The sequence below is a fragment of the Zhongshania borealis genome, assembly GCF_039539625.1.
In the GTDB taxonomy this organism is placed as follows: domain Bacteria; phylum Pseudomonadota; class Gammaproteobacteria; order Pseudomonadales; family Spongiibacteraceae; genus Spongiibacter; species Spongiibacter borealis.
The window spans coordinates 57,672-115,342 of sequence record NZ_BAABDM010000008.1 but is presented as its reverse complement, the minus strand read 5'-3'; the positions used below and the strand labels follow the sequence as shown (position 1 = coordinate 115,342).

Sequence of the window (57,671 nt, the reverse complement as noted above, 5' to 3'; positions counted from 1 at the left end):
ACCCGCGCCTCTGTCGGCGGTTTCCCCCAGCGCGTGCTACACGAGCACCCGCTTGACGCGCCCGCTGAATACCAAGCCGCGCTTGGCTTGGTAGACGAAGAGTCTGCCCTGCACCCCGAACTGCTGTTGGGCGATGCCTGGATTAAACTTGACCCCCGCGTAAGCTGGATAGAGAAATTTTTACTGCAACACCCCGACGAAAAAGTGCTGCTGATTTGCAGCAATATGCGCACCGCGCAAGATTTGGATTTACAGCTTCGGGTACGCAGAGGAATCGCCAGCGCTGTATTTGTTGAAGAACTCAGCCTAATCGAACGCGACCGCGCCGCGGCCTACTTTGCCGACCCCGAGGACGGCGCCCAGGTCTTGATTTGCTCTGAGATTGGCAGCGAAGGCCGCAATTTTCAGTTCGCCCAACATTTGGTGTTGTTTGACTTGCCGCTCAATCCCGACTTACTAGAACAGCGCATTGGCCGTCTGGATCGTATCGGCCAGCTCGGCGGCGTGAATTTGCACGTGCCGTACTACCAAGACAGCGCCCAAGAAAAACTGCTCAGCTGGTACCGCGACGCACTAGCCATCTTTAGCCAGCCCTGCACCGTAGGCAATGCCCTAATGTTGGCATTTGGTCGCGAGCTCCTCGACGCTCTTGCCGGCAATACCGACGCTAACACCTTCGCCGACTTGATTAGCCGCGCCGCTGCAAAGTCTGAAGAGCTGCAGATCGGTTTACGCAATGGGCGCAATCGCTTATTGGAACTGAACTCCTGCCACCCAAGTCGTGCTGCGGAATTAATCACCTCATTAGAAGCCGAACAACGCAGCGACAGCCTAGCTGAATACGTCAACATTCTCTCTGACCAGTTCGGTTTAGTGCACGAAGACCATAGCGACAACGCCATCATTCTGCGGCCTGGCGACCACATGATTACTGAAGCCTTCCCGCATTTGCCAGAAGACGGCATTACCGGCACGTTCGATCGTGACCGCGCGCTAAGCCGCGAAGACATGGCTTACTTTAGCTGGGAACACCCCCTGATCAGCGGCGGCATGGATTTGATCATGTCCAGCGACTTTGGCAGCGCCAGCGTCTGCACTATCGCCGTTAAAGGCTTAAAAGCCGGCACCTTGTTGCTGGAGGCATTCTATAGCCCCGCTCTGCAAGCGCCGCCGTGGCTGCAACTACAAGGCTACTTACCCGCCCAGAGCTTTCGCTTAGTCGTCGACCATCAGCACCGCAATCTCACCCCCAGCGTTGCTCACAAAAAGCTGAATCAGCTGGCCCAGGGTATAAAGAAAACCGTCATGCCAGCACTGCTCCGCGAAGTGCGCGCCAGCTTAAACACCATGATCCCAAATGTGGAAGCCCTCGCCGAAGCGGCCGCCAAAGAGTGGATCAGCACGGCATTAGACAACTATCAAACTGTTCGCAGTGCTGAGCGCCAGCGCCTGCAAGCATTGATGAGCCGTAATCCGCATATTAGCCCCGCCGAGTTAGAAAGCTTTGACGCCGAAACCCAACTCGGTAAAGATGCCCTAGCTAGCATGCAGCTCAATATGTCGGCATTGCGTCTTGCTATTGTTAGCCAATAAACGCTCGCTCATTTAACGCCGGAGAAAATATGTACTTGTTCTCAATCAACGCCACTGCCAAAACCACCCACGGTGAATTTACCGAGGGCGAGCAGGCACCGTTTATTGTTTATATCGACTTCAAAGATATGTTCGGCGCTGAGAATCTGGCCAAATTATTTGTCATGGCAGAAGGCTTCACCAAGGTTGAAATTGCCAAACGCAAGCTTATCGATAATGCACATATTCCAGACAATCCAGCGCTGGCAAAAGACCCACAAATAATCGAAGCCCTCGCCAAGGGTTATTGCGTGCAGGCGTTTAGCGCGCACTGATTAGAAATACCTTTATCAAATGTTAAACGACGCAAAAGCCTTTATTGAAAAAGTTATGCTTTTGCGTCGAGTACTACTTCAAATCACCGCGCCGTATAACCCCCATCCATAATCAATTCCGATCCGGTCATATAGCTCGCGTCATCCGACGCTAGAAAAACAATGCCCTTGGCAATTTCAATAGCTTCAGCCATGCGTCCCATTGGGATACTCGCGACAACACGCTGGGCGAATGCCTCGGCATCGCTCGTGCTTAGGCGCGACAGTGCGCCGCTCACCAACGGCGTTGCCACATAACCAGGATGCACAGAATTAACGCGTATGCCGTAGCCTTTGTCTGCACAGTACAATGCCACCGATTTAGTGAATGCGCGCACCGCACCTTTGCTGGCATTGTAAGCTGGTAGCATTGGGTCGCCGACGATACCTTCTATTGATGAAATATTAACGATGCTGCCGCCCGATGCTTTCATCACCCGAATTGCTTCGCGGGTTCCGAGGAATACTGCGTCGTTATTGATGGTATTGGTTTTACGCCAGCCTTCAAGGGTTTCATCTTCAATACCACAAATATTGGCGATACCCGCGTTGTTAATGAGTATTTGCAAGCGACCAAAACGCGCAACAATATCGCTAACCACGGTATGCCACTGGGATTCGTCGCAAACATCTAAGCGCATAAACGCGGCCTGATGACCCGCCGCAATGAGTTCATTTGCAACGCGATTGCCTGCGGCTTCATCAATATCGCTCACCACCACAATCGCACCTGCCGCTGCCAAGCCCTTGCAGGTCGCCTCGCCAATACCAACGCCAGCGCCAGTCACCAACGCCACTTTATCGTTACAATCCATACAACCTCCAAGATTACGCAGCGCAAAAGCCGCCATCAACCGTTAGCTCAATTCCCGTTACATAGGAGCTGGCATCCGACGCTAAAAATAAGGCCGCATTGGCAATGTCTTGCACACTACCGAGTCGCCCCATGGGGATCATCGCAGACTTAAGCAGCGCCGCTGCCTCATCAACATTGGCGACAACACCGATGTCGACAAAGTCTTGCAAGGCCTGGTCACCCATCGCCGTTTCAATCAGCCCCGGATGCAGCGAGTTAACCCGCACGCCGTAACCAAATTTGGCGAACTCAACGGCGCTGTGCTTGCTTAAGGAGCGCACTGCGCCTTTGGTTGCGCCATAGATGCTGTGGCCGGGCACACCCACCAAGCCGGCAATTGACGACAAATTGATGATTGATCCACCGCTACCAAAGCAGCCGTCGGGTTTCATGCTCTCCGCCGCAGTGCGAGTGCCGATAAATACGGACTCAATATTAATCTGATTAATTTTACTGACTTGGGCAACAGTGTTGTTTTCAAGCATGCCGCCAATATAAATACCGGCATTATTGAGCAAAACATCCCAGCGATTTTTCCAGCCTTCCAGAGCGGTTTTTAACGCCTCCCAATCTGCTTCGCTGGTAACGTCCAAACGCATGGCTTTGGCCTGCAAGCCCTTTGCGTTGAGCTCAGCGGCAATACGCTCGCAGGCGTCCACATTAATGTCGCTGAGCATTACCGCCGCACCGGCCTGTGCAAACATTCGCGCACACGCCTCGCCAATACCTGCGCCCGCGCCGGTAACAACAGCCACTTTTCCCTCTAATCCAAATACACCAAGTTTGTTGCTCATAACGGTGTTCCTATTATTTTAATTTAACATTTTTGCCTGTAGATAAATGCGCCGACTAAGCGACGATTTTAACCACGGCACGTCCACGAATTTGCCCCTGCAAAATTTTACCTGCTGCGGCGGGCACGTCGTCGAAGGGGATATCTAAAGTCAATGCCTCAAGTTTGGCCATGTCTAAATCCTTAGCCAATCGGCGCCACGCTTCCTCGCGCAAAGGCATGGGAGCATGCACGGAATCAACCCCTAATAAGGACACATTGCGCAGCGCAAAGGGCATCATATTTCCGGGTAAATCGAGACCCTGCGCCAAACCACAAGCCGTGACAACACCGCTATAGCTAAGCTGCGCGATGACGTTTGCCAAAGTGTGGCTTCCGCAGGAATCAACCGCCGCCGCCCAGCGAGTGGACTGCATCATTTCGCCGGGCTCAGAAAGCTCGGCGCGATTGATAACATCGGTGGCACCAAGGCCTTTCAAGAATTCAGTCTCTTCGACACGACCAGTTGAGGCCGTAACCCTATATCCCAACGCCGACAGCAGGGATATCGCCACGGTTCCAACACCACCTGAGGCGCCGGTAACCAGCACAACGCCAGACTCCGGCACCACGCCAAAACGCTCTAAGCGCATAACCGACAACATGGCAGTGTAACCGGCTGTACCAATTGCCATGGCCTGCCGCGTGCTGATACCAGCCGGTAATTTCACTAAGTATTCGCCCTTGGTGCGCAAACGCTGGGTGTAACCCCCATTGTGGGTTTCTGAGGCGCCATAGCCGTTCAGTACAACTTTGTCGCCAACACTAAACAGTGAATTATCAGAACTGACCACCGTGCCCGCCATATCAATGCCGAGTATTAACTTCTCTTTTTGCACAATTGGCACGGCGTCACTCATCGCCAAGCCATCTTTGTAATTCAGGGTTGAATATTCAACCGCTATTTCGACGTCGCCATCGCCAATCTCAGATGCTGTCAGCTGTTCAAAGCCAACGGCCAATTTACCGTCCTGACGGCGCGCCACTAATGCTTTATAGGTCTCGGTCATTTTATTTTCCTCGTTATAGATTAAGAATTAATTGCCCAAACTGCGCAGCGCGCCGTTGGTTAAATAGCGATCGTAAATGGCGTGGTCATTCACCATCATTTTATGGCCGCCACTCATGCTGGCCACTTGTTCTATGCGTGTCATCTTGCCGGATTGCACATCGAAGGCGTGAACATGGCCCCAAGACCAGTACGGGTGCTTGCCATCCATCACCCGCTTGTCGCCATCTTCATACAGGCCGTAGGCACCATCAAAAGAGCGGAACAGTTCACCGCGTCGATCAAATGACACCATGCCCAGGGGTAACTGGGTGCGCGCATCAAACCATACACGCTTTTTGCCCACCGGTGCGCGGGGAAACCCCGTTGGCTCCGCATCGACTGCAATCGCCTCTGGCACTAACTCCACCTCGGTATCCCAAAAGGTGTCGCCTTTAGGCCCGCCATGGGTAGTATGCGCCCAATTCTCAGTGGCAGAATTCCAGCCGCCGCTTACCGCCGCCAACATGGGCCCGCGCGACACTATTTTGTAGTTTCCCCAGGTGTGCAGCGGATCACCCGCCGCCCAAGCGTCGGACAAATACAAACTTGAACCTGGCACCAGCGGCTCAAAGCGCTGATCGGTAGGAAAACGCCGAATACGTTTAAAGTCGGGAATATAGCCGTAGAGTTCAGGGAATTTATTCTGATCGTAATGCCAAATATTTAGGTAGGAAGTACCGCGCACGCTGTCTGGCTCAGAAAAGAACACGCTTTGATAACGCAGCTTGTCTTCATGCCCTCTCCAGTACACACCCGGCAATACTACGCGGCCAGTAGGCGCGTACTCGGCCCAGCCATTTTCATACTGGTAATTCACTTTGCCTTCGCGATTCAAATCGTATTCACGAATGGCATAGAAGGAAGCATCGTGCCGCCCCCAACTCATGGTCAGGCCTGCGAATAATTCAAGGCCATTCTTTGCCTGTGGGAAAGGCAGACCGCCAATCCACGGTTTACCATCTCGCGTTACTACATTGCCGGTTTCGTCAAACCGGGCTTGGCCTGCATTTTTAAAACTGGCCTCTAGGTATTCCCAAGGACTCAATTTCATTATGTCGCGGGTCGTTTCCCGCAGCCGCAGTCGCCGCCCCATTTCTTTTATTTGGTAGTACTTAACCGGCTCGAGTAAATCTTTAACAAGATCCACATTACTGGCTTCAATATAATCACCGGCGGATAATTTGCCACCACTGTATTCATCTATCGACAACAACTCATCTGGGTAGGCCGCCGTAAAATCGCCATTGCTCGCCATTGCCTTCCACACCGGCATTAACACCCCCCCCACGGCAAGCCCCGCCGTTTTCTTGAGGAACTGACGCCTTACATATTGCCTGTCAAATTGCTTTATATGAAATACCATGACCTAGCCTACAGACGAAAAAGCCGGCGGAATACTCCGCCGGAAAGGTCCCGTAATTACCTGGGCATACACGCGGCGCGAACGCCGCTAGGGTAAATATTTAGAACTGATAGGCAACCCGCAAACCAAACTCCTCAGCCCAATCAAAGGTCTGCATAACATTCTCGTTAGCATTGGATTTAAGGTCGTCGTCAATGTAGCTATAGAAGGCCTCAATATTCCAATTGCCGCTTGGCTTCCACTTCAATGCCGGCTGCACATAAATACCGCCGCGAGTGTCGTACAAGACCGACAGGTCAGCCCGCCATACTAAACCGGGGAAAGGTTGTTGTAGCGCCAACACCAGTCCATCCCAGCCATCGACGCCGGTAGGTGCATTATCGACCGTGCCGCCCATGCCGCTTAGGTGGCGACCAAACAAATCACTCTCAGTGCGGTGCATCCACTGGAACACGATATAGGTCGCAGGAAAATTCCGGCTAAAGCGCTGGTATTTTTCTAATACCAAAGCCGAAATATATTCATCTTCGACCAAATATTCCTGACCAAGATCTGGCGAGGTAAAGACACGGTCCGGTGTAAATGACACTTCAAAGTTAAGAATCAATTGATCAAGCCAGCTACCAGGTTCGCCGGTAAATATGTAATTGAACCCTGTACCAAAGACATCTTCGCGCTTGTATTCACGCTCCAAATGGCCGCGTAAACCACCCATGCCTTCGCCCGTGGTTAGGCTGCCACCAACACCGCCGGTCAGAATAAAGAACAAGTCTAATTCTTCTTTGGCGGCATCGATGCCGTTAACCGGTCTGGCTAATAGCAACTGAGATGCAGGGAAGTCGGTTATCAGATTATTTAAACCTTCAACACCGTCGAGTCGCGCCATACCTGCGTAGGTAAACCATTCTTCGGCGCTCCACACCCCGGTGGGATCAACTTCGAGAGGCGTTTGCGCCAGAATTGCGCCCGTACCAGGCAAACCCGGCGCGTCGCGATTCACCCCTGAAGCTGTCCAGCGGATAACACCATCCGGGTTATAGCGATTGGTATACATAAATTGCATACCAAAGTCGCCCATATTCCCTTTTAGACGAAAACCGCTATTTAGCTCTTCGTCGACATTGGTGTACCTATCATGAATTGTAAACTGACTGGGTATCACATTGTACGGCGTGTTTGGGTTGGCATAAATGCTGGGCTGAAATGTTTGGACAAACATATCTAATTCCCAACTCGAATTGACTTGATAAGACACTCGAATAGCAGGGGAAGCAATACGCTCATCTGCATACTCTTCAGAGGCAAAATCCAAGATCAAATGGCGACGCAAATCCAAACCATTAGCAACGTCCATCACCCGAAAGAACAGCGCCTGCCCCCAGGCAATTTGCTGATTACCGGCGCGCACCAATATTGGCCCATTTTGATAATCCAAATATAGCGACGGGAAGTCGACCATGTAATTCTCGCCAGCCACTTCTAAGCGGTTTTGTTCACCACCCGTTTCAAAATCATCATACTCAAAATAGTTCGGCTCGCCATACAAGAACCCAGACGCATTACTATTTACGCTGTTAGGGTCAAATTCATCGTACTGCGCCATGTCAAAAATACCGCGGATTTTGGCCGTTGCGGAAAAGTTATCGCTAAAACGAAATTGCAGTGTGTTCTCCAAACGCAGCTGCGTAAAATTGAAATCATTATTTGCCTGCTCACCATTACGCGTTGCAGAATCACGAATTGGCACGCCAACGGAAATCGGCAAATTCAAACCCAGCAAAGTGCCAGCATTTACTCCACCGTAACGGTCGACAGACTCGCCATTAAATATATTACCGCGCTGATTAAAGGGGTTTTCTTCCCCCACTGTTTTTGCGGCGGCCTCAACACGAATAAAGCCGCTGGAACTATAATTTATTCCGAATAGTTCGCCGTTTGCCGACCACGCTGGGCTACTCAAGCCAAGTGTGGCAAGGGTAATAGCTGTCGCCAGCTGATTATTATTTTTCATACCCGTATATCTCCAGATGAAATTTTATATAGAGAGCTTTAGAACGTTCGCTTTCTCACCGACAACATAAAAATCGCCTTTATAAACGCCTACGTCGCAATACCATGAACCCAGTAACTGATCGTTATCCAAACGCTTTGCGTGGCTAGCACCAGCATCAATAGACAGCGCCTCGCGGATCCCAGTCACCACTGCACGGTCATCGCTGCGTACTGACACGTCCAGCAAAATCGCATCGCTGCCAGATTCGATTTTTGACCACGTTTCACCACCGTCCTGGCTGCGTAAAATAGTGCCGCTTTGCCCTACCGCATAAGCAAGATCTCGCTCACCAAAGGCTAAACCAAATAATGATTCATCGCCCGAGTTCAATGCCTGCCACGTTTCGCCACGATCTTCCGAGCGAGCGATCATGCCAAACTCACCAGCCATATACGCGCGCCCCCGCGCATCAACAGTGACGTTATATACATGGGGCTCGTAAGACTGACCAATTAACGCCGGCCAATCGATAGTGAGCTTCTGCCAGCTTTTGCCGTTATCGAGCGAGCGGATAAGCGTGCCGAAGCCGCCGGAGGCAATAACAAAGCCATTACCATCTTGCGCAACAGCAAACAAACGCTCTTTGGTGGGTGACTTCTGTTCCTGCCACTTTTCACCATTCCGCCAAACGATCGCGCCCTGCTGACCAACGGCAATCGCATTGCCGCCGACTTCTGACACCGCCAACAGTGAGCGACCGGCTAGGGCAATATTGACCCTTTGCCAAGTGCTACCATCTTTACTGGTGCTAATTTGGCCCGCGCCGCCTACGGCAATAAGACCGTCGGCATTGGCATTCACACTAAACAAGGCCTCATGCGCATGCCCTTGACTCACCATTTCACTTTGCAATGACGCTGCGTGTGCAGCGCTCATCAGCGTAGAAAATAATAAGGCTGTCGCGCCCAGGGCGAACTTTGCTAGCGTATTCACATCAACCCCCAAGGCGCTGCATAGCCTGAACGGTGAGGTATTTATTGAAAACATCCACATCACCAGGATCGTAGTTGCTCTCGTAGCCACCCGTTACCGACTTAGCCTGCACAAAGCGACTCATGCGGTTCGACTGCACATCATGGCTGTGCACGCTCGACCAGGACCAAGCAGGGAATGCGCCGTCGTTGCGTGTCATTTTGTCGTTGTCTTGCATCGCGTAATGCGGTTCAAAGGATTTCCAGATTTCACCGCGGCGGTCGTAAATCACATAGGCGACGTACATCTGATTACGCACATCAATCCAAACACGTTTTTTACCCACTGGCGCCCGCGCATAACCTGTTGGTTCGCCTTCAAGCACGATGCATTCAGGAACAAGCTCCATATAAGTATCAAAGAAGGTTTGATCCTTTGGCCCACCGTGTACTGGTTTTTCCCAGTTATCGTGATAGCCGCCGTGAAAATTGCGAGAACCAATAGCACCTAACATTGGCTGACGACCAATGATTTTGTAATTGCCCCAGGTTTGCAGCGGATCACCCGCCGCCCACGCGTCTGACAGGAACAGGGTAATGCCCGGCACGAGTGGTTCAAAACGCTGGTTAGTGGGGAACTGACGCACACGTCGAAAAGCGGGAATATAGCCATGTAATTCGGGGAATTTACGCTGATCGTAGTCCCAAATATTGAGGAACGACGTACCCGCACTGTCGTTAGGTGCTGTAAAAAATACTGATTGATAGCGCAGCAAATCTTTCTTGCCCTTCCAAACCGTGCCATCAGTACGCGCTGTAGTGTTTAACTCTGTCCAAACAAAGTCGTACTGGTATGACAGATCACCGGAGGAATCGATATCCCAGTCACGCACTGCATACTGCGAGAAGTCATGGCGACCCCAGCTTAAGGTCAGATTGTACTGCGCTTCGATACCATTTTTAGGCTCAGGGAATGGCGTACCGCCAATCCACGGCTCACCGCTTTTCGTATACACATTACCGTCTGCACCGATTACCGCCTTACCCTGATTTTTTAGGGTTGCTTCCAAGTATTCTGTTGGAAAAATCCGACTAACATCTTTAACTGGTTCAACAATGTGAATGCGACGACCCATGTCCTTAACATGCATATACGCAATCGGATCTAACAAATCCTTTACGTGTTCAACATTGTCAGCGGTAATGACATCGCCCGTTTTAACTTTACCCTTGGTGTACATTTCAATAGAAAGCAACTCATCGGGATAAGCTTTACTAACGTCGCCCGCATTGGCAATGATCGGCCAAAGTGGTGCCAAAACGCCACCTGCGCCAATGCCCTTTACCGTATTTTCCATGAACCGGCGGCGACTGTAATTGGTGTCATATTTTTTAATGTGCATAATATTCCTCCGGGATAAACCCTTTTATTGTTGTCATTTACGTAATGAAAGCGCGATGTAACAAACGGGACTACTAAACTGCTTCTACTTTTAAACTATGATTTTCAGCGTGCTTTTTCTCAGCGTCTTCCGCCATTAATTTGGCAATGTCGACGCCTTCGCCCAATACCATAATGTCTTTACTCGACACAAACTTCGGTTTGATAACCCAGACCAACAGTGGCAACACAACCAGGGCAATCACCATGTTAATCAACATAACGAGTACCAGGAGCAAGCCCATATCAGCGAGGAATTTAAGCCCCGACAGGAAGTACCACGGCAGGATACCGATCAGCATAATGCTCGCCGTAAACATAATGGCCTTACCCGTGGTGGTGAGTGCAGCGGTAATTGACGCACCGTAATCCTCACGCTCCTGGTACTCTTCGCACATGCGGCTCAGCAAATAGATGCCATAGTCGATACCAACACCAACGCCTATAGCCGCAACCATCAGTGAATTAATATCCAAGCCTATGCCCATAAATGACATGCTGGTGGTAAGAATCATATTGGAAAGGTTAACGGGGATAAGCAGCACCATACCCGCTACCAAGGACCGGTAGGCGTAGCTAGATACAAGTAAGATAACAAGATTCAACAGCCCCATAATCAACCAGTGATAACGCTCTACCACATGATTGATAGCCTGCTGAATCGCGATGGTTCCGCTGCCAAGGCGCACAACAAAATCAGGGTGGTCGATACCAACCGTGGCGATCGCCGCCTCAGCGGAGGCAAGTGCATGATCGACCGTGTCTTGCTTGTTATCGGGGTACCAAAATGAAACCGTGGCATTCTGCAATTCAAAATCGACCACATGTGAGTACGCTTTGGGACTTGTACCCATTAGTACCGCTGAAGTAGCTGCATTCACTGCGGAGTCGGTGTCATCTAATGGCAGCCATTTTGGATGCCCGCCCGAAATGAGGCGATTGGCATCCATCAAAAAATCGCCAAAGGACAAGGTCGCACGAGGGGCGTCTTCGCCGGCTTCCATTATTGCCTGAAGCTGGAGCATCGTTGCCACGGTTTCAGCTTGGCGGGCAACCCGGTTCGGGTTTGAAGAATCTTTAGCCTCTAAGATGACTTCAAGCGTGTTTACACCCGGGAAATGATGATTGATCTCGGACACCGACACATTGTATTCAGAATCCTCCCAGAGCAAATTACTGCCTTCAACAGGATTGCCGATCTGGATCCGCATAGCGTGGTAGGTAGAGAACACCGCGATCAATACAACAACGACTAAGGTATACGGTGCTCGCTTGCCCTGCGAAAAGGTCGCTATCCACGCCAGCACGGATTTCACTCGGCCATGCACACCACCGGAGTCATTAGAAATAATCTTGTCGAGATTTTTCGGTGCGGGTAGCACAGAAAGTAACAAGGGCGCCAGAAAAACCCCTGTTGGCGCGAGCATCATCGCCCAGAATCCGCAGAACAAGGAAAAGCGCTCCATAGCAGGAATCGGCGCAATAGAGATTAAAAAGATACCGGCGGCATCCGTAATTATTCCCAGAATCGACGGCGCCAGCATGAGGCCAGTTGTAATACCCGCGGCACGCACTTTGTCGCCGACCTGAGCGAACACCTCGTAGAACCGCTCCGTAAACTGCACGCAGTGACTGAACGAACGCGCAATCAACAGCAGCGGCACAATCATCAACAGCGGTTCTATTGGCAGCTTCATCCAGCCCGCGAAACCAAAACCCCAAATCGCGGCAACTGTACTCGCAAATATAGGCGTTACCACGCCGGCAATATTCTGGGTATACAACACAAGGGCAATAATGAGCGCACCCAAGGTTATACCAAAAATCCCTATCATCTGGTGTTGATATTCATATACCCAACCAGTCAATGCCGGCTGGCCAGCCATATACACTTCATGGTTAGCATCGCGAGCGTTATCCGCAAGTGATTTAACAAAGGTAAATGCCTCGCCGTAATCTAAGCGCTGCTCTATGAATGTCGCTGAGATGAGTGTCGCTGTCTCGTCGCCAGATATCAGGAACTGCTGAGCATTAGGCGACTTGCGCACATTCTCTTTAAACTGAGCGATCTCCTCGGCCGTGGCAGGCACTGAGTCGCCCATTAGCGGTTGCGCATCAATACCAAACGGTGTGGCCTCGGCGTAGCGCGCTTTAGCGGAAGCGATAGACAGAATCTGATCGTGATCGACACCTGGTGACAAATCGATATCGCGGGTAAGCTGCCAGACCTTCGCAAGTGTTTCCGAATTATAAATATCACCGTTTTTTGCTTTCACCATTAAGGTAAATGTTAAAGGGTTACCAAAATTCGGGTGATCTTTGAAGACTTGAATGAACGGATCGTCTTTGGGAAGTAGATCAGAGAAAATGGTTTTTAGCTCAACATTTTTCAATCCCATTGCAAAAAACAAAGTGACTATCGTAAACAAAAACCACGCTGTTTTTCTATTCTTCAGAACAGCCATTGCTATCCTGTTTCTTATTGTATTCATGAAGTTTTACTACCCCATACATTGCAAAGAGATACTACCTAAAATCTTTCTGCATCAATTATTATATCGCCGTGGTGAAACCACTATTAAGCAATTCTAGAATCGATATTAGTCTTGAATAGCAGAATCGGTAATGATTATTACCGACCCTTTCACTGTTTATTTGCGACAGTTTTATTTTATTTTTTGGCTTACGAAGCAACGTCATAAACGTGATTTTTTTGCTCCATAAAAAACTCATAGCAGAATCGAGATTGTGGCTTTTCTGATGCAGTTTTAGGTATTTCTGACATCACCTGTATAAAGCTTGGCAAGTCGTTACGACCCAGCACTTCTCTACAGTGATTAACCAACACATCGGGATCAAACAATCTCGCTTCCACTGGCACGACGGCGGCGATAATATCTTTCTCGCCCGGCGCGCCGTTTAAAGATGGAATACCGTAAACAAACACGTCTTCTACATCTTCAAACTCAGCAATAATTTTCTCGATTCTGGCGACATCAACAAACTCACCATTGCGACGAATTTCATCACCTTTACGACTATCAAAGTAATACCAACCGTCTTCGTCTTGATGGCCAATGTCACCCATGTACAGAACACCGTCGCGGGTCTTTTTATCCGATGCTTCAGGGTTCTTATAATATTCAACCGCTAGCTTAGGCCCCACTGCAGCCTCAAATACAATCTCACCACGCTGACCTGGCGGACAGGTATTACCCTCCTCATCTACAATCCGGGCAATTAAACTTTCTGGTGGTTTGCCAATACTACCGACGGGGCCCGCACCAGGCGGATTAAACATCATGCCGCCCTCCGCCGCGCCATAAAATTCAAAGAGCTCTACGTCGAATCGCTTACTGAAGTCATGCCAAATTGCACTGGGCATACCGGCACTTAGAATAAATCGCACCGGGTTATTCGCGTCATTCGCACGCACCGGCTCGCTGTAGATCGCGGTGGTCATGCCCCCCAATAAATTAAAAGTTGTACAGCTATAAGCACGGCAAATATCCCAAAGGCGGGATTTGGTAAATTTACGGCTAATAACACCACGAAGCTCCATTTTCAGGATATTGCCCAAACTAATAAGCTGAGCATTGGCATGAGTAAGTGAAAGCCCGGTATAGGGACGGTCATCTGCATTGAGCCCAATCATCGGCCCAATAGATGCGACAGCGTCATAACGAGTGTAGGGAGCGCGAATGGCTTTAGGGTCGCCGGTGGTACCGGATGTGTAGAGCATTTGCATTGTTTCATCGGCACTTCGCACACGCCCTTCGGCTTCGTTCAGCGCAGCGTTAGCAATATCACTCCACTTCCGCAAACGGGAATCGCCACTGGGAAGCTTGCTTAACTCACCGCTCTTTAACACCCAGATCCAGCGTATTTGCGGCAAGTTTTTACATGCGGCCAACACATTGCTTAGGCAATAGTCAGCACATATCACGCCTTTGCAATCGGCCCAGCTAAGCATGTACTCCAAACGCTCACCATTGGTACGCGGATCAATAGGCACAAAAACCGTTGCGGCGAGTGAACTACCAACCATGCAGTCGACAAATTCAGGATGATTTTGCATAACCAATGCAAAGCTATCGCCCGGCTCCATGCCTTCGGCGTGCAATCCTGAATAAACACGCTGACCCTGTTCCCACAGATCCCGATATGTTCGTTTATCATGCTCGAAATCACCACTGGGAAGCACGTTAACGAAGGTAAGAACATCTAAGTTTGGATTGGAATTTTTCTTATCTTCAATTAAGTTCGAAAATATTCTAAGGTCTCTCATATCCGATCCTTTTTATTCTTTTGACAAAATACTTAATACCAGCGCCGCAGCATCCGTACCGATATAACCACCACCATTTTCTGCCAGCGCTACCTTGGCGCCACTGACTTGACGCGACCCAGCCTCACCACGCAATTGCGTTACTAACTCAACAATTTGCGCTGCGCCGGTTGCGCCAATAGGGTGACCCTTGCGCATTAAGCCGCCAGAAGTGTTTACCGGCACACGACCACCTAGTGAAGAGGCACCACTGGCCACAAACTCACCACCTGCACCACTCTCACACAAGCCGAGGTACTCGTAGTACTTAATTTCAGAAATCGCAGAGGCGTCGTGTAGCTCAACACAGCTAATATCTTCCGCGCACATTCCAGCCTGCTCGTACAGTTCAGCTACCGCGCTAGAAACCATTGGCAACTCGCCCTCAGCTGCATCCCAGCCGCTATTTAGGCTCGATGCGTTCACGCGAATACAACGCTGCTTACCAATTTTCTTGGCGTATTTTTCACTAACAACTATGACCGCCGCCGCGCCGTCACCAATTGGAGCGCACATTGGCAGGGTCAAGGGTGAGACAATTTCGCGTGCAGCGAGAACATCATCAACTGTAATGACGTTTCTAAACTGGGATTTTGGATTGAGGCTGCCATGCACCGAATTCTTCGCGGACACGGCGGCCAATTGTTCCCGCGTTGTGCCGTATTGATGCATATGCTCCCGCGCCCAGGTAGCATAAATATCAATGAAAATAGATCGACTGCTGCCGGCGCCGGACATATCTAGGGGTTGCCCAATAGCCTCATTGCGCGCTTTTAAACGCGCGGTAATCGCGTCGGTTTGCGTGACATCAATTGACCCAGTAAATACCGAGAAGGTTTTGTTCTTATCTTCGTGGTAAAGCTTTTCATAACCGCAGACTAGAACCACGTCATAGACCCCCAAGGTGACCATGGTGCAGGCTTGCTGAAATGCGGTTGCCGATGTCGCGCAGGCATTCTCGACATTGATTACCGGTATTTTACTGATGCCCATACTGCGCAAGGCAACCTGTCCGGGCACACAGACTTGGCCTGTTATCACCGCACCGGCCGCATTACCCATATACGCGGCATTCAACTCTTCTTTAGCGATACCGGCGTCCTTCAGTGCATCCTTGATAGACGCACACGCCAGCTCGTTAAGCGTTTTATCCATAGCGTTGCCAAACGGCGTCATACCGACGCCGGCAACATAAGCTTTCTGCTTCACGAGTTCACCGCCTTATGCCAGTTTTTCATTATCGATGAGGTAACTACCACCCTTGATGGCTAGCATTTCATTACAGCCGTCTTCGATAAGCGATGCGCGTGCATCCCTAAGCATTTTTTCTAGGGGGTATTCCTTTGTCAGACCGTTGCCACCAAAGATCTGCAGTGCATCGCTTGTCACTTCAAAGGAGTGCTGGGTACCCGTGGTTTTTGAAAACATTGCAGCGCACAGCGACGGGGTCGCCAATTGCGGATCATTGTTAAAGTTAAGGCCTCGACGAGTAACTGCGCGCGAAAGCTCAACTTTTCTAAACATGTGAAAAAGCCGGCTACGTACTGATTGGTGTTTGATAATAGGCACGCCACCCGCAACACGCTCATGCGCATAATCCAAGGCCAGATCAGCCGCCGCTTGCGACAGACCAGTAAATGTCGCGCCCATCAATGCATTGGCTTCAGCGTGAATGCAATACACCGCGCGCTGATAATCTTCGGGGCCAGCAAGTAAATACTTTCGTGGAATACGTACATTATCAAAGAATATTTCGCCTTGATTTAAGGCGCGCTGACCGAGTTTATCTAATGGTTTGCCGCGACTAATACCGGGCAGGTTCATCGGGAACACCAGAGCACAGCCTTCGCTTACTGACGGCCCATTTCCCGAATCGGCGGCGCAATAGATAATACATACTTCAGCAATAATGCCATTGGACACCCACGCAGACTTCTGACCATTTAAAATAATATCGTCGCCGGTTAGATCGGCCACTAAGTTTGGCCGACCATAGGAACTACCGGGATAAACAATTTGACCACTCGGATCGAGCATATCGCTACCATGATCCGGCTCAGTGATTCCCCAGCAACCCAGCATAGCGTCGGGAAACTCTTCTAATAAGTCTTTGCGTCCGAACTTCGCACACAGCCATTGCGGCAATATGCCCGCGCCAACTGATATCGCTAAGCCGGCGTCGCCGTAGCCTAACTCTTCAAATAGAATGGAGAATAACAGAGCCGCTTCTTGGGGTTCCATTTCACCTAACGCTTCCACTGTTACGCCAAGTTCCAAGTATTTTCTACGGAATTCCCAGAATGGCGAATCCTTCGCTATAGCTTCTTCGGGCGTCATTCGATCAAGCTTAATTCCGATTGGTCGAACCACGTTTAACGCGAAATTACGGAGAGTTTGCTGAAAGTCAGCAATGTGTTCCGGTAGCGCCGCTTCGGCCCCGGAGGAAGTAAGCGGCCCTTTTGGCGTTGCCGCCCAAGAGTATATTGGGGCGTCTAGATTTCGGTATTCGGTGGTTTTTGGGAGTTCGAGTTCGGGCACTGATTGAGTAGACATTTGCTCACCTCTATTCTTATGGATTTTATTAAGTACATCAATTTAGGCGTACATAATATTGGCGTAAGTGTAGAAGCGAGATGTTTACAGAGGACATTATGATTGTTAATCTACGACAGCCCTAAAAAACACAATAAGAGATTCTAGCCATGGAGTTAAGGTCGTCACTAAGCACTCCTCCTGCCAGACACCTAAGCTATGGGCTCAACCCCTTGATCTCATTGCTTAAAGAATACAACATTGACCCTATGACAATTTTAGCCGCGGCAGGCATTCCACCGCAGGCACTCGAAGATCCGACCTACCAGTTAACACCACATCAAGAGCTAAGCTTCACCACTGAAGTTATTCGCAGCATCGACATTCCTGAACTCGGGTTAATTGTTGGTGGTCGCTACCATTTATCGGCCTACGGCCTGCTTGGCCTCGCTATTATGACTAGCGAAAATTTGTTAGCGGGCATGACTGTTCTGTATAAAAACATATTAATGACATGGACATATATGTTTTGGAACACCACCGTACGCGGCGAACGCGCTTACGTAAGTTTAGAAAAATTGCGTGACCTAGGCGGCAGCCATCAGTATATGATTGATCGTGGCTTAGTTGCATCACACACTATTTTCAAAGAAGCGCTAGGCAAAGAGTTACCCGTCTTAGAAGTGCACCTTAAACAAGCCAAGCCCAGTTATGCACAGGCCTATAGCGATTATTTTAAGTGCCCGGTACATTTTGATGCCGCAGAGAATTACTACGCATTCGACAGCAAATTACTATACGAGCCGCTCGCCCAGTCCGAACCGGAAACGGCCAGAATCTACGGAAATCAATGCGAAAAAATTTGCGTGCAACTGGCTAGAAATAGCACCTTCTCTGACATTGTTCGCAATCAGATTTTATCGTCACCCAGAGAAATTTTTACGCTAGAAACCATTGCTGAGCACCTGAACATGACCGCGCGCACAGTTCAACGCAAACTCACTGCAGAGCAAAGTAGCTACAAGGAAATACTCGAGGATGTGCGCCACAATCTTGCTATAGAGTATTTGCAGAGCACGAGCTTTACCATTGAAGAAATTGCGATAAGGCTAGGATATTCAGATTCATCCAGTTTTTGTCACGCCTACAAACGCTGGACTGGCGTAAACCCCAGTGATATCCGTCACCGCGATTCAGCAACATATGCCGCACGAAAATCAGACGGCGGCACACCGGCCCAGCGCCGAAAAGCATTAGAGAAATGCGCAGGATCACTATAACCCAGCAATATCGAGATTTGCTCTACGCTAATATTGGTGGTGTATAAATACTCCCTAGACAATTCAAAACGGAGGCCGTCTAGAATCTGTTGATAGCCAACGCCGTGCGCTGTTAGCTTGCGACGCAATGTTCGTCCCGACATATTCAAGCGACTCGACAGCTCATTTATATTCGGGAAATACCCGGGCCGCAACAAAATCAGCTCGCGCACCTCATCTACAATATTATACTCTTCTGTTAACCTCGCCCTTAGGCGCTCACACCGCTCAATACATAAACTTGCCGTGTCGCTATCACACTGTAGAACAGGTATATGTAATAGAGAGTCAGAAAATACCAGTGTGTTCTCATCCGCGTTAAATGTAACAGGGCACTCAAAGTACTTCTCGTACTCCGCGAGGCCCGCTTGAGGTCCGCTGCTCAACGTGGCAGAGTGCAAGCGAAAATCCTCACCCATAAGGCCACGCAATATCATCAAGGTTGCGATCATCTCGCGCTCATTCAACATTGCAATATCGTCAATATTGTAATCATTAGAACTCATACACATAACAACGTGATTGCCCCGAAATGACAGGCTGTGCTCATAAAATGCAAAACTCAGCTCAACATACTCATACGCTAATTTTAGCGCGTCACTCACTGTCGCCGCGCTCATCAAGGCGTAGCCATAAATTCCAAACAAGGTTAAGGGATAACAAGCGCCAACTTTAAGGCCAATCGCATTGTTAGCCGTTGCCTTGCGTAAATTTCTTAAGAAAATTAATTCCTGACTTAAGCTGACATGTTGCTCTGGCTTATTAAGGATAGACAGGGACAACCCGGTACCAGTTAGCGCCTGCCCCACTGAAACACCCTCTTCACGCAAGCGGGTTAAGGGGGCAAGAATCGTTTTTGCAGAATGATACTTTGGCTTCATAGAATGCTCATTTTTATTTCAAAATATCACTGCTGTCCGTTTTTCGCAAGGGCATGTCCGTTTTTCGCATTCTTAATATTAGAGGCATTCGCTACCTTGTGATACCGCCAGCAGTGGCATTGCTGGCAAAAAGTAATACCTCTAACAATAAGGGAGCAACACCATGTCTGATTCACCACGTGTACTAATTTATGGCGCGAGCGGCTACACCGGAAAATTGGTAGCTGAATGCCTCTCGCAACGCGATATGCCCTTCTACTTTGTTGGGCGAAACAAGGAAAAACTCGAAGCTTCGCTGGCGATTGTTGAAGAACGATTGGGTCGTAAGGCACCGGCAACAATCGTTCAAGCAGCCAATACTCGCGAAGCCCTCCTTCCCTTATTTGAAAAAGTGGAAGTTGTCATCAATGTAGCGGGTCCTTTCATGCAGTTGGCGTGGCCGATTGTAGAAACCTGTCTAGAAACTAACTGCCACTACCTCGACACTACCGGCGAACAAGACTTTGTTATTGCAGTTCGCGACCAGTATGGCAAAGCCTTTGCGGAAAAAAACTTACTGCTTAGCCCAGCCAATAGTTATATGTGGTGCGCAGGCGCACTGGCATCTGAAGTGGTATTGGAAACTGAAGGCGTCGACAGCTTAGACCTAACTTACCAGATCAACGATGCCCTGCCTTCGCAAGCGTCCACCAAGTCCTTCCTGCGCATGGTAAACAACCCACAGTATTTACTCAAAAACAACGAAATGGTTGAGTGGCAAGGTGACCGTCACTTCACAATCAACGTTCCGCATATGTCGCAACCCGCACTTGCTCTACCCTGGAGCGGTGGTTGCGAGCCGGTTTGGTTTGAACACGACGATCGCGTTATGAACTGTAAGGTGCTAACGGCTTTTGGCGACGAAATAATTGAAAATGTGGTAGCCCTGATCCATCGATTTAACAAAGAATCTGTTGGCATGAATCAGGAACAGCGCGAACTGCTAACCAATCAGTTTGGCGATGAAATGACGCCAGCGGAGCCACCAAAAGACAGCCCAGACATTCACCGCACGGTTATAACATGTATTGGTCAAGGCCGTCAGGTAACGACCGTATTCCCACTGTCTTTGAATGCACCATACACCTTTACCGGTGAAATTTGCACGGAAGCTGCGGAGCGCTTGCTCAACGGCGAGTTAAAGGCCGCAGGTTTTCAATCTGCTGCAGGCGCCTTCGGCCACCGTGAGCTGATCGAGAAATTCCACAAGCTAGGTTATATGAATAATCCTTGGTTATAAGAGTCAACAACCGTTTAACGCCCTGATCGGCAATAAAAAAGGCTTGGTTCATTTGAACCAAGCCTTTTTTATAATCTATAAGTTATAGTTGCGCTTTTTTACTTGCTAACTACACAGCAGTTTCAGTCGAACGCCAAACTACAGCAAAGAACATCGCAAAAATCAGATCAGCAATGACTAGCACGCCGAAGCCAATTGGCGCATTAAATAAAGCGATATCTAGCCATGCAATTGAGAACACCACAATTTTCCCAACACAGCCCATCCAAACAATGTCTTTATGTAGTAATGGATTAGTCGATATAAGCCAATAACCCACGCCAAAAACAAGCACTAAGCCGGCAAACTGATGCATCCAGGGTATTGCCTCTATCGTCAAGGTATCGCTCATCATTAAAATTTTGAACAGCAACTCTGGCGCAAACAATATTGCAAATGCTGCAGTAAAATTAAAGATAGCGGAGAACTGAAAGAACCCCCGCCAAGCACGACTATTTTTCATGTATTTGTGCCCCTTTTAGCTTTTTGTTATTTTCAGAAATTCGATTCATTAAGGCGCGACCATTAATCAAAGCCCAAGGAATAACGAGGCCTGATTGTGCTTTATAGTCTGCCCAACCAGGGTGACGTGATATAGCATTATCTTTGCCTTTCATTCTAGCCAAAAAATAAATAGCCATATAAGCGTAGATCGCCCACGCAATCCAGTGGTTGGCAAGCAGAGCATAAGCAGCATAAAGCATTAACTCACCAAGATAGTTAGGATTACGGGTATAGCGGTACATGCCCTCGCGAATCAACCCAGATTGACTGCGGTATTTCAGAATCCAATGCCGCTGACCGTCGCCCGCCATCATGGTAACCACGCCCAATGTGTGGATAGCAATGGCGATAAACAGCATAAAGCCCGTGGGCTCAATAGCCCGTGCGATAAAGAGCCAGGGCGTAAGCCAATACCAAGCGATCAATAGCACGTATAGATTGATAAAACCAAGAAAGCTCAATTTATTCTCTAACTGATGATCACGGAATCCAAAGTCCTTTATCAACCAGCAATAGCCATAAATGCCATGTAAGCCGAGGAACACCCAGGCGCCAACGCTGAAATTATCGTAGTAAGTCATCATGGCATAGATAATGAAAAGGGTAAAAATCTTATGCAGATCAACCGCCCAGGCCACTTTCATAAACGGACGTCCAGGGGCATTAAAAATAGTCATGTCGGCAAAGGCCAGAAAAAATCTTGCCCAAAACGGCACGGGCTCCCGTGTAACAGTATTCATATCCACCTCGCTTGTTATGATTTTATTTCGCTCTCATAACCTACGCTTAACGGCAGAAATTAGAATAGCAAGGCACGACGACTTCGCTGTTAATACGCGACAGGACATCGCGCTACAACTCCATGACGAAGGGAAACCGGTGAACGAAGGCATTCACGTTCTCACCTTATCTGTCAGACACACTGCGTGTCTGATGCACTTACACATTGTTTCCTTATTCGTTGCACACTGTTTCATATATGCATTGCTATAGTCACCGCAACTACAACGAACACTGCAATGCAGCAGACCAATAGGAGTACCGCCCACCATGAAATTAACAAGCGCAACCGGAATTATTTTATCGCTAATCGCTAGCAGCGCCATTGCATGCGCGCAGCCGCATGAGCGCGGTGATGACAACGGCCAAGGCCGCCGCGGGCCACCGGCCTTCGCTGAACTGGACTTAAATAGTGACGGCGCCGTAACCCTCGACGAGTTCAAGCAAAAGGAAGTGCCACATGGCGACCACGAGAGCATTTTTAGCGAGATAGATGCGGACGGTGACGGTTTTATTAGCGAAACAGAACTAGCCGAGCATAAGCCGCCACGCCGCGGCGGGAAAAAGCCCGAGTAAAGCGTCTTAATCACTCAAGTAGCTTAGAGACAATTACGATGATAAATCCCCTATCAAGCGCACCACCGCCGCCTCCTCAAGGCCAAAGGACTTCGCCCGCGTTAAGCGATGAACAAAAGACCTTGATTAGCGACACCTTAGAAAACGTTGACGCCGACAACCTCAGTCAGGCTCAGGCGCTAGAGATTGTCGAAACCTTCGCTGCTGCGGGCATTAATCCTAGCAAAGAACTGGCGAGTACACTCGCCGATGCGGGTTTCGATGCCCGCACAATCGGCGATTTAGCCAACAGTGCGCCGCCTGTTCCCCAAGCTACAAGCGAGCAAGTCGATTTGAGTGATTTAGTTGATTACCTCGATACCTTGTTAGAAAAAGTCAGCGGCACTGCGCTTAGTGAGACAGATAAAACCAGCGTTTATGATGGCTTGCGCGAACGATTCGGCTTAAACGACGGCGAGTCTATTTTAAATGTAACAGCGTAATTAGCTAATTTTGATAGATACAAGATACAAGCCGATCACCAGCCTACATGTAACTACCAATCCAGGTCCTATGAGTCACCCCCCATTCTCTTCAACGAGATGGTCTTTGGACTGCAGACCTTCTGCAGTCCCTTTTTAAATTAGCCCCACTGCACGACCGTCGTCTCGCCGAGCACGCTATGTGAACACCTACTCCCAGAATCATAATTCTTCCGAACGTCAGCTAGCTGTGTCCGATTAAATCGCCACAGAAGCACTTGCTAAAGTTTAGAAACGTAGTACTCTCATGGTATGAATAAACAATCATATTCCACTCAGCAAATCTCCTTCGGCCTACGGGAACTCTACCCCGTTAGCGCCTTCCTCACTATTGGCGGTTAAGCGCAGTATTGTCTTAATCGCCCGAAAATAAACGACCAATCAAGCGAGCAGCTCTGAGGATTTTCAATACTCGAGTTTAATTTCTGTACGCACTGTTTTTTGCTGGGTGAGGGTTTGTTATGCCTATTGAAAATGAATTAATTATTTCTGAATCTGACTATGAAAAACTATTACGGCTAGTTAAGGTCAGCCGATCCGATGCTACGCTAGCGCTCGATAAAGAGCTGTGCAAGGCGGATGTATTTCCCGACGATAAAATGCCTAAAGATATCGTTTCGCTCTACAGCAAGTCACATTTCAAAGACGTAGATACCGGTAGCAAACGCGCGGTAACCATTGTTATGCCCTGGGAGTCTAGTGTTACAGAAATGCGTATTTCTATTCTTTCACCGGTAGGCATTGCGCTGATAGGTGAACGCGTAGGCAAGGTAATTGAGTGGCCACTTTTGCACAATCGCTCGACGAGGCTCGAAATTATTGAGGTATTACGCAAAGAGAAAAGAGTGGCGGCCAGCGCCTAAACTGCGAATGTAATGGTCCTTGCTACTGCCCATATTTTTTTATACATAGATGAGCAGCAAGATAAGAGACTGCATTTGTAAACGCTGTCACATTGCCCTGTGTACACAAAGGGGATAGATCTGACCAAAAAGCAGAACTGATCCCCATTTACCGACTAATGCGCTAAAGCCTCGGTCAACGCCGCTTTGAAGCGCGAGAAATTTTCGACCTGCGGCAAATGGCCCAAGCCCGACAATTCAATTAGCTTAGCATTAGGTATTAGCGCAGCGGCTGCCTTGCCTAAGCGGTCGTATCGTCCAAGTTCATATTCGACCCCAGTTCGCATCCAATTTCGCCCAGGACCAGTTCTGTCACGGGTGCCAATGATCAAACTAACCGGTACAGTAAGATCCTTGAACTCAGTAACAACCGGCTGGGTAAATATCATGTCGTAAGTTTTTGCATTGACCCACGCTACCCGATCTTTATCCGCGCCATTCAGCTGACCAATCATAAAGAGGGTCAGTTCTTCATATTGCTCATTCCACTTGCCGTCATAGTAGTTTTTTTGCTGATATGCTTTTATGCTCTCTGCTGTTTTAGCCAACTCACCCTTATAAAAGAAGTCGGTATCCTTATACTCGACGTATTTTAAATAGTTCTCTAGACCAATCGGGTTAAGCAAAATGAGCTGATGGGTGGTTTGCGGATACATTAGCGCAAATCGGCTGGCCAACATCCCACCCATCGAATGCCCAATAACAATCGTCTTTTCAATCTCGAGAGACGCCAACAAAGACTTGGTTTGCTGTGCCATAACAGCAAAGGAATACTGATAATCGGTAGGCTTAGACGACTTACCAAAGCCTAGCTGGTCAGGAATGACGACCCCATAGCCCTTTTTCTGTAAAAATAGCGCGGTATCAGTCCAATAGTCGGCATTGAAGTTTTTGCCATGTAGCAGGGTAACGACGGGCTTATCAGCATCGCCTTTGAGGTAGATATACGCCAAGTTCAGCGATTGCTGCTGAGATCGAATGGCTAAAAAATTTACATCAAAATCATATTCGTAACTGCTAAGTGCCGCGTCATACACAGGCTTCGAACTACTTTCCTGCTTTTGTGCAAACGCCGGCAATACCCAAAAAAACGACAAGGCTATAGCAATCAATTTAAATCTGGACATAGAAACTCTCGCGTTAAACGGACACGTATACAAGCTGCACATGGTGGACAAATCCAAAATCCCTTAATTTCAAGACAATATAAGCTGCAAGGTAAATCTGTGGTGCTCATGACGGCAGGCATTTGCTGCTTTAACATTCCCATTTACCGAAGTGCAATGCAAGCCGATAGATGATCCAAGCCCACGTCAATATCGCAAATGCGCTACAGAGTGATCGCTGCGCAATAAAAAAGATTTCTCAGCAACGAGTGTAGCCTTCGACAACGAAAATCACGGTAGTTTCCTGCTATCAACGAAAATGATTACCTTCCGCAAAATTAAAGGTTTATGATCAACTCAAAGCGTCACATCAAATTTTTGTCACATATCCTTCATAGTAACAAGCTACTCTCGGCGCAATGATTTTGAGCTATCGACCGATTTTCATCGGCGACAATCTTGATAGGAGAATATGACTAATAAAGTGATACTGATAGTACTCGACGGTCTCGCCTACACCACTGCCGAACAGTGTATGGGTTACCTCCAAGGCCTCAATGCCCAGGGATCGACCACACTGTATAAGCTACAGTGCGAGTTACCCTCTAAATCTCGCCCGCTATATGAAACCATTCTCACTGGCGTGCCCCCTGTTCTTAGCGGCATCGTGCACAACGATGTAAACCGCAACTCCAATCAGCAAAGTGTCTTCAGCTTAGCCAGAGGCGCTGGCCTAACTACCGCTGCCGCCGCATTTCATTGGTTTAGTGAGCTATACAATCGCAGCCCCTTTGATGCGGCGCGCGATCGTCACACCGACGATCTTGAGCAACTGATTCAACACGGCTGCTTCTATCATGGCGATCACTATGCAGACAGCTATGTCTATCTCGATGCGGAATCACTGCGGCGCCGCTACAATCCAGATTTTATGTTGATACACCCGATGAATATCGACAACGCTGGACATAGCGCAGGGCTTGATAGCGCACATTACCGCAATACCGTACGGACTTCAGACGGAGAGCTGTCGAAATACTTACCGACATGGATTGAAGAAGGTTACCAAGTCCTGATCACTGCAGACCATGGCATGAACGGTGACAAGAGCCACGGCGGCATACTCGCGGAAGAGCGAGATATTCCGTTGTTTGTGATTGGGAACGGTTTTTCTCACCAAAGTAATTGTGCGCCTAAACAAACTGAACTCTGCGGTTCTATATGCGAACTACTTGGCATTAGTGGCCACAGCAAACCAGTGGCAAAGAAGATGTTACGTAGTGAAGTAGCACTGGATAAACCGTATATGACTGCAGTTTAATCGCCGCAAATTCAGGAACATCCCGATTAATAACAGAAATAAGATTCAGGCTAAATCAGCTGTCTTTTCCTTCCATTTTCGCCTTTAGATCAGCAAAAGGATTAAACGTCGCGGCTTTCACTTTCTTCTCTGTAGTGCTGCCATAGCGCACTAAGTTCTCAAATTTTGTGTGTTCTTCATCATGGCAATAAATGCACAATAGCTCCCAATTACTGCCATCAGCGGGGTTATTGTCGTGATTGTGATCGACATGATGAACCGTCAACTCAGATAAACCCTTGCGCTCGAAATCACGCGCACAGCGCCCACAAGTCCACGGGTATAGCTTTAGCGCTTTTTCTCGGTAACCACTTGCACGCTTGGCATTGTATTCTCGCTGCTCAGCGAGCACCTGATCGAGCGTTTTTTTCTGGCTAGTCATAGTCATACCTTTAAGATTTATTATTTCCCATAGACTACTGTCTATTTATAGCACGACAAAAAAAGGGCGGTTGATAACCGCCCTTTTTACACATCATCACATTATTGCTTATCTGACTACAATGTTGAACCTGTAGTACCTGTAGCACCGGTTCCACCCGTAGCCGTTGTACAGGTTTGGCTACCAAGTACTAAGCGAACACCATTGTCACTCACTTGCGCAGGCGTAAAGGTCGGCGTTGAATTTGTACTCCCATCTGCCGTCGCAGAGAAAATAAAGGCCACATTAGAACTTAAATTTGCGCTACCCGTACCACTCTCCGCCCCCAAAGGAACATTGATCACGCTGCTGTCACCACCGGTTACAAATGCCGTGGCGTCGCTAACTGCAACGAATTCACCTGGAATATCGCTACATGAATTAACGACCGTAAAATCAACGGGAATATTTGTCGGGGCGCCAGGGTTGGTTTTATCTAGTTTTATCGTGCCGCCATCCAATTCACAGATGTTACTCAGCGAAAGCTTACCATTTTGAGACAGTATCGGGTCGCCAGCAGCGGGCTCAAAAGTCGCTATCAAGCTATCACTGCCCTCTTTAAGCTCAAACACCACAGGGAAGTTCGGTGCGCGGTACACATCAACCGAAGAGAATGTATCCAAAGAATATGCGCGTTTAGTCCGCGCCCAACCACCGCCACTTTGGTAGTACGACAGAGAGAACTGCCGCGTATTTGGCTGACCAGCGGCGTCAATGACATTAAAACTCGCCGGAGCATAAACACTCGAATTACAGTAGTTATACCAGTAATCCAGATTAAAATACGTTAGGTGATCGGTTTCAAAAGAAACAAATAAGGTGTTGTCGGACTTACTTTCAACCGTCGCGATGATCGGCAAACCGGTATCTGGATCTAATTGCGGCTTCCATTTTCCCGTCAATTCGTTGTATGTCCAGACGGGTACTGTATCGCCAGCGTTTACAGTGCCAACAGGAGCTGTATCAACCAATCCCGCTCCAGTTGCATTGGCAGGAAATGGCGTGCCTGCAGGTATAGTAATTTCAATTGACACGGGATTACCGCTGAATTCAGTGATTAAATCACCATTTGAATCCCTCAATTCAATTGCCGCAAAACCTGCCGATGAAAATGAACCTGATTCGGGCGTACTTGGGTCATCATCTTCTATCGTTGTATCCAAGCCACCGGGAAACAGTGCCAATGAGCCGTTCGACGGCACGAAATCGGGATCAACATCGGCACCGGTATCATTATCAAAATGCACCACGGTTAACGTGAGTTCGCCAGGCGCCGCCGGCGCGCCAGTGCTGGTTTTTAATTGCGTACCAGCGGGAACGGTTACCGACGTTGTGCCTTTTACAGCGGCAGTATTGCTAGCACTATCAGCAGCTCGAGTAATCGTACTACTGGAAATATCGGCCACCGTATTCGTCACGCCGCCAGCTGACGTTGCACTGCCAGTAGCAGATTGGCTTGCAACAGGAACAGACGCTGGCGAATTTATTGCGGTCAAGGTGATAGTTATAAGGTAATCACCCGTAGCCGTAATACTTTGCAAAGAGCTGCTGGATACAAAATTTGGCGCTGAACCGACAAAAACGACATCTAATGGATCATCGCTAATAAGTGGCGAAGTAGACAATAAATTCAGGTCAACTACCCCACCCGTCCCAGCAACGGCATCGTCAACAACGCTGTATTCCGTTTTGGAATTATCACCTGATGCTAGGGAAAAACGTGGTGCGTCGCCTTCGCCACCCACGGCATCAACAATTCTGATGCTACCCGTATTCAAACGTGCACCGCTTTGGTCAACCATTTGCACTCTAAAGGTACTGGTTTCTACTGCAGGTGATTTCGCTTTGCTGTCATTAAAACACCCCGGCAGTACGCTAGCCGAAACAAGGCCAACAACAAGCGATTTAAACCGCAAAACATTCACACTCTTCGTTTGAAGATCCATTTCCATTCCCTTTCATTTTAAAATTGACACTAGTATACAAAGTAATAACTGCGCGGAACCGCCCACTAGATTAATATCGCACTTAAATTAAAATGATATCGAAATCTAGAACTTATGCCTCAATTGCTGGCCTACTAACGTCTAAAGCTCAATAATCAACGTTAAATAACTTAACCAATATAAGCAGTAAAATAAACCCAAGCGCATTAATTAATCAGCTTAATCACCAATATCCAGCAAAAAAAAGGCGCCCGAAGGCGCCTCATCAATCACTCAAGCCCTATTTAAAGACTCAATATTTTCTCACCACGCGCGATACCGGAAACACCGCTACGCACGACCTCCATAATCGCCGCTTCGCCAACAGCCTCTAGGAAGGAGTCAAGTTTGTCAGCCGCCCCAGTCACCTGAATGGTGTACACGCTGGGGCCAACGTCGACGATCTGACCGCGAAAGATGTCGGTGCAGCGTTTGATCTCGGCACGCTGGGCACCGGTGGCACGCACTTTAACCAACATCAGTTCGCGCTCTATATGAGCACCTTCGGACAGGTCTACCAGCTTAACGACGTCAATCAGGCGATTGAGGTGTTTGGTGATCTGTTCAATTTTGTGGTCATCGCCAATCGTGGTTAAGGTTAAGCGCGAAAGTGTAGGGTCTTCTGTGGGCGCAACATTGAGGGTCTCAATGTTGTAGCCGCGCTGAGAGAACAAACCTACCACCCGCGACAGGGCACCCGGCTCATTTTCCAACAATACCGAAATTATGTGTCGCATCATCTCAGGTCCGCTCCGTTTTGCTCAGCCACATATCACGCATGCTGCCATTAGGGGCAATATGCATTGGGTACACATGCTCGTGTGGGTCTACGTGAATATCCATAAACACCAGATCATTTTTACGGGCAAAGGCTTCTTTCATTGCCTCTTCTAAATCGCTTAACTGGGTAACTTTAATACCGACATGGCCATAAGCTTCAGCCAGTTTCACAAAGTTAGGCAGCGAGTTTTCGTAAACACTTTCTGAGTAGCGGCCATCGTACTGCATGTCCTGCCACTGTTTAACCATTCCCAAGTAGCCGTTGTACAAGCTGATGATTTTCACTGGAATTTTGTATTGCGCGCAGGTCGACAGCTCCTGAATATTCATCTGAATACTGCCCTCGCCAGTAACACAGGCAACGTCGGCATCAGGAAACGCGAGCTTAGCACCCATTGCCGCAGGCAGACCAAAGCCCATGGTGCCGAGACCGCCAGAGTTCAACCAACGGCGTGGCTCGTCGAATTTATAGTACTGGGCAGCAAACATTTGGTGCTGACCAACATCTGAAGCGACATAGGCCTTGCCGTGGGTCACTTTACACAGAGTTTCTATAACCTGCTGGGGCTTGATGAACGGCGTCGTGATGTCGTACTGCGGGCGCACCCACAGACCGTGGGTGTCACGCCACTCATCTATTTGATTCCACCAATGTTTCAGCGACTCTTTATCTGGCAGGCTCGCGTCGGCGGCACGCATTTCGTGAATCACTGCGAGCAGGTCATTCAGCACAGAATCAACGGGGCCAACAATCGGCACGTCGGCCGCGATGGTTTTAGAGATCGCCGCGGGATCAATGTCGATATGAACGATCTTGGCACCGGGGCAGAATTTGCCTGTGGTATTCGTAACACGGTCATCAAAGCGCGCGCCAACCGCCAAGATCACATCGCTGTGATGCATGGCATTATTCGCTTCGTAAAAGCCGTGCATGCCCAGCATGCCGACAAACTGACGGTCGCTAGCGGGGTATGCACCCAGGCCCATCAAAGTATGCGTTACCGGGAAATTTAGCTCCCGCGCCAAAACTCGCAATTGTTCAGAGGCATTACCCTGCACAACACCGCCACCGGCATAAATAATTGGCCGCTTAGCCGACAGTAGCAAGCTGGCGGCTTTTTTGATCTGACCAGAGTGGCCACGCGTTGCTGGGGTATAAGAGCGCAGCTTTACTTTTTTAGGGTAGTTGTACTCGAATTTGTCGTGCGGATTGGTTAAATCCTTAGGCAGATCGACAACCACAGGGCCCGGACGGCCAGTAGTCGCAATGTAAAATGCCTTTTTAATAATCTCTGGAATATCTTCGGTACGCGTGACCTGAAAGCTATGCTTTACGATAGGTCGAGAAATACCCAGCATATCGGTTTCCTGAAAGGCGTCTTCGCCGATCAAGTGACTCATGACCTGACCTGACAACACCACCATCGGGATGGAGTCCATGTACGCGGTGGCAATGCCCGTTATGGCATTGGTTGCACCAGGCCCGGAGGTGACAAGCACAACACCGGGTTTGCCGGTAGCACGGGCATAGCCATCTGCCGCGTGGGTCGCCGCTTGTTCGTGACGCACAAGAATATGCGGCACCTTGCAGCTTTTAAATAAAGCATCATATATATGCAGTACGGCACCACCTGGATAGCCGAAGATGAATTCAACACCCTCGTCTTCCATAGCCCGTGCGATCATTTCGCCGCCAGATAACAATTCCACTGAAATACCCTCGATTCAGTTTGAATACGCAAAAACTTGTAAAAAAATAGCCCGAGCGACAAGCCCGAAACTCGATTAACAAGAACAAAGATGTCGAAACACATTACCACCGGTTACTCAGCCGACACGGCTGATTTCCGGGCGAAACGCCAAAAATGCTGCAAAGCAGCGTTTATATGCAAGGCGGGATAACGCGATGCGGGCAATCTCGCAACACAGGTCATGTGTCTGCAGAGTGAATGGAACTACAATTTTGTAGCCGTACGACACGATGAGCCGCACGCTGTACTTTGGCCGCAGGTAAGCGACGCGGAAAACAGCCATTTGCTACCATAAAGATAGACCGCGTATTTTTTAACCTATGGCCCCTTATGTCAAGGCAAAATTCACTGTTAATTCACGCGATTAGCTGACTTGGGGCTAATTTCAGCAGTGCCAAGCACATATATTGAGCTGGGTTTTTCCTCCTTGCTGAATATCTGCCATAATCCCTTATAACTTATCTTTACGGCACGAATACGCAATGAATAAGACTCTACTGATCGCCAGCCTTTTTACTGCCCTTGTTGTTAGCAGCCTAAACAGCTATGCCGAGAAAAACGGGTACTATCGATGGAGCGACGACGAAGGTAAAACCCACTTTACCCAGCAGCCGCCCAATGGCCGGTCGTCGGTATTTATTAAAACCTCAAGCGGCTATAACTCAGGCGGCAGCTTAGACAGCGACCAAGCCCCAGGGCAAAGTGAAGGCGCTAGCAACGACATAGCCAAAGAAGAAGCAATTCCCGAAAAAATGGAAGTGCTTCCGCCTAAAAACCCCGAACTATGCAGTAAGGCCAAGGCGAATATGCAATCCCTCGCCACCAATGGCACCCGCATTCGAATTAGCAATGCCGATGGCAGCAGCCGATTTTTAAATAGCGAAGAAATTAATGAGCAGAAAAATCGCGCTCAAGAAGTAATTAACGTGCACTGCAATTAAGCCCTTGGTTTAGTTTGCAGGACACGTAACCCAAAAGAAAAGAAGCAACTCAATAATGTGCTGATACGTAGACCGCTATACTAATCTACGCATCAGCACATTAGCATTAAGACTTATTGCAGCCGCGGCGCCTTGAAAACGATTTTCTCGTCCTCAACCGTGGCACTGATCACCTGCCCAGCGATGAACTCCCCTTTCAGTAAGCTCTGCGCCAAGGGGTTTTCAAATTGCTGCTGTATCGCTCGCTTGAGTGGCCGCGCGCCATAAACCGGATCAAAGCCAATATCTGCCAAGCGGTCTAAAGCTTCTTCGCTCACTTCAAGCCGCAGTTCACGCTCAGCCAAACGGCTGTTTAGGATATCCAGCTGTATACCGGCAATCGCCTGCACCTGAGTGCGATCAAGGGGCTCAAATACCACAAGCTCATCAATCCGGTTGATAAATTCAGGACGAAAATGCCCCGACACCACACTGAGTACTGCGTCGCGAATCTTCGGGTATTCGCTACCGGCAACAGTCATCTCTTGAATGACGTCCGAACCGAGGTTAGAGGTCATGACAATCACGGTATTGCGAAAATCTACCGTCCGGCCCTGACCGTCGGTGAGGCGACCGTCATCCAAGACCTGCAGTAAAATATTAAACACGTCCGGATGGGCCTTCTCCACCTCATCCAATAGCAGCAGCGAATAAGGACGACGGCGCACTGCCTCAGTGAGGTAACCGCCCTCTTCATAACCAACATAGCCCGGAGGTGCGCCAATCAATCGCGCCACGGAATGCTTCTCCATAAATTCCGACATATCAATACGCACCATCGCGTCTTCGCTGTCGTAGAGGAACATCGACAAAGCCTTGCACAGTTCGGTTTTACCCACCCCAGTTGGCCCCAAAAACATAAAGGAACCGTTAGGCCGATTGGGATCACTTAATCCGGCGCGACTGCGACGCACGGCATTAGACACGGCTTCTACCGCTTCGCCCTGGCCAATCACGCGACGATGCAGCTCATCTTCCATACGCAGTAATTTATCGCGCTCACCTTCCAGCATTCTACTAATAGGAATACCCGTCCAGCGTGATACGACCTCAGCGACCTCTTCTTCCGACACTTTGTTACGCAGCAATTGCATAGTGCCGTGATCCACAGCATCTGCAGAGGCAAGTTGTTTTTCCAGCTCAGGAATTTTCCCGTACTGCAGTTCTGACATTCTCGTTAAGTCGCCCGCACGGCGCGCAGTTTCCAGCTCCAGTTTGGCCTGTTCAAGATCCACTTTGATTTGCGCAGAACCTTGCAGAGCGGCTTTCTCGCCTTTCCAAATCTCATTTAGGTCAGAAAATTCCTTTTCAACCTTGGTGATATCCGCATTGAGTATTTCCAGTTGTTTTTGAGCCGCGAGATCCTCATCTTTTTTCACTGCCTCACGCTGAATTTTCAATTGGATCAACCGGCGCTCGAGCTTATCCATAACCTCAGGTTTAGAATCGATTTCCATACGAATACGGCTGGCGGCTTCGTCGATTAAATCAATCGCCTTATCAGGCAACTGCCGGTCGGTAATATAGCGTTGCGACAACTTGGTAGCCGCAATGATTGCCGCGTCGGTAATGTCGACGCCGTGGTGCACTTCGTAGCGTTCTTTCAGGCCGCGCAAAATAGCAATGGTGTCTTCCTCAGAAGGCTCTTCAACCAACACTTTTTGGAAGCGGCGTTCGAGCGCAGCATCTTTCTCAATCGACTGGCGATACTCGTTTAACGTCGTGGCGCCCACGCAGTGCAGCTCGCCCCGCGCCAAAGCAGGCTTGAGCATATTGCCTGCGTCCATTGCGCCCTCAGCTTTACCGGCACCAACCATGGTGTGTAATTCGTCGATAAACAGAATGACGCGGCCTTCTTCCTTAGACAATTCATTCAGTACCGCTTTCAAGCGTTCTTCAAAATCACCACGGAATTTTGCGCCAGCCAACAAGGCGCCCAAATCCAAAGACAAAACTCGTTTATTTTTCAAACCCTCGGGCACTTCGCCATTGATAATGCGCTGCGCCAAGCCTTCAACAATCGCCGTTTTACCCACGCCGGGTTCGCCGATCAATACTGGGTTATTTTTAGTTCTGCGCTGCAAAACTTGAATGGTGCGGCGAATTTCGTCATCGCGCCCAATGACGGGATCTAATTTTCCCGATTCCGCGCGCTCGGTTAAATCGATAGTGTATTTATCTAACGCTTGGCGCGACTCTTCGGCGGAGGCGTCATCGACCGCTTGGCCGCCGCGCACTTTGTCGATGGCCGCGTTGAGCGCGACTTTTTTAACGCCGCTGTCGGCAAGCAGCTTGGCGGCTTCATCGTTGGCTTCCAACATCGCCAGCAGCACCAGTTCACTTGAGATAAAACTGTCTTTACGCTGCTGTGAGAGCTTATCCGTCACGTTAAAAATTCGCGCTAACGCTTGAGATATATGCACATCGCCAGCGGCGCCTTGCACTGTTGGCATACGATCTAAGGCCGTGGCAATACTCTGTTCCAGCAAGGGAATATTGGCACCAGCTTGAGTCAGCAAGGGCTTGGCACTACCGCCTTGCTGCTTAAGTAACGCACTGAGTAAATGCAGTGCTTCGATATATTGGTGGTCTTTACCCAAGGCCAATGACTGGGCATCTGCAACCGCAGTTTGCAAAGAAGTAGTAAAACGATCTATTCGCATTTTATTTCTCCGACAACGATAAAGCGAAGGCGATCACCTTCACTAGTCATGTTGTATAAATGGGGGAGCGTAGAGCAGATTTCAAGATGTTAGCTAAGATAGCCCAGTCTATAGGACTAAGGCTTGATGTAGATCAAGCTCAACTGACGACCGGTGACACCGTCGCGACGAAAGGAGTAAAACTGCGCCGATTCGGCAAACGTGCAGCGCTTTGCACCGCCAACCCAGCCCACACCAAATCCACGCAACTGCGCTTGAGCGAGCGCGTAGAGATCGGCATGGTAATGCCCCGGCTTAGTCACAACTGGTGCAAACGCCGAATTAATTTCGGCCGACGAGGGGCCTCGAAATTCTGCCTGAAAGGCTTGGTATACCTCAGCGCCAACCTCAAAATTAGCTTGCGAGATTGCCGGGCCAATCCACGCCAATAGCTCATCGGCTGGACAATTAAATGCGCGAACGGTATTTGCCAATACGCCTGCGCACAGCCCCCGCCAACCGGCGTGGGCTGCAGCGACTTGACTACCGTCACGCCGACAAAAAAGTACCGGCACGCAATCCGCTGTTAGCACCCCGCAACCCAAGCCAACTTCACTGGTAACGCTCGCATCTGCAGCAAACACAACGTTTGGCCGCTGCTCTAGCCTAACAATGTCGGTGCCATGCACCTGATTCAGCCAGGCAATACGGTCTAAGCCACCGCAACTTGCAAGCAAGCGATCGCGGTTTTCCGCAACTGCCGCCGGATGATCCGCAACGTGGTCACCGAGATTAAAGCAGCCATAGGGGGCTTCACTCGCCCCCGCAAAACCAGCAACGCCGGTTCTGGTGGTCGACAGCGCCACAATCGACGGCGGTGCCGGCCAATCAGGCTCAATCCACACTCAGCGTACGTCCTCAGTAGACAGAACGGCGATTAAGGCCTTCATGTCATCTGGCAGCGGTACTTCCCACGACATGGTGTCGCCGGTGATGGGATGTTCCAGTTCCAAGCGACGGGCGTGCAAGGCCTGACGGCCAAATCCGCGCAGCGCAGTAATCAGGGTTTCACTCGCGCCCTTGGGTAAGCGTGGTCGCCCAGCGTAGAGCGGATCACCAATCAAAGGGTATTTGATGTGGGCCATATGCACCCGTATTTGGTGCGTGCGACCGGTTTCCAGAAAACAACGGATATGGGTGTGATTCAAATACCGCCGCGTGACACGGTAATGGGTGATCGCCTCCTTACCGCCAATTTGGGTCACCGCCATTTTAGTCCGCTGGCGGGGATGCCGGCCCATGGGTTCTTCGACCGTACCACCGCCGGTCATGGTGCCAAAAACCACGGCATCGTATTCCCGATGCACCTCTCTGGCCTGCAACTGCGCAACGAGACTGGTATGAGCTTCAAGTGTTTTGGCGGCAATCATCAAACCCGTGGTATCGCGGTCGAGGCGGTGAACAATACCCGCACGAGGAACAGTAGCGATGTCAGGGAAGTGATTTAGCAGGGCATTCAATAGCGTGCCGTCGGGATTACCCGCGCCGGGGTGTACTACTAAGCCCGCTGGCTTGTTTATTACAAGAACATGTTCGTCTTCATAGACGATATCAAGCTCAATTTCCTCTGCCTCCCAGCGCACTTCCGGCTGTAATTCGGCGCGCAATGCCAGCTTGTCGTCTTCGTAAACCTTGTCACGAGTACGCTGAGCCTCACCATTGACGGTGAGTTCACCGCTTTTTATCCACGTTTGTAGGCGCGAACGCGAATACTCCGGGAACAACTGGGCCGCCACTTGGTCAAAACGGTCGCCATTGAAGCCTGCAGGGACAATTTCCTGTCGATCTATAATCTCGGTCATAGCTGATTCTTTATACCATCTTCGCGCTGTGTTTAAATAGCAGGCCCTTGCTAAGACAAGGGGTCATCGGGGATATTCCGCTATTTGGAAAAATTACATGAAAGCTGTCGTTAAGGTCTTTGCACTTCTCTTTATAAGCATATTGGTTGTTGGCTGTGCCAACCGCCCAGATCGGCCCGAAATGTCGGAGCGAGAAATCTACGAAGCTGCGCAAGGCTACCTGAAAAGCAAAAACTTTTCATTGGCCGTGGAGAACTTACAGCTCCTAGAAAGCCGCTACCCCTTCGGTCCCTACGCCGAACAAGCCCAGCTAGAGATCATTTACGCTTATTATCGCGGCGGTGACAACGAAGCGGTGGTTGCTGCCGCAGATCGCTTTGTTCGCCTTCACCCGCAACACCCAAAAGCTGACTACGCCTATTATATGCGCGGCTTAGCCAACTATACCGACGGCGAGGGCTTTTTGGAGCGTTTTATCCCGACGGATATGACCCAGCGCGACCCGGGCACCACAATTCAGTCTTTTGACGACTTCCGCCAATTGCTGCAACGTTACCCAGACAGCGACTATGCCCCCGACGCCAAGGCGCGTATGGTGCAATTGCGCAACCGCCTAGCGCGCTACGAAATCAATGTCGCTAATTACTATTTCAAACGTAAAGCTTACTTGGCAGCCGCCAACCGTGGCCGCTACGTGATCGAAAACCTGCCGCAAACCCCCGCCATACCAGACGCCCTAGCGGTAATGGTACAAGCCTACTTGCTGCTAGAAATGAACGACTTAGCCGATCAGTCGTTGATGGTGCTGCGTAAAAACTATCCTAATCACCCATCACTCGATAAAGATGGCAACTTTGTAAGCCAAGTTGGTCTTGACCAAGAAGGCTCGCTTCTCAACAAGGCGAGCTTGGGCTTGCTTGATCGCTATGAGCCACCAAAGTTTGATAATCGGGAAGTAACCGAAGAGTAAAGAGCAGCCTAGTCCGATGCTTGATCTCGGACGCCTGACGTAAAAAAGCCCAAGATCGATGTAACGATCTTGGGCTTTTTTACAGATAAAAACAGATCAATCCCCAACAAGCATGGCGCTAGAACAGTCCGCTTTTCGTCAGACGCCCGACTTCCGGCACCAAGCTCACCCCTAACATCAGACTTCTGACGCCAGGCCAATCTAGCCCGCCGTCGCGTCCACGTATTCAGCCAACTTCGCCTCGGCTTCATCGCCAAACAAAATCTCGCAGGCTTCGCGCAGGCCGGGAGCATTGATTATGTCTTCGCGGCGCACGACAAGTGCTATTTTTGAACGGCGGCGCAGGAAGTCATCTAGCTTGGTAATCATTTCGCGTCGACCGGCGTGTTCAATTTCACAACGTAGGTATTCGGCATTTTCAATCAGCAACTCCGCACTACTGGGGTCTTCGCGGATCATCTCTAGCATTTCGATGGCGCTGCGGCCGTAGCGCCGCCAAAGACGCTGAGTCAACGGCTCCGAGGAACTAGGGTCGGTTAAGGCATCGAGATTCATCAACCTCGCCTGATGCAAAAACTCGCGTTTTACGCTATTGCCCGGCTCGCCATACCAACGCTGATTGGCGTAGGGTACTTTTATCCCTAAGCTTTCTATCCATTCAGCCACCTCGTTTCCCACATTAATGCAGTCGGTGAGCTTGCCACCAAAGATACTAAGGTGCTGATCCTGCTCGTCTACATCAATGGCGTGCTTACGCGACAATTTAACCCAATCGGCCACGCCATCTTCACCTTTTAGAGCGAGTGGCCTTACGCCACAGCGCTCAGAAATAATGTCAGCAAGACACAACGGCTTTTCCAGTTTGAGTAAAGCATTTACATTGTCCAAGACAAAATGCCGGTCTGCATCAGTCACTGCAACCTCAGCACTTTCTACCTGCGTATCGGTGGTACCAATACAGGTCTTGGGCCCCATCGGAATAACAAAAAACAAGCGCCCATCGCTGGCAAAGAAGGTAAGTATGCGCTGAGTCTCGGTAACCCGATCAACAATCAGATGAATACCCTTTGAGAACAAATGGCGATGCGCAGTGCGCTGACCGCTCAGTTTATTGTGCGCGTCTACATAGGGGCCGCAGGCATTTATCAGCACTTTAGCCCGAACGCTGAATTCTTCGCCGCTGATATTATCGCGCACCTGACTATGCCAAAAGCCATCGCGCCGCTCAGCACCGAGGGATTCGACATAATTCGCAACAATACCGCCGTAATTAAGACTGGTGCGCACAAAGTTAAAAACGAAACGCGCGTCATTGTCGTAGAGGTAGCAATCCGAATACTCAAAGCCACCTTCCGCGTTACTGGTATCAATCACTGCCTCTGCCTTCGCCAACGCGGCGCGGCTCATATAGCGCGGCGCGCGGGTTAAAAAACGACCAAAAACCCAGTAGGCGATAGTGCCCAAATACACCAAAAATGCAGGAAACCGAAAGCCACGCTGGATTGTAGTGAGAAAGCGAATTTCCTTCACTGTCGACGGATAACTGCGCATTAGATGGTTGCGACTACGACAGAGCTTATTGACTAGGAAATATTCGTGATTTTCGAGATATTTTATTCCGCCCCAGGCCAAATTTGAGGAGTTAGAACTCGTTAAACCGGCAAAGTCACCACGGTCAATTAACGCGACTTTCACACCTTTCGCGGCGAGCGCAGCAGCCGACACCGCGCCATTAATTCCGCCGCCAAGAATCAGAACATCGAAAGTGCCCTCCCGGAGCTTCCGTACATTGCTTGCCCGTAATTCCATGCTGCCCTATTCCCAGATTTTGTAGAGCGGAGATAGCCCATCAGGGATACCTCCGACCGTCATGTTGCCAAATTAACAAATGAATTACGGTTTAATCGCCGATGGGCCACTTCTGGGTAATTGGGTAACGACGATCTCGACCAAAGCCCCGTTCGGTGATACGTGTACCTATGGGCGCCTGCCGACGTTTATACTCATTGAGATCAATGAGCCGTAAAATCCGGTAGACCATATCCCGATCAAAGCCATCAGCAATTATAGTCTCAGCACTTTCATCGTGTTCGATATAGCGTTCAATAACCTGATCGAGAATTTCGTAGGGCGGCAAGCTATCTTCATCTTTTTGATCCGGCGCCAACTCAGCTGATGGCGGTCGATCAATCACTCGCTGAGGGATAGCTGGAGACAAGGTATTACGATATCGAGCCAGCTCAAATACCCGCACCTTGGCGACGTCTTTAAGCACGTCAAAACCACCCGCCATATCGCCATACAAGGTGGAGTAACCCACCGCTACTTCACTTTTATTGCCCGTAGTGAGTACCAACGAACCCTTTTTATTGGAAATCGCCATCAGTAAAACACCGCGACAACGAGCCTGTAAGTTCTCTTCGGTTTTATCTGGACTCATGCCCTCAAACTCATCACTCAAGGCCAACATAAAGGCATCGTAAACCGACTCAATGGAAATAACCTGATAGCGCACTTTGAGCATAGCGGCCTGCGCCTGCGCATCTTCCATGCTCATTGACGCGGTATAGCGAAAAGGCATCATCACGGCTTCGACGCGATCCGCACCCAAGGCATCAACAGCAATTGCCAAGGTTACTGCCGAATCAATGCCGCCCGACAAGCCCAAAACCACACTCTTAAAGCCGTTTTTATTCACGTAATCGCGAACGCCCAGCACCAGAGTCTCGTAAATATCTTCCAGAACGGGTCGTAAATCACTGACTTCGCCTTCTTCAAAGCGCAGGCGGCGGCCATCCCAATCGGCGGTAATACAGCTTATGTATTCAATATACGCCGGGCTACGCGCGATTAATTCGCCTTCCGCCGACACCACCATTGAGGCGCCATCAAAGACCAGTTCATCTTGGCCACCAACTAAATTGCAATACACCACCGGCATACCGCCCTGCCAAGCCCGTTGAGCTAACAGGGCCTCACGCTCAATTTGCTTACCCGCATGGAACGGCGAGGCGCTTAAATTAAGCATCAACTTCGCACCTTCGGCTTTGGCACCTGCGGTGGGGGCGTCTTCCCACACGTCTTCACAAATACTGATTGCCGTCGGCACCCCAAAAATATTCATCACTAGGGTGTGCTTGCCTTCCGTAAAATAGCGTTTCTCATCAAACACGCGGTAATTTGGCAGGCATTGCTTATGGTATTCATTGACCAATTTGCCGCCAAAGAAAACTCCGGCGGCATTGTATAACTTACCGTCAATCGAACGTGGATACCCCAAAACCACATAACACTGCGGGGCTTGGCTTGCTATTTTTTGCAGCGCGCGCTCAACACGATGAACAAGACTGTCGCGCAGCAGCAAATCTTCTGGCGGATAGCCCGTTACCACCAATTCTGGAAATAGAATCAACTGAGGGTCGTGGCGAGAAACCGCGGTTTCTATGGTGGCGATAATTTTATCGGTGTTGCCTTCGATATCCCCGACCATCGGATTTATCTGAGCAAGCACAATACGCATTGAAGTCATTAAACGGTTTCCATCTACTAAACGGGGCTAAATTCGACTTTGTTGACTTGAGACAGCACGGCGCACAAGCCAAGACGCGCTATTCTATCAAATAAGCGGGAGTGCATCCCCCTCTACGGACGTATAAACTGAGGTCAGAATCAGCAAAGGTATATTATGGCCATCGCCCACGATCATATCCAGCAGCGCGCGATTATGCGCGTACACAGCGCATACCGCTTTGTTTTAGCAACAGCCCTATTCATTGCCTTAATGTTTGGTCCTGCCAAGTCGACGCTCGGTGCCAGCGCCCCACAAATTTTTGGCTTTGTGGTCTCCGGCTACGCTGTTTTTGCACTTGGCCTAATGTTGCGCCACTATTTCACAAAAGGAAGTTACTCCCCAACCCAGCTGTTCTTTGAATTCTTTATCGACATTGGCGCGATCATGTTTATGAGCTATTGCTCTGGCAGCGCCGACTCCGGTTTACCGTTGCTCCTCATTGTCTCGATCAGCGCCGCGAGCATCACCCTGCCGAGTCAACTTAGCCTAGCAATTGCCGCGCTCGCGACCATTTCAGCCATTAGCGAGGTTGCCGCACACACACTCTATGAACAGGTAAGTGCCCAGCAGTTTATAGTGGCGGGGATTACCGGCACGGCCTATTTTTCCGCCGCCATTGCCATTCGCTACCTCAGCGCTCGGATAGTCAAAACTCAGCAATTAGCAGAACGACGCCGCACCGACATCGAAAAACTTTCAGCCATTAATCAGCGGATAGTCGAAAGAATGCAAACAGGCATCATCGTGATGTCCCGAACCGGCCACATCAAACTCATCAATGACGCCGCACAGGAGCTCCTCGACATTCCAACTGCCGAGGCTGATCAGGATCAATACGCGCCAGCCGTGCTCATTGAAATGGCAAAGGAAGGCGTCAATCATTCACGGATTATTGCCGTTGGCCCCCAGCACCTCGACGTTCACGTCAATATGACCAACCTAGAAGCGCAGGATCACAGCGACTGCCTTCTCTATATTGAAAATATCAGTAAAATAGCGCAGCGAGCCCAAAACTTGAAACTAGCGTCATTAGGCCGCTTTACTGCCAGCATCGCACACGAGATCCGCAACCCTCTCAGCGCCATAAGCCACGCCGCTCAGCTCCTTGGCGAAAGCCCCAACCTTGACGCCAGCGACAGCCGGTTTACCGAAATCATCCAAAATCACGCGTTGCGGATGAATGCGATCATTAAAAACATACTTGAGCTGTCCCGCGGCCGAACCTCACAACCGGAACGGTTTTCACTCGGCGACTGGTTAGATGCATTTGCAAGCGACTGGCGGCCAACTGAGCGCCATGAATACACAATAAACATAGAAAAACTCGATGAGACTGACACGATTAAAGTCGACCGCAGCCAGCTAAACCAAATCATCTCGAATATTGCCGAAAATGCCGTTCGTCATGGCGCTGCTGCGCAAGGCACTGCTGAACTCCATTTTCGCTGTAGCACCCTTGCGCGATCAGGCGCCGTTATTTTGGATATTATCGACAATGGCGACGGCATCGCCTCCGAGGATATTGATAAAATATTTGAACCCTTTTTCACCACCCAAGCTCAGGGCAATGGCTTAGGCCTCTATTTATGCCGTGAACTCTGTCTCGCGAACCAAATACATATTTATTATCACCGCACTGCGCACCAAGAAAGCTGTTTTCGCTTACAATTCTCCCACCCCGATCGCGGCACATTACCCGAGTAAGTACTAAAATCTATCGAGATAGCGATTTGAAAGAGCCAACAAATATGCAGCAAACCGTACTAATCATTGACGATGAACCCGATATTCGTGAACTACTTGATATCACTATTAGTCGTATGGGTTTGCACACAATCGCCGTTGGTAATGTTCGCGATGCACTTCAGGCACTCAGCAAAACAGAGAACATTAGCCTCTGCCTAACCGACATTAAACTTCCCGACGGCTCTGGCTTAGAAATTGTTCGCCATATTCAGCAGAACGCAATGTGCACCGCCGTGGCAGTATTAACGGCCTATGGCAGTACCGAACTGGCCGTAGAAGCCTTAAAAGCCGGTGCCTTTGACTTTATCAACAAGCCCGTCTCAGTTGAGCAATTGCGCAGCCTCGTAAAAACGGCCCTGAAATTAGATCGTCGCGAAAATCAATTTGACGGTAGCAGCAATACCCGCTTACTTGGCGAAACTCAAAGCATCGTCAATCTTCGCGAACAGATATTAAAGCTGTCGCGAAGCCAAGCCCCGGTATACATCAGTGGCGAGTCTGGTAGTGGCAAAGAAGTAGTAGCAAGGCTAATTCACGCCAATGGCCCGCGTAGCGACGCGCCGTTTGTACCGGTAAACTGCGGCGCAATTCCGAGCGAATTAGTTGAAAGTGAATTTTTTGGCCACAGTAAAGGCAGCTTCACTGGCGCCTACGACCACAAAGAAGGTCTATTTGAGGCGGCCAATGGCGGCACCCTCTTTCTCGACGAAGTCGCCGACCTCCCCCTCAATATGCAGGTTAAATTACTGCGCGCGATTCAAGAAAAGGCCGTACGCCGGATTGGTTCCAACCAAGAAATCCCCGTCGACGTGCGCATTCTCAGCGCGACCCATCGCGATTTAAGCAAGGCAGTGGCTGCAGAGCATTTCCGTAGCGACTTATTTTATCGGATCAACGTGATAGAGGTTCAAGTGCCCAGCCTTCGTGATCGCGCTAGCGACATTCCTCTACTAGCGAAATTCATGCTTGAACGCATTGGCCGCGATTGGGGCGTAAACCCGCCGACCCTCGACAAATCAGCCTTAAATAGCCTCTGCAATTACGGTTTCCCAGGCAATGTCCGCGAGCTTGAAAACATCATTGAGCGCGCGGCGACTCTTTGTGAAAAAGGTACAATAACCGCCAGCGATTTGTCGCTGCCGAGTCCCATCCAACAAGCTAACATCCAAAATAAAACATCGGATAGTGGTAGCCACTTTCTCGCCGCCAGCGGGCAGTTGGAAGAGTATATAGCCGGTATTGAAAAAGAAATTATCGCCGACGCCTTAGAGGCAAATCGCTGGAACAAAACCGAGTCGGCTAAAAACTTGGGACTGACCTTTAGGCAGTTCCGTTACAAGCTGAAAAAATATAACTTAGAATGAAAAATGGCGACTTATAAGTCGCCGTTTTTCATTTATATTACTGGTAGTAAAAATATGTTCTCTTGCGCCCACCAGACAAGTCCAGCTCTGGGTCACTGGGGTCAAAGGGTGAAGGCCCCGCACCACCTATAATAAACGGCACTGTTTTACCGTCGATCGTCACCAAACCCGCAATAGGCGAAGGTGGTAGGCCACCGCCCGCAAAGGTTTGACGATGAAAGCTGCCCGCAAATAAATCAATAATATACGCACCGGCATTTCCTAGGTTTGCAGTACAGCTCCCATTTGAGGGCACATCAGGCTGGTTGGTACCAAAATAGACTTTACCTGCAACAGCCAGGGGCGCGTTAACGCCTTTTTCGCCATCGCGTAAATTAATGTAATAACCATCAAAGCTGCCGTTTGCAACACCGTCAAAACGTAACTCTTGGGCGTCGGCATCAGTGCAAGCCACTAAGTTACCGGAACCGTCTATACATTGAACGTCGGTCTGGTTCACAAGATCTGAGTCGGTAATTACCGCGGTACCACTAGCGACAGATTTGCCCTTATTAGGGTCCATAATTAGGTAAAAGCGATTATTAACGTTATAGGCCAATCCGGCGGTGGTTTGGTCAGTATAAAGCGGATGCTCGCGATCACCCGAACTCAGTACAACCGCATCAAAATTATTGGTTGGCACCACATCTGGACCAAACAAAAATTTGCGCGCGTCATTACCGCTACCGCCGAGCGCTGCCAATTTGGTCATCTGGAAATCTGCGAAGGTCGGCGTTGCGGGACTATTCGCCTCGAGATCAACCCGCCACACATTACCACCAACGTCAGCGGCATAAAGCCGGTCAATATAGCCGTCGATATCGCGATCTAATAGCGTAATATCGGCAGGAATTGACTTAGTAAGCGCGGATGTAATTACACAGGTTCCGCCGGTAGCCAAAGTCACCCCGGCACAACTAGGCAATGCCGCCCACAATACGCCGCCGGTGACCGCATCTACAATCAATATACCGCGGCCCATGCTATTAGTACTTGGCGCGGGCTCAGTGTCCTCGGCGGGGTCATAGCCCGCGCCAAAAATCAGCACTGGATTGGTATGACTTTTAATTTGCGCTACCCGAGGCTGCGACCAAGTCTGCCCTAACTCCGGCACATCAGCGTTACTTAGTCGCCAAAGGAATTTGGGAGCAGCCGGGTCTGTGACATCCATTGCATAAACCAACCTGCCACCGCGACGCGCCGACATGTAAATATATGACTTACCTGCAGTTGTTGTCCCTGTGCGGCCGTCTTGAAGTACCGTTGTTGTACCATCGAAAAAGTAATCGCGCGGCGCGGCACTGCTATCGACTACCGTTGGATATTTTACCACGGGATCGTTTTTATACTGTCGACTTAACTTGTCAAAAAACTCAGGCGCGACAAAACTCCACAGCTCGCCACCAGGCCGAACTGTTCCAATATAGTCGTCCTGATTGCCGTTTATAGCGCGGAAATGGCCGTCATTAGAACCGTAGTAAACAACAACACCGGTAGATCCGCCGTAGTTTATAACGGCTGGTCGTGAGTGCAGAACATCACCATGGATAGAACCACGCACTGAGATAGGACAGGTACTGGAATCTCTAGATTCTGGGGGGCAGGGCCCGCGTTTTGTCTCATTACCGACGATGTCATCGCCGCGCATCCAATTCACTAAATTCTCAGCTGTTAAGGTTTCTACACTGCTACCGCATGAAACAGACGCCCCTGACCCCGCTAATGCGTAGTCCCCTAAAGTAGTCACATAAGAATTGCTATCTATAACAGTAGTAACGCTGCCTAAAATAGTGCCCTCCAAGAGTTCGGCATTCACTGTGTCGCTTGTATTTCCGACCGTACAGTTTTCTAATTTGATCTGATTACCTTGAGATAAACCATGATTACTCTGAGTGATAGTTGCCGCTTTACTAATTTCGACAATAGTCGCGTCAGTATAACTACCGTTATTAGGGATATCTTTGCTGATAACGCTGAAGCTTGTATTACTGACATTCGAAATTTCGCAAGGCGTAGCATAGGTGCAGGTTTGCTTATTTGTCGCTAAAGTATCATTCCATGCCCCAAGAATTACGACTTTATCAGTGGTAGCATCAAGATTAGTTCCACCACTGCCATCATGAGTAACAACGCAAGTTCGGCTATTACCATTTCCAGAACACGAAGTTGAAATAGCTTCACCGGTATCGGATCTACCGACAACAATGGTCGCACTACCACCAGCTTGGGGGGCACTCAAAATTCCGCCAAGATTGCCAACAAGGGTGCTATTCGACGTAGCAAAAACTGGCAGCGTTGTCGCCGTTGGACAGCCACCCGCCGTATTACACGTTAATACCTTGCGGCTAGCGCTGCTAGTAAGATTATTGATACGCAACATTTGACCTGCGCCGCCTTTCTCAACTAAATCGCCATCAGGTGCGTCGTAAAAAAACGCATCGCCTTCTGGGCTATTGCGCCAAAAACCATCAGATGGCCAATTCGTCACTGCAGTTCCATCACTATTTTCTGGCGCATTATTCGTCCAAAAACTAGTAGCAGAGCTCGCAATAGCGCCGGTCACGGGATTCGTTACCGAGGTCACCGCAGCGGATACATCCTGAGTTGCATCGGTTAAAACGGTATTACCACCCGAATCAAAACCTAATTGATATTGTTTAACGTTACCGTTCCAGCGAGGCCCAGCTAAACTATCGGGTCTAAACATCGCGATGAATACTTGGTTCAAATAAGTACCCTGGGTATTCGCGCTAACAGGTAGGGTGGCAGACGAGAACACGCTGTTAACGTCCTGCACTTCGTTAAATATCTGCAACAGAATTTCAGACAACGCCGCTGACTGAGATTTTTCTACTTTAAACGCTTTGCCGCCACCCTCAGTCGCTAAATCAGACAGAAAATTAATTTCACCCGCCAATTTGGACTCTAGTTCTGGGTCATACACAGCAATCGAGTAAGTTGTTACATTGCGATCACTCTGGGCGCTATTATCGACATCCACCAAATTCATAAACCGGGTCCATTCATCCCCCCAATATTTATTATTTGAAGCGCCGGAATTATTCAGCAAGGTCACTGAACGCGGGGTGCTAAAGAACTTATATTTTTCAGAACTAGTGCTGTAACCAAATGTCGAGGTCAATTCATTTTTCAGCAGTACATCAGGGTTACCCGTACCGTCTGCGACATTAGCGTTTTCCTTGGTAGCGTTGCCCAAATAAACCAAGACTGCATCACGACATTCTGTTGCTACACTGGCCAATGTACTGTAATTCACCCCTGAGCATGAAGTCGACAGGCCGTTTAACATCGCCCAGCTTTCCGCGATCAAATCACCTAAACGCGATTGGTTCGCCAACTCTGATTTTGAAAACTGCTTTAACAGGGCGATAAACGAGTCGATCCCGTCACTGTCGAGCAAGGTCGGCGGCACCATTAAATAACCACAGCGATTATCGCCATTGCCGAGGCTCGTACCATTATTAAAGCTACTAAAGCTGTTCTGATTAAAAACCATTACACCAATTTTTATCGCGCCTAAAAGCCCCGCATTAGCAGGCTGCTTTAACGACAACATGGTATTAACAATTGCGCACTGCTCCATACCACCAACAGTATCGCCTAGCGCAGGCTCACCACTGCCATCAGAGTAGGTACAACCATGAACAACATTGGCATTGGAGTTCGCCGAACTGTGCCACCCAAGCAACACGGTAGGTGGATTGCCACTGGCCGGATTAAGACCGGAGAACAAATCGATATCTTCAGCGATTGAATGTGACGATAAAACACTCGCGGATAACACTGCCAGCATACATGCACCGTATTTACAGATACGTTTCATACTCGCTTCACCCCAATATTGACTGGTCGTAGTAATATGTTTCATAAACAGGTGGTTCCAATAATCGCGCGCAAATACACGCCTTGGTGCATCGCTACATCGACGCCAGTCTTAGCATCACTAACCCGAGCGCCCACGTCCCATGTCATTTTGCTACACCAAGAATTGCCGGCGCTGGAGGCCCCAGAAGCGTGAAACAGACCTGAGTTATTTTGCTGAGCACTACCAAGACATTGCGCATCATGCGGGTCCGCAACGTCTAAAGCGGATTGTAGAATAGGCACCGCTCGCAAACAGTCTGGCGGGGCAACCACCGCGATCATGTCAGCGACTCCGTCACCATTAAAATCGCTATTCACGAAGGCATCACTTGTTGGCAACGGCAGTGCGAAATTTGCGGGATTACTTATATAAGACTCCACACCATTACGGGCCGCCATTTTCGCTTCCATTCGGTACTGTTGATTGCCGGCGATCTTGAAATTAATATTGCTGCCACCAATCATGCTCACTACGATTACACTGAATACACCAAGCATAATCAATACGACAATTAATACGACGCCGCGCTGTTGCCTGCCCACAAACTGTCCGCTCGCTTTCATCACTCTCTCGCCCCGGCGACATTAGGTATGGTTATAACACTTGAATAAACTTGCCGCTTAAAACCATCAGTGAATGGCCCCACGCGACTGGCGCGACCCATATCAAAGGTTTTGCCATTATGAATATCGCCAGCGACTTCGGAGCCACGTACCAGTAAATACACCCGCACAGAGACTACATCTGCCCAGTTTTCTGCATCAACCGTCGACCAGCCAGCTGTTGTGCAAGTACTCGGGGCAACATCAACACTAGGGTCATCAACATAGCAATCCGGTCCGCCGTCAACATTTAGATCAATTCCATAGGAAAAATGCATATCTTCGACGCCGCTGACTAGGGCATGAGTGCTTGTGCTCCCCCCCATGTATTCACGTACTTTTAAGCTGGGTTTACTATCTCCGCCGTCGCTGCAATCTTCGCAGTTGGTAATAAAATAACTGCGCACTTGGTAGGGCCATACTTCAGCTTCAGTGAGGCAGTCTTTTTCGGTCAGAGTTAAATTGCTTGGATCTTTATCAAAGACAAAGGCGGTAGTAACGGTGCTGCAATCGGAAACTTGAAAGTACGGTACGGTGTTGCCCGCAGAAAGCGTACTGGCCAAAATCGGTGTCGGTGCAACACGATGAACAACAAGGGCCTCGGAACCGACAACCGCAGATTCATCCGAAATACAGCTTGGCAAAGCTGTTCCGCTCGCGTATCCCGCCACCGCTACCGGCAACTGCGGACTAACTGCCGAATTATTAAAGCCCAGTTCAGATAGCACGCTACCCGTAGCACATGGATCTGGCAGCGTTGGTGTTGCCACACCAACTCCTGGATGAAAGCGACCGTAAAAGCCAGCCATCGCTACGTCCTCGGCAAATAACTGCAAGGCATATCGGCCGTTCTCAATTTGCTCCGATGTTTTCGTCAGTGCTTGGCGCGTACTGCTCACCGACGCAATCAGACTGATAATGCCCAGTAGCATAAAGGCGCCTAGACTCAGCGATATGAGTATTTCGACTAAAGACAGGCCTTTGCTGCGCGAAAACCGCGGGGTGAATGGCATCATGATAGGTCACCAATACGGACTACCGCGCTTACCGTGCGGCGCAATTTCTCGCTACCATAGTCATCTTTACCACAGGTATTGTCCTCTGTTGGCGCCACAGTTTCGCTTAAGCCTTGCCATGCAACGGTAACGCGATAAATTTGGTCTACTGCACTCATCTGCACAATGCAGCCGCGAGCGCCAATCATTGCGCCCACGTTTTCAGTATCGCTATTTTGCTCTGCAGTACCTTGTAAATTGGCATTCCAATCCGCTAGATCTGCATTCGTTCGCGAATTTTCTTCAGCGGTACCTGAACTACAGGCAGTGATACTGTCCACACCGTAGCCTAACGTCATTCCCGTCGAGCCATTGGAATAGCAGCTCACAACATTACGGTTGCCATTAATACGATCCGTGATGTCTTGCAGTAAATTTAACGCCTGTAAACGCTGGTAAGCCTCCACTTCTTGCTGGACCGTTCTTACCATTAAACCCGCCGCGCCCATCATGCCGACCAAAAGCACGACCAAGGCCACCAGGACTTCGATTAAGGTAAATCCATTATTTTTTACAGAAGGCCCTTTCATTAGCACGCCCCCTTTTTACTTGACGGCTTACCATTAAGGGAAATAGCAACGCAACGGGTTCTGTCTGCGTTACCAGACGCCGGCGCCACGGTAAAACTCACTGCAGCAGTCGCTCGACCACTGCTGTTGTAGCTAAAGCTGCTTAGTGCTGCCGAAATTGCAACGCCGCCTACTGGGTCTTCGACACGCAAATCGGTCCCTCCAGCACGTATTGTCCAGCCATTCGTCCAGCCGCCACTCGCCTGCGTAACCGCTATCGTCGCATTACGCGTCACGGCTTCACTTCGCGCTAAATTAATCGACGACATCAGGTCATTACTGACACTGCGCACACGTTGATTTTCAATCAGACCATTAAAGGAAGGTGCCGCTATAGAAGCCAAAATGGCCGCTATGGCCAAAGTGACCATAAGCTCGAGCAAGGTAAAGCCTCGTGAGGTATTTGGCCTAAACATTAATTCCAGCATCGACTTGCTCCGCTGGCGTGGCCTTTCTCGCCTTTGCTGTTCAACGTAAGCGTGCCACAACTATCAGAACTTTGCGGCCCAGTTGATATCGGTGTGGCAGTAACGCTGTAGCTTGGCGGTGTAGTGGTGTTATCACCAGCAGTCGCAATAGTGTAATTACTGGCAATTTCATTTGGCGGGGTAGCGCCTAGTGCGGTCATATCAGCGGCATAGGCCCGGGTATCTAAAAAGCGCCGTTCTTGCAAACCGGCAACTTCCAGTAAATAGCTAGCCGTCGCTGTACGATTAGCGCGCATCACATAATCACGGTAGGAAGGAAGTGCAATTGTGGAAATGATCGCAATAATCGCTATTGTGATCATGAGCTCAATCAGCGTAAAACCGCGTTGGCGACGGACGTCGTTCATTAGCTGCTAGCATCCTGTAAATTTTGACATTTACAGGCTAATCGGGGGAACAAACAATGTCAGTTAGATTCCGACAATTGGTCGATTTTCAGTGACAAGCGGCCGGCACACCAACTAATCTGTATCGTTAGACGCCGACTGCCTTCAATTTCCTTTATCGCCGCCAGCAATCAGCAACGGTTTTACTTGAACCGGAGGGCTTATCAAGCAGCGCCAGCTGCCCAGTTTCATCTAAAGTAAAGTTCCCACAGGCATCCCCTGCCATCGGGCCGCTGCGGGTCGCCTTTAGGGTAAAGGTATTATTTGCCGCCGCAGTGGCCGCAATCGTGTAATACGGAGTGCCATTGTCTGGCACCTTAGTAACAATAACCGCAGGCAGGGTTGTACCACCAGAGACCGTGGTATAACGACCATTGGCAGAATAGAAGCGCTCCAGGGCCTGTGCACTGCTAAACAAGGCGTTGCTCGCTTCATTACGCCGAGACTTGGCAATTTGCTCTTGGTAACTGGGGTAGGCGATCGAGGCAAGAATCCCAATAATCGCCACCGTTACCATTAATTCTATTAGGCTAAAACCCAAATCTCTTTGCACGCATCTACTCCTCACTGAAACTGTCTCCATGACTGCCGCCCGACAAGATCACTCTCACCGGAGGATTCCGTGACTACGCCGATTGTGCCGCTACTGCCCGAAGTATACTTATACTCCAAGTCACCTGCACCGATGATACCTGGCGTTTTGATCATTTCGTCACTGCCTCGGCCACTAATGGGATAATACTTGCCATCAAATAATATTTGATCCAGATCGTCGACTTTGCCGTCATCGTTGGCATCAAGGCTTGGTGAGCTAAGCCGTCCACCATTTTGTGCATCCAACTCCATTAACCAGCTGCTGCCACCGTAGCCGCAAACGTCACTATTAGGAATGATAGTAGTAAAAATAATCCTACCGCTACTCAATATTGGTTTAGATACCGCCCGCTCCCCTGTTGCTGCGCCGGAGGGTGGCGCCAATTTCAGCTGCCAACCATACTCAGGGGCAGAGTCCGGGCTATTATTACTGACCAATCGCGCGCGGAAACTCGTGCTGCCACCACTGTCAATCAAATCGCCGACCGCTTCGTATACAACAGTTTGCGCGACTAATTTCGACCGGTCAGTCACTCGGACGCCAACATCGCGAATACCATAAAAGTTTTGGATTTGCGGGCTTGTAGTAATCGTTGCATCGGATAATTCAAAATATTTACCGGTGCCAAAATAAATCATGTAACCACTGTCAGCATGTGAACCGACTGTTGGGCGTGCAGTAATCGGCTGAACGACACCGGCATCATCTGTCGCCACAAAGAGCGGTTTGGGAGTTGCACCCTCTTTAAATGCAACATCCCAAGTAGCAACCGCATTGCCCGTTAAATCAAACTTCCAGAGATTACCCTGCAGGTCGCCGGCATAGACATAATCGGTAATTCGATCACTATCTACATCAACAGGCACCGGTGTCGACAAACCATTACCGACACCACTCAAACCGGTATCTATTGCTTTCAGCAACACACCTGTGGCGAGGTCAACCACAAACAGTTTCACATTATCGCCAGAGTCATAGCCATTACCGAAAATAGCCACCCATTTATTACTCGCGGCAAGACGCACTACAACCGGCTCGCTCATGGCCACACCCAGCTTATTAACATCGAGTGCCGAGGTTGCAAACTCCCAAAGGAAATTGGATTTAGACATCGTTGCCGGATTGGTCACATCCAAAGCAAATACTGAATTCCCACCCGCGCCCATAGAGCCAACGACTACAGTTTTCCAAGCACCATTGAGATAAACGTCACTCGCCCGTGGCGAACCGTCCACTGTATATGTGTGGGTATAGTCTTGACCTGCGATTTGCGCTAATTTCGGAATAGATGCCACGGGCATATAGGCAAACACCTCTTTCCCAGTAGCAGCATTGAAGCCATGCAACATGCCGTCATTCGCGCCAACATAAAGCATTGAATTTCGCGATTTTTTATCCGTCAGAAACTTAGCGTAACTACTGCCTTCGGTGCCAGACAAGACGCTAAAACCATAATCCGAAATATTATCGACAAATGCGGGATCAGAGTTAACGATATCGCCGAGGGGTACTGAGCGCGCGCGCAAAGTTAGACCTTCTTGACTTTTATCACCCCGCAGCCAGTTTAGGCGGTTGATCCCATCAGTCACGCTCCCGTTAGCTATCAGTGCTGTTTGCTGGGTCGCTGAAAGTAGCAGGAAGTTTGCCGCAGTAAAGTCTAAGGCAGTTTTAACGAGCGTACCAGGCGCACCTACCCCGACAAAGATCTTCCGCGCGCTAATGTCTGAAAAACTGGCGGTATTAGTATCCCAGGCAACATCATCTAAGCTGCCATCAGAGTTCAGATTATAAGCGAGTATCCGACCAGACCACTCTAAACTATTGAAACTTGCTTGGTAAACGAGCGTACCTGAATCCAAACGGGTTGAGTTCGACGCGATAGCAGATGCCGACGATTTACTTTCATTCGTAATCGCCTGCAACACTGCTGACAACTCGTTAGCAAAGTCGTTAGGCTCGGCCGCACTAAAGAATCCGCCACGGGTATTTACCCCTGCGTGGAGTAGATCATCAATTTTATAGAGGTCAGAACTTTCTGGGTTTGGCCATGTGATATTGGCACCAGTTGTCTGAGCAGCGAAGGCTTCATCTGGGTCTATCGTTCCCGTTACGCCTAAGCCCACACCATAGGTGACCATATGTTGCCAAAATGCAGGGCTTGTTTTACTCACCGGCACCAAATTCAACATATCGCTGCGCAGGTCATTTTTCCAGTAATACATGGCAACGTCGGCCAGAGTATCGTCACGGTCATCTTTGTATGGACTCACAGCTTTGTAAGTCCACGACTGGCCAGTTGGGCTGGTATGCGTGGGCCCATTGCTGCCGTCATTATTCTTTCCGGGGTCGCCACTCACGTCGCCACCCGACCAATAGCCATCCGTCATCAAGACCGTATAATTTCGACGACAGGCCAATTGATCAGTTTTATCATCAGTGCCAGGTGTATTTCCCCACGGCCCCTTATTATCTGTGCGTGAAAAATATTTCCCGGCCGCATCAATTGCGAGCCGCAATGGTGTTCCCGAACTCGGAATAGTGCGGCCGTATAATGATTGGAAAAATGCTTCGCGATCATCACCTTCAAATTTTCGCACGCCATTAACGATCACTGAGCTGTTAACGCCATCAATATTGGAACTGTCTTGATTAATACTGCCAAAACCGACACGCAAACCCTCGCCCTGTTCGGCAAACGCAAACCCTGAGCCTCCTCGAGCCATCAAAACTCGCGAGCGATAATAGGTATACCAGTTAGCAAAATTTTGCATCTCTTCATTGTATGTACACTGACTGAGCAACAATGCGGTATCGCAATCACTGCGATTTTCACGACCATGACCAGTAAAGGTTTGGCCAGACTTAATCTCCTTTTTCTCGTAGCTAGTCGATTTCCACGGATCGCCGCTGACATACCAAAAATACGTCGCTGGCCAATAACTTTTATTACTTGTTGTACTACTACAGTCGCCATCACTTTCACAGCTCAACCAGCGGTTGCTATTGTAATTACTATTACTAACGGTGAGATTACGGCAATACTTAGCATTAAATGATGCTGTTGTGGTTTCAGGGTTATGCAAGGCGCAACTCGGATTAGCCTGCGGATAACTGCCGCCATCGGCATCCACCCAAGGCTCGTAGGTAGTAGATGGATCGTAATAAATTGTGTTTATTTGAGGTGAGCGAGACCGCGCATTATAAGGATCATTAGAGTCGACAGTTGGCACATAATTTGAGTAATCGCTGCCGCCGTAAACACCGTCTGCACGCGGAAAAATATAACGGCTACTGCCAAAAATTATCTCTCCAGGCATCAACTCAAAATGCATGGAACCAGAGTCATCCAAAATATAAAGAATATTGGGCGCAATAGACTGAGTTAAGAATAAGGGCGATTGCGCAATGCCTGTTTCCACAACCTCAGGTGTACAGTCTTTTTTAACGCCCTCAACGGTAAATTTCCCGATACAGGTATAAAGATCTTTATTACTGTTTATAATCGTAAGACGGTTCCCGCTGTAGCTAAAAGCATTCACCGGACAGCTATACCACAATTTTTTCAAGTCATAACTAACAACCTTATTTACTTTTTCAAGGTCGTTAAACGTATAAGACTTATTCTTGCTGTTATTGCCGACATTGCCGCTGGTAGTCGACTGTATAATACAACTATCAAGCGCCGCCGCCGGCAGAGCTAAAGCCAGCAGACTGCTAAATACCATCAATTTACGTAGGGTCAATTTCACCCATATGCGCTGTTTAGTTGATGATTTCATAATACTCTCCGGCCCACTGCAGCCTTAATCAATTCAAACGTTTAAAAGTGGTTGTCAACACCACCATACTGCGATCGCTGGCACCATAACCACGGGCGATAATGCGGAAAAACCCCGCTTTACTCACCGGGCGATCCGAATCCAAAACTACCTTCTTATTTTCTACACCATTCAATTCTTGAACAATGTATTCTGGCTGTTTTGCCACACCAGCAACATTAACCGCCGTCACCACCCAGCCCTCAGAGGCGTAATCACGCCAGTCTGGGTTCAAGCACGCAGCCCGATCATCGTCGGGGTCAGGACACGACTCAAACAAGCCATTAGTCCCGTTAAAACTTGGTAAAATACCGTTAGCTATAAAATTCTCACCGGTTCGCAATGCCGCTTCAGCGGCCTGAAAGGCGATGGTATCTTCCTTCATATTACCGGCCATACGTTCTTGCAGCGTTGCAGTTTGCATTGATGCCACACTAATAATGGTCAAAATCAGCAAAAACACCAAACTCACAATCAGCGCCGCACCGCGCTGACGGTGGATTCGCTTATAGCTTGGCAGTGCCATAGACCTCATTGCATTTTATTCCTGATTGCAAATACGTTAGTAAAAACCTGACGCAAACGGCCATCGTTATTGGCCACGGCAACGCCATCACGATCCACTAACTGCTGCGCATTCACACTACCATCCTGCCCTACCACATTGTCTTCCAAGCCATATAGCGTGAGCTGTATACGCACGCTCAATACTGTAGACCAATCTGCGACAGCCGCAGCAGTCTGATAAGCGTCAACAGCAAGATCACCGTTATTATCGACTCCGTAGCTTAACTGCATATTTTCGACGCCTTCCACTAATTCAACGGGCGCCGGTGTTACCCCACCAGTGCCGACACCGCGCTGCTGGATAAACAAGGCATTTACCGGATTGCCACCGGAACTCTTTCGGCCGGTATCACGAATAAAAAAGTCGATTGTTTCAAAACCAAAAACCTCGGCCTCCCCGGTATAAATTTTACTTAAGCGGTTATCCGAATTACTTCCGTTGGCATGGGTAAACGTTGCCTTGCCCTTACCCGCTTCTTTTGGATTATTCGTGATTCGAAAAACATCAGCGCTGGCGCAATCGCTAACCATTACATAATCACCTTTAACAAAACCAATATCGTTATCTTCAACTTGAATATTCGCGTTATCTGGCGCGTAATTGCCAGTTATCGTTAGAAATTCGTCGGACGCCCTTTTTAAACGAACAGTATCAGTACCTACAACCGCATTGAGCGCGTTACCGCTCACTACATTATCCACACCAACCAGCGCAGTGGCTGGGCTAAAGTCAACCTCAGAGGCAGGCTCGGCGATATTATTAAACTCCGCGGCCCCAACTGAGCTGCAGCCCATATATCCCGCCATACGAATTTCTCTGGACAAAAACCGCATAGCAAAACGCGCATTTTCTTGAATAACCGCCATGGAGTCTTGAATTTTTGAGCTGCTATTGGTCGCCAAAAACACCTGTATCACCGCAGTACTTAGCAAGATTCCCAAGGTGATCGCGATCATCAGCTCAACCAAGCCAAAACCCGCCTGCCTATCCTTACGTATCGCAGCCATTAAAATA

The 57,671-nt window shown here is 49.3% G+C and carries 47 protein-coding genes (2 of these 47 cut by a window edge); 12 read left to right on the top strand and 35 right to left on the bottom strand.

The features are described 5' to 3' along the window. Positions 1-1,593, top strand: the 3' portion of a protein-coding gene (rapA, locus tag ABD836_RS16370; protein ID WP_344938038.1) for an RNA polymerase-associated protein RapA. The gene continues 1,305 nt to the left of window position 1, outside the view; 1,593 of the gene's 2,898 nt are visible here — the last part of the coding sequence; its start codon lies off the left edge, out of view; its stop codon occupies positions 1,591-1,593. Between the two features lie 29 nt (positions 1,594-1,622). Next, positions 1,623-1,907 (top strand): hypothetical protein, encoded by a 285-nt coding sequence (locus tag ABD836_RS16365; RefSeq protein WP_320836965.1) that lies wholly within the window; start codon positions 1,623-1,625, stop codon positions 1,905-1,907. 83 nt (positions 1,908-1,990) lie between these two features. Here the strand turns inward: ABD836_RS16365 and ABD836_RS16360 are convergent, their stop codons facing one another. From ABD836_RS16360 to ABD836_RS16310, 11 genes are all read right to left on the bottom strand, one after another. Beyond that, entirely contained in the window at positions 1,991-2,761 is a 771-nt protein-coding gene (locus tag ABD836_RS16360) for a glucose 1-dehydrogenase (protein WP_344938034.1), read from the bottom strand. Positions 2,762-2,774: 13 nt separating this feature from the next. Next, complete coding sequence (locus ABD836_RS16355; RefSeq protein ID WP_344938032.1) at positions 2,775-3,596, bottom strand: SDR family NAD(P)-dependent oxidoreductase; 822 nt, start codon at positions 3,594-3,596, stop codon at positions 2,775-2,777. Between the two features lie 55 nt (positions 3,597-3,651). Further along, positions 3,652-4,644, bottom strand: a complete 993-nt coding sequence (locus ABD836_RS16350) for an MDR family oxidoreductase (protein WP_344938031.1) — start codon at positions 4,642-4,644, stop codon at positions 3,652-3,654. A gap of 27 nt (positions 4,645-4,671) precedes the next feature. Next, positions 4,672-6,048 carry a DUF1329 domain-containing protein gene (locus ABD836_RS16345; protein ID WP_344938029.1) on the bottom strand — a complete coding sequence of 459 codons (1,377 nt, stop codon included), beginning with the start codon at positions 6,046-6,048 and terminating at the stop codon, positions 4,672-4,674. Between the two features lie 100 nt (positions 6,049-6,148). Further along, positions 6,149-8,059: a DUF1302 family protein gene (locus ABD836_RS16340; RefSeq protein WP_344938027.1), complete on the bottom strand. Its 1,911-nt coding sequence runs from the start codon at positions 8,057-8,059 to the stop codon at positions 6,149-6,151. Between the two features lie 24 nt (positions 8,060-8,083). Further along, positions 8,084-9,034 carry a WD40/YVTN/BNR-like repeat-containing protein gene (locus ABD836_RS16335; RefSeq protein WP_344938025.1) on the bottom strand — a complete coding sequence of 317 codons (951 nt, stop codon included), beginning with the start codon at positions 9,032-9,034 and terminating at the stop codon, positions 8,084-8,086. A gap of 1 nt (position 9,035) precedes the next feature. Next, the gene (locus ABD836_RS16330) at positions 9,036-10,415 is read right to left on the bottom strand and encodes a DUF1329 domain-containing protein (protein WP_344938023.1); all 1,380 of its coding nucleotides are present in this window, start codon (positions 10,413-10,415) and stop codon (positions 9,036-9,038) included. 73 nt (positions 10,416-10,488) lie between these two features. Then, on the bottom strand, positions 10,489-12,918 hold the full coding sequence (locus ABD836_RS16325; RefSeq protein WP_344938021.1) for an efflux RND transporter permease subunit: 2,430 nt from the start codon (positions 12,916-12,918) through the stop codon (positions 10,489-10,491). 218 nt (positions 12,919-13,136) lie between these two features. Next, positions 13,137-14,741 (bottom strand): AMP-binding protein, encoded by a 1,605-nt coding sequence (locus tag ABD836_RS16320; protein ID WP_344938019.1) that lies wholly within the window; start codon positions 14,739-14,741, stop codon positions 13,137-13,139. 12 nt (positions 14,742-14,753) lie between these two features. Then, on the bottom strand, positions 14,754-15,989 hold the full coding sequence (locus tag ABD836_RS16315) for a thiolase family protein (RefSeq protein WP_344938017.1): 1,236 nt from the start codon (positions 15,987-15,989) through the stop codon (positions 14,754-14,756). 12 nt (positions 15,990-16,001) lie between these two features. Continuing rightward, on the bottom strand, positions 16,002-17,333 hold the full coding sequence (locus tag ABD836_RS16310; RefSeq protein WP_344938015.1) for an acyl-CoA dehydrogenase family protein: 1,332 nt from the start codon (positions 17,331-17,333) through the stop codon (positions 16,002-16,004). Between the two features lie 248 nt (positions 17,334-17,581). On the opposite strand from ABD836_RS16310, the gene ABD836_RS16305 reads away from it, so the two are divergent. Then, positions 17,582-18,592, top strand: a complete 1,011-nt coding sequence (locus ABD836_RS16305; RefSeq protein WP_344938013.1) for an AraC family transcriptional regulator — start codon at positions 17,582-17,584, stop codon at positions 18,590-18,592. Here ABD836_RS16305 and ABD836_RS16300 read toward each other — a convergent pair. Then, positions 18,496-19,512 carry an AraC family transcriptional regulator gene (locus ABD836_RS16300; RefSeq protein WP_344938011.1) on the bottom strand — a complete coding sequence of 339 codons (1,017 nt, stop codon included), beginning with the start codon at positions 19,510-19,512 and terminating at the stop codon, positions 18,496-18,498. The genes ABD836_RS16305 and ABD836_RS16300 overlap by 97 nt on opposite strands. A 163-nt stretch (positions 19,513-19,675) precedes the next feature. On the opposite strand from ABD836_RS16300, the gene ABD836_RS16295 reads away from it, so the two are divergent. Beyond that, positions 19,676-20,791 carry a saccharopine dehydrogenase family protein gene (locus ABD836_RS16295; protein ID WP_344938009.1) on the top strand — a complete coding sequence of 372 codons (1,116 nt, stop codon included), beginning with the start codon at positions 19,676-19,678 and terminating at the stop codon, positions 20,789-20,791. Positions 20,792-20,900: 109 nt separating this feature from the next. Here ABD836_RS16295 and ABD836_RS16290 read toward each other — a convergent pair whose 3' ends face one another. Next, on the bottom strand, positions 20,901-21,293 hold the full coding sequence (locus tag ABD836_RS16290; protein ID WP_344938007.1) for a hypothetical protein: 393 nt from the start codon (positions 21,291-21,293) through the stop codon (positions 20,901-20,903). Next, a complete protein-coding gene (locus ABD836_RS16285) occupies positions 21,283-22,074 on the bottom strand; it encodes a methyltransferase family protein (protein ID WP_344938005.1) in 792 nt (263 codons plus the stop codon). The genes ABD836_RS16290 and ABD836_RS16285 overlap by 11 nt, the downstream gene beginning before the upstream one ends. Before the next feature lie 310 nt (positions 22,075-22,384). Here ABD836_RS16285 and ABD836_RS16280 point away from each other — a divergent pair, with 310 nt between their 5' ends. The 3 genes from ABD836_RS16280 (at position 22,385) to ABD836_RS16270 (ending at position 24,074) form a co-directional block, all read left to right on the top strand. Beyond that, positions 22,385-22,690 (top strand): EF-hand domain-containing protein, encoded by a 306-nt coding sequence (locus tag ABD836_RS16280; protein WP_344938003.1) that lies wholly within the window; start codon positions 22,385-22,387, stop codon positions 22,688-22,690. Between the two features lie 38 nt (positions 22,691-22,728). Next, complete coding sequence (locus tag ABD836_RS16275) at positions 22,729-23,172, top strand: hypothetical protein (RefSeq protein ID WP_344938001.1); 444 nt, start codon at positions 22,729-22,731, stop codon at positions 23,170-23,172. Positions 23,173-23,672: 500 nt separating this feature from the next. After that, the gene (locus tag ABD836_RS16270) at positions 23,673-24,074 is read left to right on the top strand and encodes a GreA/GreB family elongation factor (RefSeq protein WP_344937999.1); all 402 of its coding nucleotides are present in this window, start codon (positions 23,673-23,675) and stop codon (positions 24,072-24,074) included. 155 nt (positions 24,075-24,229) lie between these two features. Here ABD836_RS16270 and ABD836_RS16265 read toward each other — a convergent pair whose 3' ends face one another. Next, entirely contained in the window at positions 24,230-25,240 is a 1,011-nt protein-coding gene (locus ABD836_RS16265; protein WP_344937997.1) for an alpha/beta fold hydrolase, read from the bottom strand. A gap of 451 nt (positions 25,241-25,691) precedes the next feature. Between ABD836_RS16265 and ABD836_RS16260 the strand changes: the two genes are divergently transcribed. Further along, the gene (locus ABD836_RS16260; RefSeq protein ID WP_344937995.1) at positions 25,692-26,540 is read left to right on the top strand and encodes an alkaline phosphatase family protein; all 849 of its coding nucleotides are present in this window, start codon (positions 25,692-25,694) and stop codon (positions 26,538-26,540) included. 55 nt (positions 26,541-26,595) lie between these two features. Here the strand turns inward: ABD836_RS16260 and ABD836_RS16255 are convergent, their stop codons facing one another. From ABD836_RS16255 to ABD836_RS16240, 4 genes are all read right to left on the bottom strand, one after another. Beyond that, positions 26,596-26,961 carry a YajD family HNH nuclease gene (locus ABD836_RS16255; protein WP_344937994.1) on the bottom strand — a complete coding sequence of 122 codons (366 nt, stop codon included), beginning with the start codon at positions 26,959-26,961 and terminating at the stop codon, positions 26,596-26,598. 116 nt (positions 26,962-27,077) lie between these two features. Next, complete coding sequence (locus ABD836_RS16250) at positions 27,078-28,946, bottom strand: hypothetical protein (RefSeq protein ID WP_344937992.1); 1,869 nt, start codon at positions 28,944-28,946, stop codon at positions 27,078-27,080. A 284-nt stretch (positions 28,947-29,230) separates the two neighbouring features. After that, positions 29,231-29,722: an acetolactate synthase small subunit gene (gene ilvN / locus ABD836_RS16245; protein WP_008251432.1), complete on the bottom strand. Its 492-nt coding sequence runs from the start codon at positions 29,720-29,722 to the stop codon at positions 29,231-29,233. A gap of 4 nt (positions 29,723-29,726) precedes the next feature. After that, a complete protein-coding gene (locus ABD836_RS16240; RefSeq protein ID WP_344937990.1) occupies positions 29,727-31,475 on the bottom strand; it encodes an acetolactate synthase 3 large subunit in 1,749 nt (582 codons plus the stop codon). Positions 31,476-31,998: 523 nt separating this feature from the next. Between ABD836_RS16240 and ABD836_RS16235 the strand changes: the two genes are divergently transcribed. Next, positions 31,999-32,457: a DUF4124 domain-containing protein gene (locus ABD836_RS16235; RefSeq protein WP_344937988.1), complete on the top strand. Its 459-nt coding sequence runs from the start codon at positions 31,999-32,001 to the stop codon at positions 32,455-32,457. A gap of 113 nt (positions 32,458-32,570) precedes the next feature. Here ABD836_RS16235 and clpB read toward each other — a convergent pair whose 3' ends face one another. The 3 genes from clpB to rluD form a co-directional block, all read right to left on the bottom strand. Next, positions 32,571-35,159, bottom strand: a complete 2,589-nt coding sequence (gene clpB, locus ABD836_RS16230; protein ID WP_344937986.1) for an ATP-dependent chaperone ClpB — start codon at positions 35,157-35,159, stop codon at positions 32,571-32,573. Between the two features lie 116 nt (positions 35,160-35,275). Further along, positions 35,276-36,043: a peptidoglycan editing factor PgeF gene (gene pgeF / locus ABD836_RS16225; protein WP_344937984.1), complete on the bottom strand. Its 768-nt coding sequence runs from the start codon at positions 36,041-36,043 to the stop codon at positions 35,276-35,278. Then, positions 36,044-37,000: a 23S rRNA pseudouridine(1911/1915/1917) synthase RluD gene (gene rluD / locus ABD836_RS16220; RefSeq protein WP_344937982.1), complete on the bottom strand. Its 957-nt coding sequence runs from the start codon at positions 36,998-37,000 to the stop codon at positions 36,044-36,046. Positions 37,001-37,097: 97 nt separating this feature from the next. Between rluD and ABD836_RS16215 the strand changes: the two genes are divergently transcribed. Then, positions 37,098-37,970: an outer membrane protein assembly factor BamD gene (locus ABD836_RS16215; RefSeq protein WP_344937980.1), complete on the top strand. Its 873-nt coding sequence runs from the start codon at positions 37,098-37,100 to the stop codon at positions 37,968-37,970. Positions 37,971-38,171: 201 nt separating this feature from the next. Here the strand turns inward: ABD836_RS16215 and ABD836_RS16210 are convergent, their stop codons facing one another. Then, entirely contained in the window at positions 38,172-39,779 is a 1,608-nt protein-coding gene (locus ABD836_RS16210; RefSeq protein ID WP_344937979.1) for a glycerol-3-phosphate dehydrogenase/oxidase, read from the bottom strand. Positions 39,780-39,870: 91 nt separating this feature from the next. Further along, complete coding sequence (locus tag ABD836_RS16205) at positions 39,871-41,499, bottom strand: NAD+ synthase (RefSeq protein ID WP_344937977.1); 1,629 nt, start codon at positions 41,497-41,499, stop codon at positions 39,871-39,873. Between the two features lie 156 nt (positions 41,500-41,655). Between ABD836_RS16205 and ABD836_RS16200 the strand changes: the two genes are divergently transcribed. Next, positions 41,656-43,245 carry a sensor histidine kinase gene (locus ABD836_RS16200; protein ID WP_344937976.1) on the top strand — a complete coding sequence of 530 codons (1,590 nt, stop codon included), beginning with the start codon at positions 41,656-41,658 and terminating at the stop codon, positions 43,243-43,245. Positions 43,246-43,289: 44 nt separating this feature from the next. Further along, positions 43,290-44,651: a sigma-54-dependent transcriptional regulator gene (locus ABD836_RS16195; protein WP_344937974.1), complete on the top strand. Its 1,362-nt coding sequence runs from the start codon at positions 43,290-43,292 to the stop codon at positions 44,649-44,651. A 37-nt stretch (positions 44,652-44,688) separates the two neighbouring features. On the opposite strand, the gene ABD836_RS16190 is transcribed toward ABD836_RS16195, so the two are convergent. From ABD836_RS16190 to pilV (ABD836_RS16140), 11 genes are all read right to left on the bottom strand, one after another. After that, the gene (locus ABD836_RS16190) at positions 44,689-48,579 is read right to left on the bottom strand and encodes a pilus assembly protein (protein WP_344937972.1); all 3,891 of its coding nucleotides are present in this window, start codon (positions 48,577-48,579) and stop codon (positions 44,689-44,691) included. Then, positions 48,576-49,139 carry a pilus assembly PilX family protein gene (locus ABD836_RS16185; protein ID WP_344937970.1) on the bottom strand — a complete coding sequence of 188 codons (564 nt, stop codon included), beginning with the start codon at positions 49,137-49,139 and terminating at the stop codon, positions 48,576-48,578. The genes ABD836_RS16190 and ABD836_RS16185 overlap by 4 nt, the downstream gene beginning before the upstream one ends. Further along, positions 49,139-50,194, bottom strand: coding sequence for a PilW family protein (locus tag ABD836_RS16180; RefSeq protein WP_344937968.1), 1,056 nt, complete (start codon positions 50,192-50,194; stop codon positions 49,139-49,141). The genes ABD836_RS16185 and ABD836_RS16180 overlap by 1 nt, the downstream gene beginning before the upstream one ends. Continuing rightward, positions 50,191-50,763: a type IV pilus modification protein PilV gene (gene pilV, locus ABD836_RS16175; protein ID WP_344937966.1), complete on the bottom strand. Its 573-nt coding sequence runs from the start codon at positions 50,761-50,763 to the stop codon at positions 50,191-50,193. The genes ABD836_RS16180 and pilV (ABD836_RS16175) overlap by 4 nt, the downstream gene beginning before the upstream one ends. Continuing rightward, a complete protein-coding gene (locus ABD836_RS16170; protein ID WP_344937964.1) occupies positions 50,763-51,230 on the bottom strand; it encodes a GspH/FimT family pseudopilin in 468 nt (155 codons plus the stop codon). The genes pilV (ABD836_RS16175) and ABD836_RS16170 overlap by 1 nt, the downstream gene beginning before the upstream one ends. Then, positions 51,218-51,637: a type IV pilin protein gene (locus ABD836_RS16165; RefSeq protein ID WP_344937962.1), complete on the bottom strand. Its 420-nt coding sequence runs from the start codon at positions 51,635-51,637 to the stop codon at positions 51,218-51,220. The genes ABD836_RS16170 and ABD836_RS16165 overlap by 13 nt, the downstream gene beginning before the upstream one ends. 154 nt (positions 51,638-51,791) lie before the next feature. After that, positions 51,792-52,229, bottom strand: coding sequence for a type IV pilin protein (locus ABD836_RS16160; RefSeq protein ID WP_344937961.1), 438 nt, complete (start codon positions 52,227-52,229; stop codon positions 51,792-51,794). Between the two features lie 11 nt (positions 52,230-52,240). Further along, on the bottom strand, positions 52,241-56,050 hold the full coding sequence (locus ABD836_RS16155) for a pilus assembly protein (protein ID WP_344937959.1): 3,810 nt from the start codon (positions 56,048-56,050) through the stop codon (positions 52,241-52,243). 28 nt (positions 56,051-56,078) lie between these two features. Then, the gene (locus ABD836_RS16150; RefSeq protein ID WP_344937957.1) at positions 56,079-56,624 is read right to left on the bottom strand and encodes a pilus assembly PilX family protein; all 546 of its coding nucleotides are present in this window, start codon (positions 56,622-56,624) and stop codon (positions 56,079-56,081) included. Beyond that, entirely contained in the window at positions 56,621-57,664 is a 1,044-nt protein-coding gene (locus ABD836_RS16145) for a PilW family protein (protein WP_344937956.1), read from the bottom strand. The genes ABD836_RS16150 and ABD836_RS16145 overlap by 4 nt, the downstream gene beginning before the upstream one ends. Further along, positions 57,664-57,671 carry the 3' end of a type IV pilus modification protein PilV gene (gene pilV / locus ABD836_RS16140; protein WP_344937954.1) on the bottom strand. It continues 433 nt past the right edge of the window, so the window shows 8 of its 441 coding nt (coding positions 434-441); its start codon lies beyond the right edge, outside the window; the stop codon is at positions 57,664-57,666. The genes ABD836_RS16145 and pilV (ABD836_RS16140) overlap by 1 nt, the downstream gene beginning before the upstream one ends.

Bases quoted from the DNA above. Each gene is read 5' to 3' on its own strand.
- ABD836_RS16170 (WP_344937964.1), bottom strand. From the start codon at position 51,230: ATGCTGGAATTAATGTTTAGGCCAAATACCTCACGAGGCTTTACCTTG.
- ABD836_RS16270 (WP_344937999.1), top strand. From the start codon at position 23,673: ATGCCTATTGAAAATGAATTAATTATTTCTGAATCTGACTATGAAAAA.
- ABD836_RS16155 (WP_344937959.1), bottom strand. From the start codon at position 56,050: ATGAAATCATCAACTAAACAGCGCATATGGGTGAAATTGACCCTACGT.
- ABD836_RS16345 (WP_344938029.1), bottom strand. From the start codon at position 6,048: ATGGTATTTCATATAAAGCAATTTGACAGGCAATATGTAAGGCGTCAG.
- ABD836_RS16215 (WP_344937980.1), top strand. From the start codon at position 37,098: ATGAAAGCTGTCGTTAAGGTCTTTGCACTTCTCTTTATAAGCATATTG.
- ilvN (WP_008251432.1), bottom strand. From the start codon at position 29,722: ATGCGACACATAATTTCGGTATTGTTGGAAAATGAGCCGGGTGCCCTG.
- ABD836_RS16295 (WP_344938009.1), top strand. From the start codon at position 19,676: ATGTCTGATTCACCACGTGTACTAATTTATGGCGCGAGCGGCTACACC.
- ABD836_RS16275 (WP_344938001.1), top strand. From the start codon at position 22,729: ATGATAAATCCCCTATCAAGCGCACCACCGCCGCCTCCTCAAGGCCAA.
- ABD836_RS16260 (WP_344937995.1), top strand. From the start codon at position 25,692: ATGACTAATAAAGTGATACTGATAGTACTCGACGGTCTCGCCTACACC.
- pilV (WP_344937966.1), bottom strand. From the start codon at position 50,763: ATGAAAGGGCCTTCTGTAAAAAATAATGGATTTACCTTAATCGAAGTC.
- ABD836_RS16255 (WP_344937994.1), bottom strand. From the start codon at position 26,961: ATGACTAGCCAGAAAAAAACGCTCGATCAGGTGCTCGCTGAGCAGCGA.
- ABD836_RS16250 (WP_344937992.1), bottom strand. From the start codon at position 28,946: ATGGATCTTCAAACGAAGAGTGTGAATGTTTTGCGGTTTAAATCGCTT.
- ABD836_RS16150 (WP_344937957.1), bottom strand. From the start codon at position 56,624: ATGAGGTCTATGGCACTGCCAAGCTATAAGCGAATCCACCGTCAGCGC.
- ABD836_RS16285 (WP_344938005.1), bottom strand. From the start codon at position 22,074: ATGAATACTGTTACACGGGAGCCCGTGCCGTTTTGGGCAAGATTTTTT.
- ABD836_RS16185 (WP_344937970.1), bottom strand. From the start codon at position 49,139: ATGAAAGCGAGCGGACAGTTTGTGGGCAGGCAACAGCGCGGCGTCGTA.
- ABD836_RS16190 (WP_344937972.1), bottom strand. From the start codon at position 48,579: ATGAAACATATTACTACGACCAGTCAATATTGGGGTGAAGCGAGTATG.
- ABD836_RS16280 (WP_344938003.1), top strand. From the start codon at position 22,385: ATGAAATTAACAAGCGCAACCGGAATTATTTTATCGCTAATCGCTAGC.
- ABD836_RS16300 (WP_344938011.1), bottom strand. From the start codon at position 19,512: ATGAAGCCAAAGTATCATTCTGCAAAAACGATTCTTGCCCCCTTAACC.
- ABD836_RS16290 (WP_344938007.1), bottom strand. From the start codon at position 21,293: ATGAAAAATAGTCGTGCTTGGCGGGGGTTCTTTCAGTTCTCCGCTATC.
- ABD836_RS16265 (WP_344937997.1), bottom strand. From the start codon at position 25,240: ATGTCCAGATTTAAATTGATTGCTATAGCCTTGTCGTTTTTTTGGGTA.
- ABD836_RS16320 (WP_344938019.1), bottom strand. From the start codon at position 14,741: ATGAGAGACCTTAGAATATTTTCGAACTTAATTGAAGATAAGAAAAAT.
- ABD836_RS16235 (WP_344937988.1), top strand. From the start codon at position 31,999: ATGAATAAGACTCTACTGATCGCCAGCCTTTTTACTGCCCTTGTTGTT.
- ABD836_RS16350 (WP_344938031.1), bottom strand. From the start codon at position 4,644: ATGACCGAGACCTATAAAGCATTAGTGGCGCGCCGTCAGGACGGTAAA.
- ABD836_RS16355 (WP_344938032.1), bottom strand. From the start codon at position 3,596: ATGAGCAACAAACTTGGTGTATTTGGATTAGAGGGAAAAGTGGCTGTT.
- ABD836_RS16325 (WP_344938021.1), bottom strand. From the start codon at position 12,918: ATGGCTGTTCTGAAGAATAGAAAAACAGCGTGGTTTTTGTTTACGATA.
- ABD836_RS16205 (WP_344937977.1), bottom strand. From the start codon at position 41,499: ATGACTTCAATGCGTATTGTGCTTGCTCAGATAAATCCGATGGTCGGG.
- ABD836_RS16340 (WP_344938027.1), bottom strand. From the start codon at position 8,059: ATGAAAAATAATAATCAGCTGGCGACAGCTATTACCCTTGCCACACTT.
- ABD836_RS16200 (WP_344937976.1), top strand. From the start codon at position 41,656: ATGGCCATCGCCCACGATCATATCCAGCAGCGCGCGATTATGCGCGTA.
- ABD836_RS16145 (WP_344937956.1), bottom strand. From the start codon at position 57,664: ATGGCTGCGATACGTAAGGATAGGCAGGCGGGTTTTGGCTTGGTTGAG.
- rluD (WP_344937982.1), bottom strand. From the start codon at position 37,000: ATGACCGAGATTATAGATCGACAGGAAATTGTCCCTGCAGGCTTCAAT.
- ABD836_RS16305 (WP_344938013.1), top strand. From the start codon at position 17,582: ATGACAATTTTAGCCGCGGCAGGCATTCCACCGCAGGCACTCGAAGAT.
- ABD836_RS16165 (WP_344937962.1), bottom strand. From the start codon at position 51,637: ATGAACGACGTCCGTCGCCAACGCGGTTTTACGCTGATTGAGCTCATG.
- ABD836_RS16180 (WP_344937968.1), bottom strand. From the start codon at position 50,194: ATGATGCCATTCACCCCGCGGTTTTCGCGCAGCAAAGGCCTGTCTTTA.
- ABD836_RS16360 (WP_344938034.1), bottom strand. From the start codon at position 2,761: ATGGATTGTAACGATAAAGTGGCGTTGGTGACTGGCGCTGGCGTTGGT.
- ABD836_RS16330 (WP_344938023.1), bottom strand. From the start codon at position 10,415: ATGCACATTAAAAAATATGACACCAATTACAGTCGCCGCCGGTTCATG.
- ABD836_RS16365 (WP_320836965.1), top strand. From the start codon at position 1,623: ATGTACTTGTTCTCAATCAACGCCACTGCCAAAACCACCCACGGTGAA.
- ABD836_RS16210 (WP_344937979.1), bottom strand. From the start codon at position 39,779: ATGGAATTACGGGCAAGCAATGTACGGAAGCTCCGGGAGGGCACTTTC.
- ABD836_RS16310 (WP_344938015.1), bottom strand. From the start codon at position 17,333: ATGTCTACTCAATCAGTGCCCGAACTCGAACTCCCAAAAACCACCGAA.
- clpB (WP_344937986.1), bottom strand. From the start codon at position 35,159: ATGCGAATAGATCGTTTTACTACTTCTTTGCAAACTGCGGTTGCAGAT.
- ABD836_RS16195 (WP_344937974.1), top strand. From the start codon at position 43,290: ATGCAGCAAACCGTACTAATCATTGACGATGAACCCGATATTCGTGAA.